49 protein-coding genes (1 of these 49 running past the window's edge) are annotated in these 57,671 nt (G+C 56.5%); 7 read left to right on the forward strand and 42 right to left on the reverse strand.

Annotated elements, in window-relative coordinates; all coding sequences use genetic code 11:
- From IM300_RS14020 to IM300_RS14205, 38 genes are all read right to left on the reverse strand, one after another.
- On the reverse strand, window positions 1–3,099 hold a 3,099-nt coding region (locus IM300_RS14020), incomplete at its 3' end, for a DUF6531 domain-containing protein (protein ID WP_193037017.1).
- Between the two features lie 3 nt (window positions 3,100–3,102).
- Window positions 3,103–3,543 carry a DcrB-related protein gene (locus IM300_RS14025; RefSeq protein WP_107535504.1) on the reverse strand — a complete coding sequence of 147 codons (441 nt, stop codon included), beginning with the start codon at window positions 3,541–3,543 and terminating at the stop codon, window positions 3,103–3,105.
- Between the two features lie 76 nt (window positions 3,544–3,619).
- On the reverse strand, window positions 3,620–4,696 hold the full coding sequence (locus IM300_RS14030; protein ID WP_107535505.1) for a hypothetical protein: 1,077 nt from the start codon (window positions 4,694–4,696) through the stop codon (window positions 3,620–3,622).
- 3 nt (window positions 4,697–4,699) lie between these two features.
- Window positions 4,700–5,263 (reverse strand): hypothetical protein, encoded by a 564-nt coding sequence (locus tag IM300_RS14035; RefSeq protein ID WP_226842299.1) that lies wholly within the window; start codon window positions 5,261–5,263, stop codon window positions 4,700–4,702.
- A 66-nt stretch (window positions 5,264–5,329) separates the two neighbouring features.
- A complete protein-coding gene (locus tag IM300_RS14040; RefSeq protein ID WP_063868538.1) occupies window positions 5,330–5,842 on the reverse strand; it encodes a hypothetical protein in 513 nt (170 codons plus the stop codon).
- Window positions 5,823–8,363, reverse strand: coding sequence for a type VI secretion system Vgr family protein (locus IM300_RS14045; protein ID WP_193037019.1), 2,541 nt, complete (start codon window positions 8,361–8,363; stop codon window positions 5,823–5,825). The genes IM300_RS14040 and IM300_RS14045 overlap by 20 nt, the downstream gene beginning before the upstream one ends.
- A gap of 298 nt (window positions 8,364–8,661) precedes the next feature.
- On the reverse strand, window positions 8,662–9,009 hold the full coding sequence (locus tag IM300_RS14050; protein WP_063868535.1) for an immunity protein Tsi6 family protein: 348 nt from the start codon (window positions 9,007–9,009) through the stop codon (window positions 8,662–8,664).
- Between the two features lie 250 nt (window positions 9,010–9,259).
- Window positions 9,260–10,339, reverse strand: coding sequence for a hypothetical protein (locus IM300_RS14055; RefSeq protein ID WP_063868533.1), 1,080 nt, complete (start codon window positions 10,337–10,339; stop codon window positions 9,260–9,262).
- A 14-nt stretch (window positions 10,340–10,353) separates the two neighbouring features.
- Complete coding sequence (locus IM300_RS14060) at window positions 10,354–10,800, reverse strand: hypothetical protein (RefSeq protein ID WP_063868532.1); 447 nt, start codon at window positions 10,798–10,800, stop codon at window positions 10,354–10,356.
- Window positions 10,801–10,824: 24 nt separating this feature from the next.
- Window positions 10,825–11,895, reverse strand: coding sequence for a PAAR domain-containing protein (locus tag IM300_RS14065; protein ID WP_063868531.1), 1,071 nt, complete (start codon window positions 11,893–11,895; stop codon window positions 10,825–10,827).
- A gap of 21 nt (window positions 11,896–11,916) precedes the next feature.
- Window positions 11,917–13,875: a type VI secretion system Vgr family protein gene (locus IM300_RS14070; protein WP_193037021.1), complete on the reverse strand. Its 1,959-nt coding sequence runs from the start codon at window positions 13,873–13,875 to the stop codon at window positions 11,917–11,919.
- A gap of 84 nt (window positions 13,876–13,959) precedes the next feature.
- On the reverse strand, window positions 13,960–14,376 hold the full coding sequence (locus tag IM300_RS14075) for a hypothetical protein (protein ID WP_226842297.1): 417 nt from the start codon (window positions 14,374–14,376) through the stop codon (window positions 13,960–13,962).
- A gap of 52 nt (window positions 14,377–14,428) precedes the next feature.
- Window positions 14,429–15,175: an ankyrin repeat domain-containing protein gene (locus IM300_RS14080; RefSeq protein ID WP_193037094.1), complete on the reverse strand. Its 747-nt coding sequence runs from the start codon at window positions 15,173–15,175 to the stop codon at window positions 14,429–14,431.
- Window positions 15,176–15,186: 11 nt separating this feature from the next.
- On the reverse strand, window positions 15,187–16,653 hold the full coding sequence (locus tag IM300_RS14085; protein WP_193037025.1) for a phospholipase: 1,467 nt from the start codon (window positions 16,651–16,653) through the stop codon (window positions 15,187–15,189).
- Between the two features lie 25 nt (window positions 16,654–16,678).
- Entirely contained in the window at window positions 16,679–18,112 is a 1,434-nt protein-coding gene (locus IM300_RS14090; RefSeq protein ID WP_193037027.1) for a serine/threonine-protein kinase, read from the reverse strand.
- Between the two features lie 24 nt (window positions 18,113–18,136).
- Window positions 18,137–20,752: a type VI secretion system ATPase TssH gene (gene tssH / locus IM300_RS14095; RefSeq protein WP_193037029.1), complete on the reverse strand. Its 2,616-nt coding sequence runs from the start codon at window positions 20,750–20,752 to the stop codon at window positions 18,137–18,139.
- A gap of 38 nt (window positions 20,753–20,790) precedes the next feature.
- Entirely contained in the window at window positions 20,791–21,834 is a 1,044-nt protein-coding gene (tssG, locus tag IM300_RS14100; protein WP_193037031.1) for a type VI secretion system baseplate subunit TssG, read from the reverse strand.
- Complete coding sequence (gene tssF / locus IM300_RS14105) at window positions 21,831–23,702, reverse strand: type VI secretion system baseplate subunit TssF (protein WP_193037033.1); 1,872 nt, start codon at window positions 23,700–23,702, stop codon at window positions 21,831–21,833. The genes tssG and tssF overlap by 4 nt, the downstream gene beginning before the upstream one ends.
- Before the next feature lie 2 nt (window positions 23,703–23,704).
- Entirely contained in the window at window positions 23,705–24,268 is a 564-nt protein-coding gene (tssE, locus tag IM300_RS14110) for a type VI secretion system baseplate subunit TssE (RefSeq protein WP_015570336.1), read from the reverse strand.
- A complete protein-coding gene (locus IM300_RS14115) occupies window positions 24,261–25,073 on the reverse strand; it encodes a type VI secretion system accessory protein TagJ (protein ID WP_193037035.1) in 813 nt (270 codons plus the stop codon). Before IM300_RS14115 ends, tssE begins: the two co-directional genes overlap by 8 nt.
- A gap of 9 nt (window positions 25,074–25,082) precedes the next feature.
- Window positions 25,083–26,069, reverse strand: a complete 987-nt coding sequence (locus IM300_RS14120) for a hypothetical protein (protein WP_063868520.1) — start codon at window positions 26,067–26,069, stop codon at window positions 25,083–25,085.
- A 16-nt stretch (window positions 26,070–26,085) separates the two neighbouring features.
- Window positions 26,086–26,883: a PP2C family serine/threonine-protein phosphatase gene (locus IM300_RS14125; protein ID WP_063449579.1), complete on the reverse strand. Its 798-nt coding sequence runs from the start codon at window positions 26,881–26,883 to the stop codon at window positions 26,086–26,088.
- The gene (gene tagH, locus IM300_RS14130) at window positions 26,880–28,664 is read right to left on the reverse strand and encodes a type VI secretion system-associated FHA domain protein TagH (protein WP_063868519.1); all 1,785 of its coding nucleotides are present in this window, start codon (window positions 28,662–28,664) and stop codon (window positions 26,880–26,882) included. The genes IM300_RS14125 and tagH overlap by 4 nt, the downstream gene beginning before the upstream one ends.
- Window positions 28,665–28,775: 111 nt before the next feature.
- Window positions 28,776–29,174 carry a hypothetical protein gene (locus IM300_RS14135; RefSeq protein ID WP_193037037.1) on the reverse strand — a complete coding sequence of 133 codons (399 nt, stop codon included), beginning with the start codon at window positions 29,172–29,174 and terminating at the stop codon, window positions 28,776–28,778.
- 284 nt (window positions 29,175–29,458) lie between these two features.
- Window positions 29,459–29,812: a T6SS amidase immunity protein Tai4 family protein gene (locus IM300_RS14140; RefSeq protein WP_038416232.1), complete on the reverse strand. Its 354-nt coding sequence runs from the start codon at window positions 29,810–29,812 to the stop codon at window positions 29,459–29,461.
- Window positions 29,809–30,291, reverse strand: a complete 483-nt coding sequence (locus IM300_RS14145; protein ID WP_193037096.1) for a type VI secretion system amidase effector protein Tae4 — start codon at window positions 30,289–30,291, stop codon at window positions 29,809–29,811. Before IM300_RS14145 ends, IM300_RS14140 begins: the two co-directional genes overlap by 4 nt.
- A gap of 58 nt (window positions 30,292–30,349) precedes the next feature.
- Window positions 30,350–30,832, reverse strand: a complete 483-nt coding sequence (locus IM300_RS14150; protein WP_014884229.1) for a type VI secretion system tube protein Hcp — start codon at window positions 30,830–30,832, stop codon at window positions 30,350–30,352.
- A 473-nt stretch (window positions 30,833–31,305) separates the two neighbouring features.
- The gene (locus IM300_RS14155; protein ID WP_074177798.1) at window positions 31,306–31,518 is read right to left on the reverse strand and encodes a hypothetical protein; all 213 of its coding nucleotides are present in this window, start codon (window positions 31,516–31,518) and stop codon (window positions 31,306–31,308) included.
- Window positions 31,511–32,176, reverse strand: coding sequence for a hypothetical protein (locus tag IM300_RS14160; protein WP_226842298.1), 666 nt, complete (start codon window positions 32,174–32,176; stop codon window positions 31,511–31,513). The genes IM300_RS14155 and IM300_RS14160 overlap by 8 nt, the downstream gene beginning before the upstream one ends.
- A gap of 99 nt (window positions 32,177–32,275) precedes the next feature.
- Window positions 32,276–33,775, reverse strand: a complete 1,500-nt coding sequence (gene tssC / locus IM300_RS14165) for a type VI secretion system contractile sheath large subunit (protein WP_063868514.1) — start codon at window positions 33,773–33,775, stop codon at window positions 32,276–32,278.
- A 3-nt stretch (window positions 33,776–33,778) separates the two neighbouring features.
- Window positions 33,779–34,303, reverse strand: a complete 525-nt coding sequence (gene tssB, locus IM300_RS14170; protein WP_022648413.1) for a type VI secretion system contractile sheath small subunit — start codon at window positions 34,301–34,303, stop codon at window positions 33,779–33,781.
- A gap of 75 nt (window positions 34,304–34,378) precedes the next feature.
- Window positions 34,379–35,395, reverse strand: a complete 1,017-nt coding sequence (gene tssA, locus IM300_RS14175; RefSeq protein ID WP_193037039.1) for a type VI secretion system protein TssA — start codon at window positions 35,393–35,395, stop codon at window positions 34,379–34,381.
- A gap of 11 nt (window positions 35,396–35,406) precedes the next feature.
- The gene (gene tagF, locus IM300_RS14180) at window positions 35,407–36,123 is read right to left on the reverse strand and encodes a type VI secretion system-associated protein TagF (protein WP_063868513.1); all 717 of its coding nucleotides are present in this window, start codon (window positions 36,121–36,123) and stop codon (window positions 35,407–35,409) included.
- Window positions 36,124–36,139: 16 nt separating this feature from the next.
- On the reverse strand, window positions 36,140–39,760 hold the full coding sequence (tssM, locus tag IM300_RS14185) for a type VI secretion system membrane subunit TssM (protein WP_063449586.1): 3,621 nt from the start codon (window positions 39,758–39,760) through the stop codon (window positions 36,140–36,142).
- A 2-nt stretch (window positions 39,761–39,762) separates the two neighbouring features.
- Window positions 39,763–41,001: a DotU family type VI secretion system protein gene (locus IM300_RS14190; protein WP_193033870.1), complete on the reverse strand. Its 1,239-nt coding sequence runs from the start codon at window positions 40,999–41,001 to the stop codon at window positions 39,763–39,765.
- A gap of 17 nt (window positions 41,002–41,018) precedes the next feature.
- Window positions 41,019–42,362 (reverse strand): type VI secretion system baseplate subunit TssK, encoded by a 1,344-nt coding sequence (tssK, locus tag IM300_RS14195; RefSeq protein ID WP_107535534.1) that lies wholly within the window; start codon window positions 42,360–42,362, stop codon window positions 41,019–41,021.
- Window positions 42,363–42,390: 28 nt separating this feature from the next.
- On the reverse strand, window positions 42,391–42,894 hold the full coding sequence (gene tssJ / locus IM300_RS14200) for a type VI secretion system lipoprotein TssJ (protein WP_063868509.1): 504 nt from the start codon (window positions 42,892–42,894) through the stop codon (window positions 42,391–42,393).
- A 23-nt stretch (window positions 42,895–42,917) separates the two neighbouring features.
- Window positions 42,918–43,412, reverse strand: coding sequence for a hypothetical protein (locus IM300_RS14205; protein WP_107535535.1), 495 nt, complete (start codon window positions 43,410–43,412; stop codon window positions 42,918–42,920).
- Window positions 43,413–44,210: 798 nt separating this feature from the next.
- Here IM300_RS14205 and IM300_RS14210 point away from each other — a divergent pair.
- The 3 genes from IM300_RS14210 to IM300_RS14220 all read left to right on the forward strand — a co-directional run bounded on the left by IM300_RS14210 (window position 44,211) and on the right by IM300_RS14220 (window position 48,195).
- The gene (locus tag IM300_RS14210; RefSeq protein WP_193037041.1) at window positions 44,211–45,191 is read left to right on the forward strand and encodes a GlxA family transcriptional regulator; all 981 of its coding nucleotides are present in this window, start codon (window positions 44,211–44,213) and stop codon (window positions 45,189–45,191) included.
- 78 nt (window positions 45,192–45,269) lie between these two features.
- Window positions 45,270–46,280 carry a type I glyceraldehyde-3-phosphate dehydrogenase gene (gap, locus tag IM300_RS14215; RefSeq protein WP_131638183.1) on the forward strand — a complete coding sequence of 337 codons (1,011 nt, stop codon included), beginning with the start codon at window positions 45,270–45,272 and terminating at the stop codon, window positions 46,278–46,280.
- A gap of 232 nt (window positions 46,281–46,512) precedes the next feature.
- Entirely contained in the window at window positions 46,513–48,195 is a 1,683-nt protein-coding gene (locus tag IM300_RS14220; RefSeq protein WP_193037043.1) for an alpha,alpha-trehalase, read from the forward strand.
- Window positions 48,196–48,279: 84 nt separating this feature from the next.
- Here IM300_RS14220 and IM300_RS14225 read toward each other — a convergent pair whose 3' ends face one another.
- Complete coding sequence (locus tag IM300_RS14225) at window positions 48,280–50,382, reverse strand: TonB-dependent siderophore receptor (RefSeq protein ID WP_193037045.1); 2,103 nt, start codon at window positions 50,380–50,382, stop codon at window positions 48,280–48,282.
- 159 nt (window positions 50,383–50,541) lie between these two features.
- Here IM300_RS14225 and IM300_RS14230 point away from each other — a divergent pair, with 159 nt between their 5' ends.
- Window positions 50,542–51,273: a flagellar brake protein gene (locus IM300_RS14230; RefSeq protein WP_063868503.1), complete on the forward strand. Its 732-nt coding sequence runs from the start codon at window positions 50,542–50,544 to the stop codon at window positions 51,271–51,273.
- A gap of 37 nt (window positions 51,274–51,310) precedes the next feature.
- Here the strand turns inward: IM300_RS14230 and emtA are convergent, their stop codons facing one another.
- Complete coding sequence (emtA, locus tag IM300_RS14235; RefSeq protein ID WP_063449596.1) at window positions 51,311–51,922, reverse strand: membrane-bound lytic murein transglycosylase EmtA; 612 nt, start codon at window positions 51,920–51,922, stop codon at window positions 51,311–51,313.
- 107 nt (window positions 51,923–52,029) lie between these two features.
- On the opposite strand from emtA, the gene ldcA reads away from it, so the two are divergent.
- Both ldcA and IM300_RS14245 read left to right on the forward strand, forming a co-directional pair.
- Window positions 52,030–52,944: a muramoyltetrapeptide carboxypeptidase gene (gene ldcA, locus IM300_RS14240; protein ID WP_193037047.1), complete on the forward strand. Its 915-nt coding sequence runs from the start codon at window positions 52,030–52,032 to the stop codon at window positions 52,942–52,944.
- A gap of 97 nt (window positions 52,945–53,041) precedes the next feature.
- Window positions 53,042–54,775: a potassium/proton antiporter gene (locus IM300_RS14245; RefSeq protein ID WP_131636912.1), complete on the forward strand. Its 1,734-nt coding sequence runs from the start codon at window positions 53,042–53,044 to the stop codon at window positions 54,773–54,775.
- A gap of 96 nt (window positions 54,776–54,871) precedes the next feature.
- Here the strand turns inward: IM300_RS14245 and dadX are convergent, their stop codons facing one another.
- Both dadX and IM300_RS14255 read right to left on the reverse strand, forming a co-directional pair.
- Entirely contained in the window at window positions 54,872–55,942 is a 1,071-nt protein-coding gene (gene dadX / locus IM300_RS14250; RefSeq protein ID WP_063449599.1) for a catabolic alanine racemase DadX, read from the reverse strand.
- Window positions 55,943–55,951: 9 nt separating this feature from the next.
- The gene (locus IM300_RS14255; RefSeq protein WP_193037049.1) at window positions 55,952–57,250 is read right to left on the reverse strand and encodes a D-amino acid dehydrogenase; all 1,299 of its coding nucleotides are present in this window, start codon (window positions 57,248–57,250) and stop codon (window positions 55,952–55,954) included.
- Between the two features lie 321 nt (window positions 57,251–57,571).
- On the opposite strand from IM300_RS14255, the gene IM300_RS14260 reads away from it, so the two are divergent.
- On the forward strand, window positions 57,572–57,671 hold the beginning of the coding sequence (locus IM300_RS14260; protein ID WP_193037051.1) for a SpoVR family protein. It continues 1,433 nt past the right edge of the window; the window shows 100 of its 1,533 coding nt (coding positions 1–100); the start codon lies at window positions 57,572–57,574; the stop codon falls past the right edge of the window.

The raw sequence follows: 57,671 nt of genomic DNA on the forward strand, positions 1-57,671 counted from the left end.
GTAATCCCAGCGGCGGGACCAGCGGCGCGGCGACGGGCGCTGGGCGTTGCCGGTAAAGACGTCCCGCCGATGCAGGCGACCAAGGCGGTCGTATTCGCTGCGGGTGGTCAGCAGCCCCTGCGTGCGACTGGTCTCGCGGTGGAGTTCGTCGCGGGTAAAATCGGAAACCGAGAGCTTATCCAGAGCAATGCTGAGCAGATGTCCGCTGCCGTAGTAGAACTGTTTCAGCTCGCGGCCATCGGGCAGCGTGACGGAGGTGCGGTTGCCCAGCGCATCATACTCCCACGCCAGCTCACCGTGCTCGCCCGCTTCGCGCGTCACGCGGCCGAGCGCGTCATACTCAAAGGCGAGCTCCTGCTCCGCCTCGGTGCTCCAGGCATTGGCTGAAAGCGCAGGATGCAGCCCAATCCGGCTTAACAGCCCGGACGGCGTGTAGTGGTAGCGGGTCTGCCCTTCCGGCGTGGTGCGGGCCACCAGCTGACCGCTCGCGCTCCAGGCGAAGGCATGCGTGATGGCCTCCGGATGTCCGGCGGCAAAGGTGCGTGCTATCGTGCGGCCACAGGCATCGTAGCGATACTGCGAGGCCACGCCATCAAGCCCCACCTCTTCCAGCAGCAGCGAGTCTTCGCCCCAGATAAACCGGTACGCTTCGCCGTTTTCGTTTTCCAGAGCAATCAGACGCCCGCGGCTGTCCCAGCGGCGACGAACCTCTTCACCCTGCGTATTACGCGTGGCGGTTAAACGCCCCGCGTCATCGTATTTAAACTCGCTCTCTTTCCCGTCGGCACCTGCATGCTTTACCGGCAGACCACGCTCGTTCCATTTGAGCGACTCTGTCCACCCTTCCGGGCGATCGAGCTGTACCGGACGCCCCGCGGCATCGTAGCGGTAGCGCGTCTCTTCGCCGTCAGCGCTGATCTCAGCCACCAGCCAGCCCAGCGGATGATAGCGATACTGAGTAACCCGACCAGAGCAGTCCGTGGCGCGAACCACCTGTCCGGCCTCGTTGTACTCCTGGAAGCGGCTGTTGCCGGCGGCATCCACCTCTTCAACCACCTGCCCATACTCGTCCCGACGCAGTTGCGTAACGTGCCCGATTGGATCTACCACGCGCTTCAGCCCGTGATGTTCGTCGTACCAGAAGCGGGTCGCGCTACCGTCTGCTTCAATGATTGACGCCGGAAGCGCACGGTGCTCCAGCCAGGTGGTGGTGCGGGCGTTACCGTCTGCGTCGATCTCCTGCACCCGATTGCCCATCTCGTCATAGACGAAGGTGACGGCATTGCCGAGCGGATCGATGCGGCGCGTCAGAAGCTCATTTTCATCCCACTCGTAGCGCCAGTTCTCGCCGCGCTCGTCAACGTAGCGAACAATCAGGCTCTGCGCGTTCCAGTAGTGCTTTCGCGTCTGTCCATCGTAGTGCTCGACGGTGGTCAGCCCGGCGGTTAAATCGTAGCTAAAGCGGCAACCGTCGCCGGTGCTGGTGCGGTTTTCCACCACGCGCCAGTGGTCGAATTTTTGCCAGCGGTATTCGCTCTCCAGCCCGCCCGGCAGGCGGTGCCAGACCATCAGACCGTTATCGTTATAGCGGTATTCACGGGTCACTACACCGGAGGCATCCGTCGCGCTGGCCAGCTGGCCGCGTCCGTCGTAGCCCCACTGCATCAGCGGCCAGGTGCGGCTGCCGTCAAAATGGCTCGCCGAGGTAACGCGCTGCGGGAAACGCTCGTCCTCATAGCGTAGGGTGACGTCAATCGCCCGCGGCTCGTCGTGAAGACCGACCAGCCTGCCGTGCTCGTCCCACTCCGTCAGCAGCGCGTTGCCGTATTCATCGCTGAGGGACGCCAGACGCAGGATGGAGGGGTTAGCGCGGGTCGGTTTATACAGACGCCACACCGCGCCGTCATCGTCGGCAATCGCCACGTCGCCGCTGTCATTGCGACGGATAATAATGCCTTCGCTAATGCTGTAAAACGCGCGATCGACCGGCGGCAGCGTAAAGCTCAGCTCGCGCCCGGTTTCGTCGAACCAGGTGGCGTTGTTTTCTTCCAGCGTCAGATAGCTGTCAAAGATGGTTGCCCAGCCGAGGCCAAACAGCCCTTCGCGGGTGGTCAGGCTGTTGTAGCTGCGCTGCCAGCGCAAAGGAAAGCGCCCCGGCAGCGTGAAATCGAGTTCATCGTCGTCATTCAGCACCTTCACGCCGGTGGCGGCGTGAACCGGGTGCGAGGAGCCGAACACCGCGTTGACCGCCATATCCGCCAGCATCCCGCCGCCGGCAGACGCCAGCGCGCAAGGCATGTTTTTCAAAATCTTGCCAGGACGCCCGCGCAGCAGGGAGAGCGCAATCATCCCCAGCGCCAGGCCCGGCGTTTTGCCGCTTTTGATGTCGCGGACCGTCAGCGTGTCGCCGCCGATGATCACGTTCGGGGAGACGTCGTCGGACACGGTGCCCTCGCAGGTGGTGCGATCTTTCGCGCGCACCGCAGGCTGCCCGTTGATAAAGACGCTTTTGGAGCCTTCAGCCAGATACTGCGGCCCGGAGTGTTTATCGCACGCCACCTTGTCTTCTTCCAGCGGCGAGGTGCCGGCAGCGGCAGAGGCCACGCTCGGCTGCCACATTTCGCTGCCGAACTGTCCGGCGGCGGAAAGCAGCATGCCCGCGTAGTCGGCAAAGCTGCCCGGAGAGTGCGGCTCAGGGGAAGGAGTATCGGCAGGCGTCAAGGTCCCGGCTGCGCGTGCAGCCGGGATCGCATTGGTCAGAACGTTGCTGGAACCGGTAGTGATTTTACCCGCAGGCGACGGCGGGAAAAGCGCGTTACCCAGCCCTTCAGCGGCGTTGCTGATATCGTCGGTGATCCCGGCGACGTTCGCCAGAACCCCGCCGATAATGCCGCTCAACAGACAGCTGGATCCTATCGCCGCCACGCCTGCGGCAGCGGCCCCGGCACCCAGCAGCGGAGCCGCGACGGTCGCTGCCGCGCCCACCGCCGCGCCGATCACCGCATAGGCGGCACCTTCCGCCACAATGCTGGTTATATCAGCAAAAATGCTGGAGTGAATAATCTCGTCGCCCTTACGGGCCGCGTTGTTATCGCTCATGCCTTACACATTCCGGTTGTCGTTTAGCGTCAGACTTTGCTTAAGCGCGCTCCAGCGCACCTCGTCCTCTTCAGTGAATGCTCTGAGCGCTGAGAGGGTAAAAACCATCAATACCGGTTTGTCCGGCGTCTGCACGGCCAGCTGTTTTTGCCACAGGCGCTGCCCGTTGCGGTCAAAGGTGGTCTCGACTTCCAGTCCGCTAATTTTTCCGTCAGGCCCGGCTTTTACGCTCCGGAATTCGCTCTGGGCGATCTCACCCATCTGAGGACGCAGCACGTCCCACTGGCGGTGGAACTCTTGTTCGTAGTCGCTGCGGTCCGGGATAGCGCCGCGGCTGACCACCACGGACAGCCCGCTTTCGTCATCGCGAATGATGTTCATGCTGTTATCCTGCCAGGCAGCAGGAAATAGGGAAAACGAACCTTCCTGGAGGGTGTATTTCATAAGTGAACTCGGGATGATTAATATGATGAGAAACAAAAGAGGCCAATCCATGCTGGCCCTTTGTCTGGCTGTTTTGTTATTTAAGCCACTGGCCTGACTGTTCGACTAAAACATGGTTGCCTTTGCTGACAACCAATTTCACAGGTGCATACGTCACGGTGTAAACGATCTCGCCATTGTTGTACGTTGAGCCGATTATTTTACCTGCCGAGTCGCGCAACGTTTTTCCCATTAAGGAGATCGTACTGTTATCGCTTTTGCGCACGCCGAGATAAACCATCTCGTCACATTTTCTCTCAAAATGGCCGCATTTGTTTATCAGCGAAATAGCGAATTTATCGGTGTCCAGTTTTCTGGTTTCCGCGTTTTGAACCGAAGCGGCTTTACTTAACGTATACCGCAGCGGAGCATAGTAATTTCCTTTTTGAGGAGGAGTAATTAAACGCCACTCCATTTCACGCCCCTTTATCTCCAGAACAGCCCGTCCACCTACGCCGCCAAACGATGAGTTGAACTCAACGTTGGCACGATTGCCAGCGATCGTACCGCTAAGATTTTGTTCATCATCTTCCGGGCAATCAATGCGGTTTCCTCTCTGGGAGATATAGCAATAAGAGCCGGTGATCCGGTTGTCTGATTCAGCTAACCGCAGGGTTAACGTCGAGTCGTTCTCGAATTCGCCAACCCACTCTCCGTCAAACGCGGGTTTTGATTGGCCGAATGTTGCAAAATGCATCGTATTGAATCTGGCGGCCCATTGCTGAATATCGGCATGAATAGCCGGGCTATTGTCAGTTGACTGGTAATGAATAACATCCGACGCCGGAACCACCCAGGCTGCAAAGATTTTGCCGTCAGGATTGATGACCATCGCTGACGCGTTCTCCTGATAGAGATCTTTTAGCCAGCCTTCAACAAACAATCCGCCACCTGTGATAGTATGCGGTTCACCGAAAACATCAAAGTTATCAATAAAGGTCTGGTAATTATTTCCCAGCGTTTTTTTGAGATTGTCTGTCACTTCGCTGTCGTTAACGATGTGACTAACCGTATCGAGCTTGTTGTATTGGGATAATTCAAGCGCCGTTGACGTTTCAACTACGCCTGTCAATAAAGCTGTGAACAATATGGCTGCCAAATGTTTTTTGGTCATAAATCACTCAGCGGTACCATTATCGTAATTCATCGTTATTTTCACAACCTTACTGTCTTTAACCTCAAAAGAGAGCAATTTCTTACCCATTTCATAGGAAACCCACTGCTCCCCGGAATCATTTTCGACCTGACCACTGCCGTAAGCTTTATTAAGTTCATTTATTGTTGAACCAATATGGATCCCGCGAACTGTTTTGCCATCCGCAGCAGTTAACGTAATCTGCGCCACAATATAATCGTCAACACTTCGCTCGGTTTTATCCCACCAGAGATTGGAACTGAATATTTTTAACCCAGCCTTCTGATGCTGGTAGAATTTATAGTTCGTTTCGTCAAAAGGAACCTCACCGACAAAACTACCTTCCACAGAAACTGCAATTTTACGCGCAACCTCAGGACTCCATCTATCACCCAGTGCCATAATCTGATCTTTTATCAGCAGAGAAAAATCCTCTTTAGCCAGAATGGGCGGCATAGTCTGAGCCACTACTTCATAACTGCTCAGAAAGGTAGACATGAGGGTAAAAAAAAGAGAGACAGAAAGGCGTTTTTTCACGTTAATCATCATTTGCTGGATAAATATTATGCCACTCACCACTTTAAAAAGCGGTGAGTAATGAAATAATCATTTTTAGTCAGTGCTAATAGCGACCCCACCCAAGCAGTCAGGTTTTTTTACCGTGAAACTGAAGCTTATTTTTTGCCCATTCATATCCTTTGCCGCTGTATAACTGGTCACTTCGTTCTCCGAACGGCCTCGGGGATAATCAGTTAACGTCAGTTGCGGATAATGTTTTTTAACAGTGTCGAGAGTGATGCACTGGCCGGACGGTGAAAAATTCAGTAACGGTGCCATCCCGTCACTTTCTCTACTTAAACGTAAATCAATTGCAGTAATGTTCGTTCCATCCGCCAGTTTGATATCGTCGGCATTATAGAAATTGATATATTCATTTTGTTTCGTTAGCTTGAATGACAACGGAGCGTTATCCAGACTGTTAACGGACAACGTTTTGAGTGATGCGCTCATTTCTGCAATGAACTGCCAAAGATCCTGTTTCTGCATGTTACCTCCTGCCATTCCTGTCGTTAATAAAGCCGCAAGCACTGCACTCGTTTTTAGACTATGGATAATTTTTATCATACCAACCGCCATAATAATCTTCGTAATATTGCCCCGTGGTAGACGTTTGTTCGCCTTTGCCAAAGATACGGCCTATCTGCGTGCGCGATTCACTTTCCTTTATGGCCCCGCGTTCGAGCGAATCATAGATACGATTATATTGTGGCTGATTTGCCGGATTGCCCGCAATACCTATATCCCCGCCCTTGTTGGCTATGATTTCACGTTGGACCCGGATATTGTTCAACGTTGCAGCGCCTTCATCACTGAGTGTGCTGTTGAGATAGGCGTCGCGCGAAGAAAAATCAATGTTGGGTTCATATAAAGCGTGACCACTTTCATGTGACAGAGACTGAACGACTGCATTCGGGTTACCGAGCTCATTTTTATCAACGGTAATAACGCGCTTTTGACGATTGGCAAACGTCCCCTTGCCTGCTTCACCTTCTTCAAATGTCCAGCCTCGTTTCTTTAACGTAGCTATGTCATTTTTCATAGTAGGTGATTTATCGACAAGACTATCCACATCCTTTCCATATCCGCTTGAAGGAACACTGGATGCCGGAGGCGTAGCGTTTTTAGAGGTTTCGGCAGGTGCGCTGGCAGCCAAACCAGCCTTACTCTCCTTTCCCGGCGTAAATTTCTCCTGCACCGCCGCATCAATATCCCCTTTATGCCCAGAACCCGGCGCCGTTGTGCCCGGCTTGGTGCCAGAGGTATTCAGATGCAGCTTACCGCCCGTGGTGATATAACCATCCCCTTCCACGAAGAAGTTGAACTCTTTGCCGATCAGGTTAATCTTGCCGTTAGCGTTCAGCTCAATAGCGCTCTCACCTGAGACCAGCCGCAGCTTCGTCCCGGAAGCAATGACGTACTGCTCCACCGCCGCATCCAGCTTGCCTTTCCCCGTCAGGATCTCGGTTCCGCCTTTCACCGCCTGAGTCTGGTTCGCTTCCACGCGATGCAGTTCATTTTTCTTCACGTAATGGCTGCGCGCCCCGCCGACGCTGTGCGTTTCATCGTTTTTAACGCTGGTGTCCATGTTGCGCTCGGCCTGGATCCACACCTGCTCTGCGCCCGCCTTGTCCTCAAAGCGCAGGGCGTTGGCGTTGTCCACGGAGCCCCCCTTAGAGCGGCTCATAAAACCCATCTGCGTCGCTGCCGCCGGCAGCGCCCACGGCGGCATGCTCGCGTCGTTGTACACGCGCCCGGTTATAATCGGACGGTCCGGGTCGCCGTTGATAAAGTCCACCACCACCTCGTCGCCGACGCGCGGGATCTGCACCCCGCCGTAGCCCTGGCCCGCCCACGCGCTCGACACGCGCACCCAGCAGGAGCTGGTGTCATCGCCCTTCGCCAGACGGTCCCAGTGGAATTTCACCTTCACCCGGCCGTATTTGTCCGTCCAGATACTCTCCCCCTTCGGCCCCACCACTTTCGCGGTCTGCGGGCCATAGGTGCGCGGCCACGCCGTGCTCTGCGCCGGACGGTACACCACCGCCGACGGGATGACCGTGAAATCGGTACGGTGAACGGTCTCCCCCTCGCCGCTCGCGTAGCGGTTCTCTTCGAAGTGGTAACCCGCCGCCGTCACCAGATACTCGCCGTTGTCGCTGAAGAACGGCGCGTTGGTTAAGGTGAAGGTGTGCCCGGGCGCAATCCCCGCCGCCGTGGCGGTGGCCTGAATCTGCTGATGCTCAACCTGCCAGCGCTCCTGACGGATACGGGCATAGAACTCCCCGTGACCTTTGTCCACAAAGCGTCCCGGCCAGTCATACACGTCGATGCTCCCCGGCTTCGGCGACGCCGGGTTCTGCTGGGCCTGGAACAGCCACGCGTTCGGCTTGCGGAAGTCATAGTCGTCGAGGCTGTAAATCCCCGGCGTCACGCTGTCCTCCAGCGCCCACTGGCTGATGCCCTCTTCATCCGTACTGCCGCCGGACGGCGTCTGGTGGTAAGGAATGACCTCATAGCCGCTGAACGGCTGATGCTGCGTGGCGGCGTCGGTGAGCACCAGGGTGTGTTTGTCCGCCTCGTGGCTGAAGTGATACGCAATCCCCTCCAGCTCCATCAGGCGGCTGATGAAGTCCAGGCTCGACTCCTGATACTGCACGCAGTAGTCCCACACCCGGTAGCTGCCGGTGAGTTTATCCTCAACGTTGACCTGATGCTCGCCCAGCAGGGTTTTGACAATCTGCGGCACCGTCTGGCCCTGGAAAATACGCAGGTTACGATCGCGCTTCATCGGCCACAGGTCCGGCTCCACCGTGAGCTGGTACACCGCATAGCGCGTGCCCGTCAGCTCAACGGCGCTGACCGCCACCCGGGTAATCTTGCCGTTAATGTAGCGGGAGGTCAGCAGGTTCTGCGTCGGGATGGTCACCGTGACCGGCTGGCCGAGCAGCTTACTGCGGTCGATGCGCGCGTCCGTGCCGAGCACTGTCAGCGTCAGGGCGAACGACTCGGACATCGCCTCACGGCCCGTCAGTTTCCAGAACAGAAGCCCCTCCACCGGGAGCTGAACGGTAATTCGGTTGAGCATAATCTTTATTCCACTATGGACTAATCTCAGTGCCAGAAGTTAACTCATCTCAATACGCAAAGCGGGAATGCTGTTGATGTGATAATGAGTAGCTGTAAGAGTTATTTCTCTTGCCAAAAAATAAAGCCGCTTTTCCTGTAGTTTTATTTAGATAATTTTAGTTAATGTCGTAATTATTTAAGCCATAAGCCTGAAAACATAAGTATGCTCCCCAGGGAAACTGCACTGCCAAACCAGATAGGGTAAAACAAGGCCTAAAGGATATTAACACCTGTCAGAAAATAGCTGAAAACACTGATTACTTATGGTATCTTTTTTGTCTTTTTAAATACTCCAAATCTTTTTCATGAGGTAGAGTGATTTTTAATCCTTGCTCCATCTGTGACGCTATATAATTAGCATTGGACAAATGCTTAGCAAGTTCAGTATCGGTAGTATCAAACTCTTTGGATGCAAGAACTCCAAGATTCAATGAATGTAATTTGCTTTTATTTTTTTCAGCACCAGTTAGAAGAGATTTAACATAACCCAACTGACTCTTCGCCATAACATATAAAGAAAATGTTGGATTTTGTTCTAATCGATAATTAATTGCATCAATAGTATCATCGATATAATCCAATGCGGTGTGATTTTCTTTACTCATGAGACACCTCAAATATATTCTTTTCGCTTGAAAGCATCTGTGAAGATGTGATCTGGTGCAATCTTTGCCGCCGTGGTGATGGCTTGAATCTGCTGATGTTCCATCAGACAACTGATGAATTTCAGACTCGACTTCTGATCGTGATGGTTTATCGTGGAGATAATATTAATAATGTAGGGAAATTGACAAATTTAACGTCCATCTAAAAAAGGAAAATTCACGCTGCGTGTGAATTTTCCTGAATATAGATTCAAGGTTTAGGCATTTCTATATGGAATGTTGACAGGATGATTTCGAGGCAGCGTTTATTCGCCTCGAAGTGGTAATCATGATAGTTACGGTGTCTGCCAATCAGTTCTGCATAGCACCAGACTTTGCCCACGCTAAAAATATAGCACTGGTAAACAGCGCGCATTTCTTCCTCTGCGCTGAACATTTCCCCCCGGCATGTCCACAGTGTTTTTCCGAGGGATGGATTAAACTCATTTGGAATAGTAGCAAGTGCTTCAGTTTTAAGCGTAACGGCAGGTTCTCGATCGTGAAACCGTTTAATCGAAACGCTAAAAACATCCTGCGCGGTAAACACCATCTCCTGCGAAAAAAAGCAAAGATTAATGACACCGTAGTTAGTGCCATCAAACGAGTGCTCGACCACCAGACGCGTTTCTGTAAGAGGATTCACCTGCCAGGATTCCGGTACTTTAAATCCACTGCTGTTTTTAGCGCTGAGGCTCACGGTCTTAAGCAGTTCAGCCAGAACCAGGTTACTACGATGCAGTAAATCCCAGTTCACCACAGTAAAGTAAATATCATTCGCCAGCGCAGGGTAGTCGCGAGCGGCACAGGCCGCTTTAATCAGGAAATAATTCCCGCCTCCTTCTTGCGGATTGTAATCTTTCTGTACGGTATAACGTGAAATGACCTCGTCGCCGGACGAGTGCGTTTTGAGAGTTAGCACATCTGCAAAAAGGCCACTACCGGAAGGATGCGTAATCAAGCGCTGGTTCAACACTTTCTCGCCCATCAGTTCCAGTTTATTAAACAGCCAATCAGAGGGATTCATCTCCCACAGACAGCGTTCATAAGCGGCCCAAACTTCCATATAGGGCTGCGCATCATCGGTGGCATAGCGACCCAAGTTCGTCAAGCCGACCTCAGGAAGGTGCTGCGGGGCCAGTTCAGCTGGCTTAACACGATTTGGCAAAATCACCCAGTACTGAAGCATTTTATTATCAGCAGAGGTATACAGGCATTTCCAGTAGTTCGCCTTAATCTCTTCATTGGTTGCGGTTGAGACGACGGGAAAAGCATAATTATTATCAGTGTTCATAAAACCTCTTCAACTCAGACAGTGCTGCCAAACCAGATACCATAGAACATTAAGATACAGCCTAACGAGGCTAGACACTTTACTACCAGGCGTAATTTTGCCCCATACTTACCAGATAGTGATAATAATTTTGAATAGTTTGCTGCAGTGTTATAGCGCTTGTGGAATCGCATAATAATATCGAAAATATTATTCAACATCACGACAAAAAACTTCGACAGAAGCACTGCCATAAAGGAAGCTGGTATTATTACTGATAATGACCGTGCAGTTTCTCTGGTTAGCAACGGGATGAACTTAGAAAGGCCAACCAAAACAATGACCAATACAAATGCACCAATCAGTACTGAAATGAATTTTATTCCAAAGCCACGCCATTCTTCTTTTGTATACAGATCTTTTCCATTCCAGATATAGATCAAAGTGATTAAAATAAAAATCGTTAAGCCAGCCCATTTCATTATTTCATTGTCCTCACACATCCTTTAATCGCCTATTAAAACAGTAACACACCCGGTAATAATTGTCCCATCCCCGCTTTCTGTCGGAACAGAGGTTACGGCTGGCTCATCCTCTTCGCCATACAAATAGTCAAAGAAATCCAGTATAGGCTTAAATGCCACTTTCAGACTTGCATCACCCTTAAGCCCTACAAGCCCTGCAGCCCCACCTGTTACCCTGACGTTAACGGAATAATCTTTAGTGTCCCAGAAAGCGCTTCCACCTCCCGCGAGACCAGCAGACCCAAAGCTACCGTCGATTTTTGCTTCTCCGGAAACGATGCCCAGAATATCAAGGTTACCTGAAACTTCGCCTTTCACTCCTTTCGCTTCCGCACCAGCGTCAGCAGTCAAACCATACTTCCCATCATTGCCGGTATAAACTTCTAATACGGCTTTAGCTTCTGCTGTACCGATAGTTACATCCCCTGATACTCCACCATACAACGTTCCTTCTTTACCCGCAGCAACTGAACCACCGTATTGCTCACCTGTCGCAGCGGCATTCGCATTGAAGCCATAAATATCGTTGCCGCCACCATACAGAGACCCCGTTGCATTGGCGACGGCGAGTTTATTACGCATTTCTGCCCGCAGCAGATCCTTACTTTTCATATTCCCAATGGTAATATCCGCCAACGCAAAACCAGCTGAAGCGGTATCAAAATCACCGTTGAGGTTTTTATCTTCGAGGCTGGCGTACGCACCCAGAACACGAGCATCAAAATGTTCGCCGTGCATCATCCCATCTTCGCCGGCATTTTTCGCCAGCGAGCCCCCCCAATATTGAGGTGCTGCTGCTTTCGGTATGGCAGGTGCCGGTGAGCCGCTGACATCACACTTCGTCTTGTCTCCTTGACGTGCAAGTGGCATACCGTTAACGAAGACAGTACCGGAGCCCCCCACAATAATACCGCTGCCGTGCGTCGAGCAGGATAACGTATCACTCTTTCGAGCGGCGGGAAAACCACCGATGATGACGTCCGGGCTTCCCGACTGTATTGGCCCCGAATGTGCACTGACATCTATGGTCGCTCTGGCGGCAGGTTGTCCCATGTTCAAAAATCCTTCTACATATTAGCTGTTAATTTTAACAACAGCGCCTTTAATATCTGTCAGGTTTGTACCATTGAGATTAAGAGTATCATTAGCTTTCATCTCGGCATTTATTCCGCCGCCTAACTTCGTCAACTCCGTCCCTTTGAAGGATGCCTCAGTAATACTCTCAGCCTTGAGTGTCCCTTCGGAAACGATAATTTCAATTGTCGATGGCGTGATAAGAATGTAGTTATCATTCACCTTTAACTTAATCGAGGTTGTCGCTTCCAGCAGAGCATTTCCCTCTTTATCCATAGTCAATACGGTTTGGTTTTTACCTACATTGAATTTGTGCTGATTACCCGTGTTGCTGGTTGAATTCGCCCCCACGTTCACGTCCCGGTTACGCTTAACCGTTACGTGCTCATCCCGGCCGATAATTTTTTTACGGTCTACCCCTACGTCATGTGTCTCGCAGTTCTCGATCTCGGTGTCCATGTTTTTTTCTGCATGAATCCAGATCTGCTCTTGCCCAGCCTTATCCTCGAATCGTAAGGCATTGGCATTATCTTTATGGCCATCCTTACTGCGGCTCATAAAGCCCATCTGCGTCGCCGCAGCCGGCAGCGCCCACGGTGGCATGCTCGCGTCGTTATACACGCGGCCGGTAATAATCGGACGGTCCGGGTCGCCGTTGATAAAGTCCACCACCACCTCGTCGCCGACGCGCGGGATCTGCACCCCGCCGTAGCCCTGGCCCGCCCACGCGCTCGACACGCGAACCCAGCAGGAGCTGGTGTCATCGCCCTTCGCCAGTCGGTCCCAGTGGAACTTCACCTTCACCCGGCCATATTTATCCGTCCAGATACTCTCCCCCTTCGGCCCGACCACTTTCGCGGTCTGCGGGCCGTAGGTGCGCGGCCAAGCCGTGCTCTGCGCCGGACGGTAAACCACCGCCGACGGAATGACCGTGAAATCGGTACGGTGTATGGTCTCCCCCTCGCCGCTGGCGTAGCGGTTCTCCTCGAAGTGGTAGCCCGCTGCCGTCACCAGATACTCCCCGTTGTCGCTGAAGAACGGCGCGTTGGTTAACGTGAAGGTGTGCCCTGGCGCTATCCCCGCCGCCGTGGCGGTGGCCTGAATCTGCTGATGCTCCACCTGCCAGCGCTCCTGACGGATACGGGCATAGAACTCCCCGTGACCTTTGTCCACAAAGCGCCCCGGCCAGTCGTACACGTCGATGCTGCCCGGCTTCGGTGACGCCGGGTTCTGCTGGGCCTGGAACAGCCACGCGTTCGGCTTGCGGAAGTCGTAGTCGTCAAGGCTGTAAATCCCCGGCGTCACGCTGTCCTCCAGCGCCCACTGACTGATGCCCTCTTCGTCCGTACTGCCGCCGGACGGCGTCTGGTGGTACGGGATGACCTCGTAGCCGCTGAACGGCTGATGCTGCGTCGCGGCGTCAGTCAGCACCAGGGTGTGCTTGTCGGCCTCGTGGCTGAAGTAGTACGCAATCCCCTCCAGCTCCATCAGGCGGCTGATAAAGTCCAGGCTCGATTCCTGATACTGCACGCAGTAGTCCCACACCCGGTAGCTGCCGGTAAGCTTGTCTTCGAGGTTAACCTGATGCTCACCCAGCAGAGTTTTCACAATCTGCGGCACCGTCTGGCCCTGGAAGATCCGAAGGTTACGGTCGCGCTTCATCGGCCACAGGTCCGGCTCCACCGTCAGCTGGTATACCGCGTAGCGGGTGCCCGTCAGCTCCACGGCGCTCACCGCCACGCGCGTTACCTTGCCGTTGATGTAGCGGGGAGTGAGCAGGCTCTGCGTGGGGATGGTCACCGTGACCGGCTGACCGAGCAGCCTGCTGCGGTCAATGCGCGCATCCGTGCCGAGCAGGGTCAGCGTCAGCGCGAACGACTCGGACATCGCTTCGCGGCCGGAGAGTTTCCAGAAAAGCAGCCCCTCGACCGGGAGCTGAACGGTAATTCGGTTGAGCATAATCTTTATTCCGTAATGGTTTATGCTGAGAATATTATTAACGCAAGGCTTTTTTAAACGTGAATGTTCTGGTTGTTGGCAGTCTTACTCTTTAACAGGGGGCCTTTCCCCTTCATATTTATAAATCCACAGGGAATAGATTTTCAGAAACTCTGACAAAAAGAACAAAAAGCCATTTAGCCAGACATTCATCACGCCCGTGAAACTTAACACCAGGGGAAAAAGGGAAACTGAGTAGCGAAATGTAACCAGACGCAGTATTTCCTGACAGAATGCCAGTCTGCTCGCGTATAAATTCCGGGCAAAGAAGCACCATGCTGAGGCAATAAAAGAGAGCAACAGCAAGAAATCGAGAATAAAAAAAAGAGTAACCAGAGCGCTATACCCGCCAGCAGACAGCGTGTTCACAACCGTACTGAAGGCGTGTATATCGGAAATAAAAGGGATCCTCTCATGACGCACGGACTGGGCACAATAGAGCACAATGGCCAGGGCATCCATGCATCCCCAGAAAATGAAAACCTTATCTCTGACTTTCATGGCCGTTAAGCAATTACTTAACGGGCTGAGGTGGCCATTCGCCCCCTTTCTGGATAAGTTTCTCTTTTATTTCGTTTAATTTTTCGTACTGCTCACTGCCTCGGTCAAGTCCATTCAGCGCGTCCGCGAGCGCATTGCTCATCGACCAGCCATTTTTGGCCTTAATTGACGGATCCGCTCCACGATCGAGCAGCAACAACACATGATCGTATGACTGGTTATCCAGCGCATCGAACACCAGCGTTTTACCCAGTGAGTTGGTTGAGTTGGCGTCAGCACCGCGATCGAGCATGGCTTCCAGCGTCTCTGTATTTTTCGCTTTATGCGACTGGAAGACGATCGGTTCGTGAAAAACCTTATCTTTCACGTTGGGTGAGAGGCCACCGTCCAGCATCGCGTCGATCCAGTCCGCGCTGTCTCCCTTCAGGGCAAATTCAGCAGGACTGCTTTTTCCCTGCGGTCGAGGCTGGAGCGGATCTGCGCCGGCCTGAACAAGTAACGTAATGACCTCTAAATGGTTCGACGTTTTTTTATCATTAATTGCGTTGCCAAGGGCCCAGAAAAGCAGGGTCATATCCTGCTTTCCCGGTTGATTAAGGTCGCTGTCTGGCGCAAGCGTCTTCACCGCATCGACGTCGCCTTCCTCAATCGCTTTCGCCAGTTCAAGCTGCTGGCCGCTGAAGTAGTCCTGTGGATTAAGTTCCATATCCTGCTTGCACCCCTGAATCATGAATAAAAAACATAACGCGATAAAAGCCATCAAACGTTTTTTCACAATCGACTCCCGATTATCGAAATATCCTCATCCTTCTGTTGCTCTATGCAATCTATCGCCTGGTTAATGCCATGGCGGTCCAGCGCGCTTCCGGTTCCACCAGGGAGATTGTGAGGAATTCCGGCAGCGTTGGGGCTCAGCGCAGAGATTTCCTCTTTGAGGATCCACGAAGGGACATGCCCTTTCATTGTTTTAAGATCTTCCCAGGGATTAACTTCCTGGATCCTGGTGAGCAGTTCACCTTCTACCCGATACGCCTGGATATTATCCGTACTGCCTAATAGCTTGCCGCCGTATTTTTCTACGGTTCCGGCATTCAGACCTGCGGCATTGAACGTCCATCCCGCTTTCCCGCTACCCATGGAGGTTGCAGAGGCGAGGCCACCGCCAAGGGAATGTCCGGCAATATCAATATTCTGGCCTGACCTTGCCAGCTCCTTACCAATACTCACGGCCTTTTTATAATAATCTGAAGCCATACCCATGCCCTGCGAGAAGTTATTCGACCAGTCAGCCCCGTTTACCACCGGCGCCAGCTCCCCTTTGGTCAGTAAAGAGGAGACATTCTCAGACAGCGAGGCGAAACCAGGCTCGCGCGATCCCCTGAATACCAGCGTGGGGTTCATGTCAGTGCCGAACACGTCCGGCTTCGGTTGATAGACGCGCGCCAGAAAATTGGGGGATGTGTCATCGTCAAAGAGCATCGATTTGTTCAGCCCGAACTTTCCTAACAGCGCATCGTCATTACTGATATCCGTCCATCCCTCCGGCACGCCTGGCGTGGCTTCCAGCGGGTTGACGGTCTTGTAAATATTCTCCGCCAGCTTCGCTTTTTCCACCGCGATATTATTCGCCGCCAGCCGCTTAGCCGCGATCTGCGCGTCCGGATACAGGCTGCTGCTCCCCTTCGCGATCAGATCTTTACGCGCCTGCCAGCGTTCTGCTTTGGTCATCTGCTGAAGCTGTGCGGCATAGGTTTTGCCGTCTTTGCCCGGGGTCGGCTCGTCCGGCACCTGCGCCGCTTTCGATTTCACCACCTGCTTCGGCAGTACCGTTGGCGCAGGGCGAGAACCATACGTTCTCACCATGGTTTCATAACGGTCGACAATCGTACTCACCGGATACCAGCCCAGCCCGACCAGGGACGCAGCCTGAAGTTGCCCTTTGGCGTTGATATAAAAAATTTCAGTTACTGATGACCAGTCACGAAAACTTTCATCAATGGCGACCACCCTGCCCATCTCCAGATCCTGCGCGATCAGCGTGCGGGTATCACGCCCGGACTGATAAGGATTCGCGCCGGTGATCGTGCGCAGCAAATCGTAGCGCGTGAAGAGCGAGCGCAGCGAGTGGTCGGGAACCGACATAATCCACTGCCCGGCAACGGACGGGCGGATAATTTTCGCAAACAGCGCCGGCGAGACGTTCTCGTGGAAAAGATAGACAAACTTGATGTTATACATTCGCTCCGTCCTGTTACCCGCAGGCTTACGGATTCACCAGCCAGGTGCCTGGCTTCGCAATATCCAGCGTCTGGGTACGCGTTCTTCCATTGCCTTCCAGTTCAATACGCGTTTCACCCGCCGGCAGCTTCAGCGATGCGTAACCGTTATTGCCCGGACGCAGCGCCTTCGGCTCGCCGTTAACCTTCAGCGTCTCGCCATCCAGCATGCGGATATAGACCAGCGCGACCGGGCTGGCGTCGACTGGCGGCGCACTCTGCTGTGTCGTAGCCGGTGGCGCAACCGGTTCGCTCACCTCTGCGGCTGCCGGTTTGGTTTCCGGTGCGGCGGTGGTGTTAGCCGGAGGACTCACGGCAGGCGTTTGCGCCGTCTGCGCTGGCATATCCTGACTGCCGCCGCCGAACAGCATCGCGCCGGCTACAACCCCAACCAGCACGCCCGCAGCAACCAGACCCGGCAGCTTGTAACGTCGCCAGTCCAGCGCGGAAGCAGACGCTTCCTCTTCCACCGGCACCAGCATCGTGCCGGTCTTTTTCGCGGTCAGCACTTCGTCGATACCGGCGACGGGCATCTCGATCAGCGCCGCGAACTCCTCGATGGATTGCGGACGGTCTTCCATATGCAGCGCCAGCGCCTTGTCGATGGCCTGTAGCAGCGGGATGGAATACCCCTGCGGCATCAGCTCCACCAGCGGTTTGCAGGTGTCCTGAATCGAACGCACCACGCTGACCGGCGGCGGTGAGCCCACGATGAGGGTGCGCAGCACGGCGCCGAGCGCGTAGATATCCGTCCACGGCCCCTGCTCGCTTTCATTGTCGTCGGTGTACTGCTCAATAGGCGCAAATCCCGGACGCAGCATGGTTTCCGTCTCGTCCGAGAGGTTGCCGATGGTGCGGCGCGCCGAACCGAAATCGAGCAGCACCGGCAGGCCGTTATCCTGAATCTGAATGTTATCCAGCGAGATATCGCGGTGCAGATAGCCTTCGTCGTGGATCGTTTTGATGGCGCCAAACAGCATCGGCAACATACGGCGGATCCACGCCTCGTTAATCAGCTCAGGTTTTTCTTCGCGCAGACGCGACAGCGTGGTGCCGCTGTAAAACAGCGTCCCCATGTAGGCCGTGTCGTTTTGCACCCAGAAACGCAGCACGTGCAGCAGGTTCGGGTGGTTAAAGCGCGCCAGCAGGCGGGCTTCCTGGATGAAGCTGTTGAGGCCCGCAGAAAACGCTTTGCCAAAGCGCTCGCTGCGCAGCACCAGCGTCATATCCTCGCCGCGTACGGCGAGGGAGGAAGGCATAAACTCTTTGATAGCGATAGTGCGTTCGAGCTGGTGATCCCAGGCGCGATAGACGATGCCGAATCCGCCGCCGCCAATCACCTCTTTTATTTCAAACTCATTGAAACGGTACCCGACCGGGAGCGCGTTTGGGACAGTCCGATTGTTATCATTATCCGTCATCTTTTACAGTTCTCTTGATGATTATTACGCGGCAAACTGACAGTGGAACTCGCCCTGCTCGCAGGTGACGTGCAGACGTCGGTACTGCTCGTCGCTGCGGCTGGCGGTAAGTAAAATCTGGCTCATCTGAGGCAGCAACGTATTGGTCAGAATCGCATCGACCATACGTCCGCCCGACTCGACCTCGGTACAGCGCTGAACAATCTGTTCGACCACGCTGTCGTCAAATTCAGAAATAATGTTGTGATTCTCTTCCAGACGTCGCTGAATGCGCTTGAGCTGAAGACGGACAATCTGCCCCAGCATCTCGTCGCTCAGCGGGTAATACGGCACCACCAGCAGACGCCCCAGCAGCGCCGGCGGGAAGACCTCCAGCAGCGGCTGGCGCAGGGCGCCGCTCAGCGCATCGGGCTCCGGCATCAGCTCCGGGTCGGCGCACATGGCGCTGATCAGGTCGGTACCCACGTTAGACGTCAGAATAATAATGGTGTTACGGAAATCGATGTGACGCCCTTCGCCGTCCTCCATCCAGCCCTTGTCGAAGACCTGGAAGAAGATCTCGTGCACGTCAGGGTGCGCTTTTTCAATTTCGTCCAGCAGCACCACGCTGTAGGGACGGCGGCGCACGGCCTCGGTTAAGACGCCGCCTTCACCATAGCCCACATAGCCCGGAGGCGCACCTTTTAACGTCGATACGGTGTGCGCTTCCTGGAATTCGCTCATGTTGATGGTAATGACGTTCTGCTCGCCGCCATAAAGCGACTCCGCCAGCGCCAGCGCGGTTTCAGTTTTACCCACGCCGGACGGCCCGCAGAGCATAAATACCCCGATCGGTTTGTTCGGATCGTCAAGCTTCGCGCGCGCGGTTTTCACCCGACGGGCGATCAGATCCAGGCCGTGGCGCTGGCCAATGACCCGCTGGTTCAGCGTGTCGGCCAGGTTAAGCACCGCGTCGATCTCATTTTTCACCATCCGGCCCAGCGGGATCCCGGTCCAGTCCGAGACCACCGCCGCCACCACGTTTTCATCCACCGCGGCAAACAGCAGCGGTTCGTCGCCCTGTAAGGTCGTCAGCGCCTGCTGCTGCTCCGCCAGCTGGCCACGCAGTTCAGCCGTATCCTCATCACCCGCCGCAAACAGCGCGGCACGCAGGCGGATAATCTCCTGCACCAGGCTGCGCTCTTCTTCCCAGCGCCGGGACAGCGCTTCGCGTTTTATTTCATACGCATCGCGTTCGGCGCGTAACGTCGTTACGCGCTCTGCGTCACCGGCTGCGACGCGGGCTTCGCGTTCAGCAATTTCAATTTCCACGTCCAGCGCGGCAAGATGGCGCAGGCAGTCTTCCAGCTGGGCAGGCGGCGCGCTCTGGCTGACGGCCACGCGCGCACAGGCGGTATCCAGCAGCGCCACCGCTTTATCCGGCAGCTGACGCGCAGGAATATAGCGATGCGACAGCTTCACCGCCGCGCTGACCGCTTCGTCGAGAAGTAAAACCTGATGATGGGTTTCCAGCGGCGACACGGTGCTGCGGAGCATCAGTACGGCTTTCGCTTCATCCGGCTCGTGAACCTGTACGGTCTGGAAGCGGCGGGTCAGCGCCGGATCTTTCTCAATGTATTTTTTGTATTCCGCCCAGGTGGTCGCGCCGATGGTGCGCAGCTGGCCGCGCGCCAGGGCTGGCTTGAGCAGGTTAGCGGCATCGCCGGTGCCCTGCTGCCCGCCTGCGCCAATCAGGGTGTGAATCTCATCGATAAACAGAATAATCGGCGTGGCGCTGGACTGCACCTCGTTAATCAGCGCCTGGAGGCGCGCTTCAAATTCCCCCTTCATGCCCGCCCCGGCCTGAAGCATGCCGATATCCAGCAGCCACAGCTGAACGTTTTGCAGCGGCTCCGGAACGTCGCCGTCGGCGATACGCAGCGCCAGCCCTTCCACGACCGCGGTTTTCCCGACGCCGGCTTCCCCGGTCAGCAAGGGGTTGTTCTGGCGACGACGCATCAGGATATCGACCATCTGGCGGATCTCTTCATCGCGCCCCACCACCGGGTCAATCTTGCCTTCCCGGGCGCGCGCCGTCAGATCCTGACCATACTGCGCCAGCGTGCCCTGCGCGGCCGGTACGGCACCGGCAGGCGCATCCGCCGCGGCGGCAGCCTGCTGGCTCTCTTTGCTGCTGGCGCAAATGGCGTCGAACTGCTCGATCAGCACCTCGACGTTAAGTCGGGTGAACTGCGCCGAAATGCCTTTCAGCACGTTAGCCAGATTCCACGTTTTCAGTATGCCGATCAGCAAATGGCCGCCGCGGATGCGGCTGACGCCAAACTTCAGTGAGCCGTAGACCCAGGCGCGCTCGACGGCGCTGTCGATATGCTCGGACAGGTCAGAGACGGAACTGGCGCCGCGCGGCAGGGCATCCAGCGCCGCCACGATATCGCGCGTCAACTGCTGTTCATCAAGGGCGAAGTGACGGATGACCCGTTGCAGATCGCCATCCTGCTGCTGCATCAGCTGATGCAGCCAGTGCACCAGCTCAACGTACGGGTTGCCGCGCAGTTTGCAGAAGGCAGTCGCGCTCTCCAGAGAGGTAAATAACAGCGTATCCAGTTTGCCGAAAAGCACGGCACGGCTAATTTCTGACATGTTAGTTTCCATTAACAATGATTCGGTATACGGAAGAATTATCGCTCTGCGCGATACACCAGATCGCCACGCGGAACAGGCTGAGGCTGAAGGCCCAGCCAGGTGTTGTACCCTAATCGCCCGGCATTGCCGAGCGTGGCGCCCTGCACCGCATCGGCGCGCAGGATCACCCGTGTTTCCCATTCAAATTCCACCCCGGCATACTGTCGCACCCAGTCGCGCAGCTCGGTGACCCACCCTTCGCCCGGCAGAAAACGGTTGTACTCGTCTGCGCTTAAGGGGCCAATCTCCAGCCGAAACTTATGCTGCACGTCGCGTACCGCAATGCCGAGGAAGGCGGATTCCCCCATGCGCGGCAGGCGCCGCCCCTCACCCAGCTGTGCCTGCTCCCGCGTTGAGAGCGGCATCCACTGCGGGACGTTGGCCACCAGCCTGACCGGAACGTTGAAATAGTTGCGCAGGATCTTCTCCAGCCCTTCCGGATCTCGCCCGTGGCGGGTCAGGTGCCCGGCGTGGGTAAAGCGGGCATGCGCGCTCAGGCTGCCTTTCGACATCTGACCGGGCTGGCCCATGCCAATCAGCGACGCCAGATACCCTTCGAAGCGCCTGTTGTCGTCGCGATCCAGTGAAACGGCAGGCTGCGCGTCCGCCCAGGCGCGGTAAAACAGCAGCGTCAGGCGGTGGTGAAAGAGGTCGGCAAACGCGCTGAGGCTGTGATCCTGATGATGATGAATACGCTCGCGGGCATACTCGGTCATGTGTACCGGCAGCGGGCCATTAGGACCAAACAGGCCGAAGCTCAGAATAGAAACCTCATGCAGCCCGTTCTCTTCCCGCTGCCGCACCTCGGCAACCGTTGACGGCGCAAAGCCCATCGAAGGCTGCTGACCAATACGCAGCGGCTCAAATTTCGGCAGCGGCGCGCGTCCCAGCGGATAACGTTCACCGCCCTGGGCATCAATGCGTCTTAACAGCTGGAACAGATCGTAGCGCCACGGCGTCTCGCGCACCCCGCGCCAGAAAGCATCGGGCAGCGGCGTCAGGCGATGCACGCGCAGCGTTGCAGGGGCAACCTCGCTCATACCAGCGCCCTTTTACCCATGCGCGGCGCCCAGTAGCCGATTTCGCCGCGCTGCTGGCTCTTGAGCGTGAATTCCGTAAAACTGTTGATGGAGACCAGGCGGGCAAAAAGGCGCTCCAGCACGCTGCCGAATAGCCACGGGCTGGCGCCGGAAAAGGCGCGTTCATCCACGGTCAGGGTGATGCCGATCCCGCGGGCGAACACCACCGGGCCCGGCTCCGGCACGCGGCGGTGAACCGGCTCCAGCACGCAGTGGCGAACACCATCCACCTGACGGGCAACCGGCGTCTCCGCCAGGTTGGCATACAGGCCTAACAGCTGACGCAGCGCGGCGGCGCCCTCTTCGTTTTCACTGTCCATCAGGCTGAGGTAATTCATTTGCAGCTGGCTGATGAGTCGCCAGGTGCTGAACCCTTCCGCCAGCGCCGGACGCGGCGGCGTCGGGCCTTTGCGCAGAGTTAACGCCTTCACCGGCATGGAGTCGGCCATAATAAACTGCCCGAGCTCCTGCTGGAGCATCAGCGGCAGGTCGCGGCTGGTGCACAGCACCTCGGCGGAAATGTAGCGCAGGTTCTCCTGCCACGGCGCGTGCTGCGCATCCACCAGCGAGACAAAGACCTCCGAGCCGATATAGCCCGTGCGGGTGCCGTAGCGCAGCGCGTGTTCCGAGAGAACGCGCTGCTCGCGGCGCAGGGAAAAATAGGCGCCGTAGTTACCCGCGTCGCCGCTCCAGGTACTCCAGAACGGTCGAAACGTCTGGTCGTCCCGCTGTCCATCGGCGCTGGCATAGATTTTTTTCACGGCATAAATTTCATAATCCAGCGGTCGGATGTTATCCACCACCAGATGGTATTCATGCTGGCCTTCGTTCAGCTTCTGTCGTGCCGCCACTTTCGGGAACAGGTTGATCACCGGCGTGCAGTGCAGCGCCAGGTGGCTGGCGTCCACTAAGCGCTCCAGCTGATCGTCGCTCTTGTCGAGCAGAATAAAGATATCAAACGCCTTTTCGTCTTCGCAGCGCTGGATCAGCTTGCCCAGCCCGCTCAGGCTGATGAAGCGAAAGCGTGCCGGGAACGCAAAGTACTCCTGCAACAGGCGATAGCCGTCAAAGTTGCGCAGATCGTCCGGGAGCAGCGCCTGGTCCGCATCAAAGCCCTCCTGACGCAGGGCGTCAGACGACAATAGCTGGCGCTGGGGCTGCTTGCTGACCGTCTGGCAGACAATGCCCGCGTGGTGCTCCATGACCAGCTCCAGCAGCTTCAGCGCCTCGATGTCCGGGCCGCTTAAGAAGAACTCCAGGCGGTCAAAATCCAGGTGTCCAAGGTGCTGCGGGCCATCGCAGGCAATGCGGATCCGCAAGGCGCTGCTGATCCCCCGCTGGCTCAGGCCGAGCTGGGCCAGCGGCAGATCGGCGGGCACGCCGCCGAGCTCGATCCTGTCGATTTTTAGCGGCAGCAGGTTCACCTCGTGCGCCGTGGTATAGCTGCACGTGACGCCGGTTTTTTTCAGCGCCAGGCTGTCCATCATGGTGCCGCGCGGCACGATGAAGCCTTTGCTCAGGTCGCCGCGGCTGCTGTCGGGCTGAATTTCAGCGATCGCCATCGACGGCGTGGGCGCCAGATAATTCGGCGCAATCATCTCCAGCATGCGCTGTGAAAAGCGCGGGAACTCGGCGTCCATCTTCATCTGCACGCGGGAGGTCAGAAAGGCAAAACCTTCCATCAGCCGCTCGATGTACGGGTCCGCCACTTCGATGCCGCGCATGCCAAGCCGCCCCGCCACCTTCGGATAGCGTTCGGCGAACTCCGCGCCCATCTCGCGCAGATAGGCCAGTTCACGGTTGTAATATTCGAGCAGTTTGCTTTCCATAATTACCCCGCATCCTTCAGTTCAAAATGGCCGTTTTCAAGGTCGACGTCGGTGCGAAAGAGAAACTCCAGCGGATACGGCACGCACCACAGGCGACCTTTGATTTCGATAGACAGCACGTTGTGCAGATCTAACGACGAGGTATCGGACACGCAGCGAACCTGAAGCCCCTGCGGCAGGATCCGCGGTTCAAAGTTAATAATCGCTTCGGTGAGCTTACGCTGAATGTCGTGCCATTCGATATCGGACATTCTTTTCCCCGCCAGCGGCGCAACGCCAAAGTTGACGACGGAACGGCTCACCTGCGTCAGCCCGCTTAAGTCGCTGGAGGCATCGTGGTTGATGGTATTAAACAACCACTGTAAATCCCGCAGAACGTTGCGACGCAGCGCGGCGTGGGTGATCAGATTGCTGTTGGCGGACTCGCGTTTTTTTTCCGGATCGTTATCCGTCAGGCGATCCAGCAGCGAGGGCTGCATCTTGTCGCGTGCCCCCACTTTCTCCTGCCTGCTGCGGGCCTGCCAGCCGCTGCGCAGCAGATCGCCTTCGCCAGCGGGATTACTCATCCGCACCATCCGCAGCAAACGTCACCAGGCTCAGGGTGAGCAGCGGGCTTTCGCTTTGCTCGCTCAGCCAGGCTTTCTGCCCTATGCCTTCATACAGGACACCGTCGTCGTCGAGCGGGAGCCACTCGGTAGTGCGCCCCAGCTTAACGCTATCGGAAGCGCCGTCAGCAAACGGATAACGCGCCGGGATCTGACAGACCTGCTCGCTGCCGTCCGTGAGGCGGACCAGCGCATGACGCCATACCAGATCGGTCACGCTGGCCGGAGCCTGGAAACGGATCGTGTCGATGGCGCAGAACGGCACCCAGAAATAGCGGCCATTGACCAGAGTTTCACACACTGGACCCAGACGGGCATCGCCGTCCATCAGCCATTCGAAGGGCTGGTTTTCTTCATTCTCCAGCGTGACCTGTCCACGGCTTGCCGGGGCTTGTTCGAGTGCCACCAGACGCAGCGTTTGCGCGTGCTCGCCGCTTTCCGTCAGCGCCTGGGCTAACGTCGTCAGCCATGGCCACTGCGCCTCGGGCATCGCCGGACGCGCCTCTCCTGCAAACACGCGGGCCCGCTGCTGTTCGCCCTGAATGGCCTGCTCCAGCAGCGTCACGGTCGGTTTTGCCTGCGGCTTCAGCGCCAGCCAGCTTTTCAGCTGGGTCAGGGCGCGAGCCCAGTTACCGCTGAGGATCAGAAACTGCACAAACGCGGCGCGCAGGTCGGCATCCGCCGGGCGGGCTTTTATATCGGCTTCCAGGCGAAGCAGCGCGTCGTTAATCGACTCACCTGCCAGGCGTTGATAAAGCGTATTCATAGCCACTCCTTAATTCGCCGCGCGCCAGGCGCCTATTGCCGGATCGCGCAGCTGCGGGCGCAGCGTGTCGATCAGAACAACGTTCAGCTCAGCGCCCGGTGCAACCCATGCGCTCCAGATCTTCTTGACCTCGGCGATACGCGCCTGAAGTCGGGCGTCGTCGCTGGCGATCTCGCGCGTGATTTCCACCGCCACCGTGCCGTTGCTCTTCCAGCCGTTCAGGGTGCTGTCGTACGGCAGGATCATCCAGCTCTGGTCGCTGTTCTGGGTGCTGAAGACCATGCGCTCTTTGTTGACGGAGGTGATCAGCGCGTTTTCAGGATCGACCGCGTTGTTCAGCCCCATCACCGGGAAGCCGTGAATGTAGGTGACCGGAATCGCTTTCTGCGTCCCGTTACGGTTTTGCGTCACCACGGTGTGGCCGCTGAGCCAGCTGCCGTTACCGCAGCGGGTGGTGTCGGAGTCAGGAATAAACAGCGCCGGCGCGGAGGAACCACCCTCCCAGAAGGTGCGCAGGTGGCAGCCGTCCTGAAGGGTAAACTCCTGCCATGGGGTACGGTCTGCCGCTACGGTGTGCGTCTCCGGATTCTGGTCAGGCGGCAGCAGCGCGCCCGGGGTGGTGGTCGCTGCCACCGCCGTTTCCTGCTGCTTCACCACCAGCGCCCAGTCCTGCGCTTTAGCCGCCGTGCCACGGGCAAGCGTCGTCCCCTGCGGATCGTTCAGCGTCCAGTTGAGGGTATTCAGCTTGCTGCACTGGTGCTCCAGCAGCGAGCCAAGGCGCGGCACGAAGTTTTCCAGCACCGAAACCTCTTTCTTACCATTCGCCACGATGCGCAGCGCCACGTCCGACTTACACCAGCTTTGCGGCGTATTGTCTTTAATGTTGTCGATCCAGATATCCAGCTTCTGCGCAGGAGACTGCACGATGCGGAAGTTTTCAGCCTGTGCGGTGGTCGCCACCGTCAGAAGAGCCAAACCCGATAGCCAAAGTTTCATATCAATCCTTGTGTGTCTAATCAGTTCCGCAGGGAAGAAATTGTGCTGCGTCAGAGAGCGTATGCAGCAAAGTGGTGTCCTGAGGGTTGCCCATCCACACCGCCACGGCGGTGTAGTTATCCTGAGCATTGCCCTCCTGTTCGCCATTCTTTTGAATGATTTGGTTCATTAAGGTCAGCCACTCCTGTGGCGTATTGACCATGTGCAGCGACTGCTTCATCTGCTCTTCGCTGACGCCGTGCCAGAAACCGTCGGTGCAGAGTAAAAATGCATCGCCGTCTTCAACCTGCACCACATCGCTGTAGCTCGCTTCCGGTCCGCCATTCTCAATACCCAGCGCCAGATACAGCAGGTTGCTGTTGAGGTCATCGGTCTGATGTCCGGCATCCTTCATCTGCTGGACGAGGCTGTGATCGGTGGTGACGTGCCACAGCCAGCCGCGACGAAACAGGTACAGGCGGCTGTCACCGGCGTGCGCCCAGTAGGCCAGACGGTAATCCCTGTCGATAAACAGGCTGACCAGCGTGGTGCCCATCCGGCGATAGTCCTGCACCGCCTGTTGTTCGCTGAGGATGGTGCGGTTCGCCGTTTGGACGTAGTCACGAATATGCTGCGCATTCAGGTGCTTGTCGCCATCAAAGCGGGAAATAATGCTGTTGCGGGCCAGCTCAGCGGCCACCTCGCCGCCCGGCAGGCCCGCAATGCCGTCGCAGACGACAAAGCAGGCTGAACGTTCCCCGATGGTTTCTCCCGTCTGATCCTGGTTGCTGGCGCGCGTCCCCTGGCGGGAGAGAGAAGCCGTTGCGATATTCATTTTTCTTCGGATCCGCTTTGTGAGTCTTTGTACTGATTGACCTCCATGTCATAGGCATGGAGGAAGGCTTCGCCAAACAAGGTATGGAAGTCGTCCTCGATCTCGCCCGCCGTCTCGCCATAGCTGCGAACGAAATAATCCCACAGCGCGGCTTTACGGCTGCCCGGCAGCGCCAGGCGCGACGTCATCCCGTTCTGCTTCGCCTGCTCTTCCAGCTGTTCCGGATTAAAGGATTGCAGCATAGCGGCGATAATGGCGCGGATACCGGAGATCATCCCCAGCTGGTGCGCCTGAAGATCGATCAGCGCATCACGTACCGATTTGGTCGGCGGCATAAAGCCCGGCATCGGCGTGCCGAACATCTGTATCAGGACCGTTTTACCGGTTGGCAGCAGCTTGAACGGGTTGTTGGCATCGTCGAGCACCATGGTCATATCGGCCTTTACCCCGCGCTTGAGGATGGACCGCGAGGAGAGCAGCGCCACGGTCCCCTGCGAGAACATGCCCAGGATCTGGCCCAGCTGACGCATGTTTTCGCGGTCAAACTGCGGCACCGGCTGCATTTCGCTCAGGCCCATGCCTTCCAGCAGCGCCTCCAGCAGTTCGCCCTGAAGCACCTCGCCCCGCTCGCCGGTCTGTGCGGCAGCCGCGGGGGATGCGGCGTTTTTAACCGGGTCGATGCGCAGGCGGCCCTTAGGCGCCTGGGCGTGACTGCGCGCCACGGCCTGCGGCGTTGGCATGGTGAAGCCGGCGTAATCGGGACGCGCGGGCTCTTCTTCTTCCGCGCGCGGCGCGTCCTGCGGTTCAGTCGGTTCCGGATCGAACAGCGGCGAACCGGCAAGCGCATCCTCTTCCGGTGCGGGCTGAGGTTCAGGCTTTGGCTCCGGCTTATCAGCCGCGATTTCATCCGGATGGGTTAACGGCGCGCCGCCCATCAGGCCGAGCGGGTCGTCGTGACGCGCGGCAGGCGCGCTGGCCGTCCCGCCAAACAGGGCTAACGGATCGAGTTCATCCGCGGCCTCTTCCTTTGGCTGGGCAGGTTTGCTTTCGTCCGGCTGCACCAGCGTTGAAGGGGTGACATCGTCAAAGATGCTCTCCTGCTTGAACAACGCGTCATCGCTGAACAGCGAGTCCGGATCCACATTTTTACGTTCAAGTGCCGGATCGGTGTCGTTGAACATCGCCAGTGGATCTTCGGCATTCCGCTCCGGAGCCGCGGGCTGGGAGAACGGGTCGTGGGACGCGGCAGGCTGTGGTTTTGCCCGGTTGCTGGAGATGCTGTCGGAGATGGAGAACTCCTGCATCAGGCTGTCCCAGATTTCCGACGGCACGGCCGTAGGTTCCGCTTTTCCGCGAGGCGCGGCGCTGGCCGGTTTTGGTTGCGGCGCCGCTGCCGGTGCAGGTGTTGCCGCTGGACGCGCCTGCTGCATGCTGGCCGCCATGCGGCTTACGGGCTGGGTATCGTGAATAAGTTCGCTGACTTCGATGCGATAATCATCAATACCGAGAATATCCCCATCCTGAAGCTCAACCTGACGCCCACGCTCCAGCGGAATATCATTCAATACCACGCGAGTAACGCTGCCACGGTTCGTGACGCGACATTCGCCGCTGGCGTCGACGTGAACGATAGCCTGCAAACGCGAGATAGTGCGATCGTTGTCCGGCAGCACCAGATTGTTATCCGTACCGCGCCCAATGGTGCCGCCCGGGGCATAAAAATCACAGCTGCTTTGCGGCGGCTGATGACCGGGTTTCGTAGAAATAATCGTGAATCGCATGGCGTATTCCTGCTGGTATGATTAGCGCTCAAACGCTGCCGCTCTCGGGGATGAGAACGGCGGGGTTTGGGGGTTAATTCAGAAAGGCATCATTTAAATATCAGAATAGGATTACATATTATTAACGATGGAAAGAATTAACAGCAGTAAAAATATAATAGTGGCAATAATGATTTTTCTTCTGTACGGCTTAACCCATGATAACTCAAAGGCAGACAAAATTTCATTGCACGACTGTGGCTCAAGCCAACGACACTCAGTGAGCCTCACACGCTTACCCTGTAAGATCCGTGATAAAATTGTGGTGAGAAAACCAAACCCCCAGAACCCAAGATTTTGCCAGGTTTGATAATCTTCTTTTTTGAGCAACTGTTGATTTGTGAATATCGAATATATTTCGTTAACCTGGCGATATTTTTTTCGATAGTCTATATAAAATGAAATGACCAGAATTATAAAAGCAGCAAAAAGACATATAATAACAGCAGAGTAAATATTATTAAAAATCACTTTATTCTCCGCTAAAAATTAAGTTATTGAGCTGTTCTCCTGCAAACCCACCGATTTGTGTTCCACCCGCTGCCCCGACTGCACCAACCACTAAACCACAGATGAGTGTTCCTGTCCCCGCTGTGGGTACACCAAATTTCATTGCGCACATTGCCAAATAGCTGTCTTGCCTGAAAATCCAGAGTGCCGGGTTGCTGAACAACACAGTAACCTGGAGCAACGTTTGACGGACTTGCTATGGAAACTACTTGTATTCTTTTTAATTTTTAGCTTTTGCAGAAGGTTTATTTTTGCACACTGAGTTGGCGAATCGCATCGCTATGGGAAATTAGGCTGCACTTTAAAACCTCATAGTTTACCGGTGCTGTACCACCTAGCTTCTGTTTCAGTAAGGTGTTAATAACCTCGTCGGCCTTTTCGAAATTCTCGGCAGGCAGGTTACTGGCTTCCAGCCATGCGGCGGCGCTTGCCTTTGCATCATTTTTCAGCGTCGTACTATCCGCAATCTTTCCGATACAGCGATTTTGCACCCAGTTTTCAAAAATCTGTTGCTGAGAAAAGGTATTAACGTCCGGCAGAGTTTGGGCGAAGGTATATGAGGTATTCAACGCCAGCACGAAAGCGAGTAAATGTTTCATTTCAGACTCCAGAGCGTAGCGCTGCCAGGAATAAACGAACCATTACCGGGAGAACCCAGAAAATGGCAATCATCGGAGCAAATATTCCCATTCCAGAGCGTGACATGTCCAGTGGCATCGCTCCAGCCATGACCGGTAAAGATGATAATGCCTTGCTTACCTGCAAATTGGCCTGGTGTTGGAGACGTCACCGTCAGATCTGCATTACCCATTACAGTTGGCAGAAAAGCAATCATATCCTTTACGCGATACATGTAACGTTTTTTATCACTCCCCGTAACCGTCGCATATCTGCTGTTGGCGGGAATTGGAACGCCACAATAATTTAAAACGTAGCTCATACGAATGGGGCATGCATTTTGAAAAATTCCGGCTTCGATATTGTGCTGGACTTTTCCACCCAATAATTTACCAACCGTCTCGACATTGACATTAACTTCTCTGAATCTGTTCCAGGCGGCACCAAAAGCAGGACGCATAAGTATTTTCCCTTTTAAAAAGCACAGGATAAAGTGAGCCCTTTCGGGCCCACTCCTGTTATGCTTCTTTGTTTTCTTTGATGTTCCAGCCAGCGCTGCTTTCTGCACCTTTACCACCGGCAGTGGTCTGCTCCCAGTACTGCTGTTTCACTTTCGCAGCCTGGAATGCATAGGTCACGCCAACGGTATCGCCGTTGTCTGCACCGGTGTACTGAACGGAAGTCACGAGAACGTCTTCCAGGGTGATGCGGGTGTATTCAACCTGCTGACCACCCGCTTTGCAGACGGACAGTTCAACTTTGGTCAGGTGCTTACCGCTTGCGCAGTGTTTCAGGATTGCTGTAGTGGATTTGTCGATCAGAGCATTAACGTGCAGATCGTTAAAGTTAACCTTACCGGCACCACCGCCACCACCCACACTCATATTACCTGGCTGGGACGCGCCCCAGGAGAAGGAGGTAATGTCAGTCCAGCCGGTGTGGTTAGAATCTTTAGATTCGCCCGTAACACCCTCGACCTTCAGAAACATATCAATAGCCATAATATCTACTCTTCGTGGATGAACAATATTGCTTTCGAAAAAGCCCTTATATGGCAAACAGGAAAGCATGGGGCTGAATAAAACCGTCCATATTTTACCTCTGCCTCTAGTCTGTCGATATCGTACTCGCACAGACTGTTCAGAGTGGCTGCAATAACAACCACCCTAAATTATGGTTTGTCACTCATCACTGTGTCTCAACGCTAGACAATCATTGATTTCATCATCTAGAATAATTTCAATCACTTCCGGATTACATAAGGACACAAATGAAATATCTTCTCTTAACAATACTTGCAATTGGATTATTCATTGTTGCAATTTTCACTACCGTGAATCTATTCCAGTCCGCATGGTATGTTTTCACGCTTGAGCAGATGACTACCCTGGCGGCTGGCTACCTGTTTGGGAAATTACTTTTCCTGCTTATCGTTCTTCTGGTGATTTATTATCTACTGAAATCATTACGCAAATCAAAGTCGTGATTTTAATTTTTCAGCAAAGTAATAAATAGCGATAGATGCAGCCACAGCAAATATTAACAAAGCTGCATTTATCGTTACTTCAAAAGTACTCACACTCCAGTCAAAGACGAAAACATAATAACCAAGCACCGTAAAGAAAAGCATGAAAGATAGTAGAAGCATGAGATATACCCCTATATATCTAATTGCTTTATCAAACACGAGGAACCCCCGTTAAAAACCGGTTAAAAATATCTTGATCGATAGCGCCATGACTTTGTTGATAGTTTATAGCTTCAATGAATGGTTTAACGTTATCTTCAACAAGGAAATATAACAAATCCAAATCTCCCGCACCACGTAACTCGTTGTAAACATCTTTATTTAATTTTAACAAATCATAGGATGTATAAACTGAGCGAGAAATGGAAGCACCAACGCTTAACACTCCTGTAATTCCAGCAGAGACCAGAAAACGCGGTACAATTTTCGAAACAAACAATGCAATTAGCTCGTTTACAAAAATCATTTTAAAGGCAATACCACCGACTTGCGACCCACCTATTTTCAGGAGTAGCTCCTTAGATTGCTCTTCAGATAATCCAGACAGGTAGCGTTTTATAACTGTATTTATTAACCGACGGACATCCTCTGACGTGAGCCCTTTTTTGATAAGGGTCAGTAGTCTGATTTTGTCGGTTTGATTTCGCCACCGGTGATCTGAATCAAGGAAATCCTTCGTAAGCATCCATAAATCTTCTGGGATGGACATAAAACCATCGACCGTACTCCGGGCAAAGATTTCAGGACCGCTTTGTTTGCGCGTGTTGAATATTTTCAACATACCTTCGGCAATTTCTGTTGGCGAACTAGCTACCAATTTCAGATCTCCCTGAGGTGAATAAATGTCGTTGATGAAATTTAAAGAAGTTGGTTTCGAAGAACTAGGTTACCGGCCCTTGTGGGCCGGCAATCGTCATCACGCGTCTTTCGTCTTCAGCGACGGCAGTTTAGATACCAGACGCAGGGAAACGGTCAGACCTTCCAGCTGATAGTGAGGGCGCAGGAAGAACTTCGCGGCGTAGTAGCCCGGGTTGTCTTCGATTTCCTGCACCTGCACTTCCGCAGCCGCCAGCGGTTTACGGGACTTGGTCTCCTGGGAGGAGTTCGCCGGGTCGCCGTCGACGTAGTTCATTACCCAGTCGTTCAGCCAGCGCTCCATCTCTTCGCGCTCGCGGAAGGAGCCGATTTTGTCGCGCACGATGCACTTCAGGTAGTGGGCAAAGCGGCAGCAGGCAAACAGGTACGGCAGACGGGAGGCCAGACGCGCGTTCGCGGTGGCGTCCGGATCGTGGTACTCGGCCGGTTTTTGCAGGGACTGCGCCCCGATAAAGGCGGCAAAGTCGGAGTTTTTACGGTGCACCAGCGGCATAAAGCCGTTTTTCGCCAGCTCGGCTTCGCGACGGTCGCTGATGGCGATCTCGGTCGGACACTTCATGTCCACGCCGCCGTCATCGCTCGGGAAGGTATGGCACGGCAGGTTTTCCACCGCCCCGCCGGACTCCACGCCGCGAATCGAGGTACACCAGCCGTACTCTTTGAAGGAGCGGTTGATGTTGGCGGCCATCGCATAGGCCGCGTTCGCCCACGAGTAGCTGTTGTGGTTCGCGCCGTCGGTCTGCTCTTCAAAATCGAAGCTGTCCACCGGGTTGGTGCGAATGCCGTACGGCAGACGCGACAGGAAGCGCGGCATCACCAGCCCCAGATAGCGGGCATCTTCGGATTCACGCAGGGAACGCCAGGCGGCGTACTCGGTGTTCTGGAAGATCTTGGTCAGATCGCGCGGGTTAGCCAGCTCCTGCCAGGATTCCATCTGCATCACGCCCGGCGCGGTGCCGGTGATGAACGGACAGTGGGCGGCAGAGCCGATGCGCGCCATCTCGCCCAGCAGCTCAACGTCCTGCGGGCTGTGGTCGAAGTAGTAGTCCCCGACGATGCAGCCAAACGGCTCGCCGCCAAACTGGCCGTACTCCTGCTCGTAGATTTTTTTGAAAATCGGGCTCTGGTCCCAGCCCACGCCCTTGTAGCGCTTCAGGGTGCGGCCCAGCTCCTGCTTGGAAATGCTCATAAAGCGGATCTTCAGCATCTCGTCGGTTTCGGTGTTGTTGACCAGGTAGCTCAGGCCGCGCCAGGCGCTTTCCAGCTTCTGGAACTCATCGTGGTGAATGATCTGGTTCACCTGCTGCGAGAGCTGCTCGTCGATACCGGCAATCAGGTTCTGAATGGTGCGGTAGGTGTCGTTAGAGAAGGTGACGGTATTTTCCAGCGCCTGCTGCGCCAGGGTTTTTACCGCGCTTTCGACGGCGGAGCGCGCCTGGTCGGTTTTCGGACGAAACTCTTTGTTCAGCAGCGCGCTGAACTCGTCCTGGCTGAACGCCTGACCCGCCTGCTGATCGTGTTGTTGAGTCTGGTTGCTCATCGATTATTCCTCGCTACCTTTCGCACTTTCGTCATTTTTTGGCATCTGGCTCAGGGATTTGAGCAGCGTCGGATCCTGAAGGATTTTTGCAATCAGCTCTTCCGCGCCGTTTTTGCCGTCCATGTAGGTCAGCAGGTTAGAGAGCTGGGTGCGCGCCTCCAGCAGCTTGTTCAGCGGCTCAACTTTGCGGGCCACCGCGTCCGGCAGGAAGTCGTCCATGCTGTCGAAGGTCAGATCGACGTTGAGCTTACCTTCGCCGGTCAGGGTGTTATCTACCTGGAACGCCACGCGCGGCTTCAGCGCCTTCATGCGTTCGTCGAAGTTATCGATGTCGATTTCCAGGAATTTACGCTCGTCGACGGCTGGCAGGTTTTCCACCGGCTTGCCAACCAGATCGGCCATAACGCCCATCACAAACGGCAGCTGAATTTTGCGTTCTGCACCGTAGATCTCTACGTCGTACTCGATCTGCACGCGGGGAGCACGGTTGCGTGCGATGAATTTCTGTCCACTGTTACTCATTGCCATGATGTTCTCCATCAAAGATGCGCGGTGAAGGTGAAACGGCAGACTCCATGCCTGTCGTCATAATGCCAGGACGCGTCATTCGCGGCGTCCAAAGATGTTTTCCAGTTGGTTAACGCCGTCCGGCGCCAGGTCGCGAATAATGTCCATAAAGTTGAGTTCAGACAGCCGCTGCACCCGTTCAATCATCAGCGGTGCGGGATGGCTTGGTTCGTACTGCGCAAAATACTGCTTCGCTTTTTCCAGCATCAGCTGCGCGTCGGCGCGGCTGGTCACCTGCACGCTGCGCCAGTCCGTCACCTGCTGGACGGGCTGGGCGGCCACCTGCTGTGGCTCGGCGTGCGGTTCAGCCTGCGCGTCACGGTTTGGCAGCAGCTTGCTGATATCGGTCACCTGACAGGCGCTGGAAACCAGCCCGACGGTTTTCAGCAGCTGTTCCATCTCCGGCACGCCGCTTTCGCCGAGATAGCCGGTAAGCATTTCGCGGATAGCCAGCAGGCGCTCGTTGATCACGATAACCGCCGCGGTGCCGGGCTGGTCGCCGCGCGCCAGCTCGTCAATCAGCCTCGGGCGACCGCCGGGGTAGTCCGGGCATTCGGTTTTGCTGCCGTCGAGCAGCGCCTGCGCGTCGCGCAGCGAAATTTCATCGCCGTTTGAGCGCAGCAGCGAGGCGTTGCGCACCGCGACGGTCAGGTCGGATTTATCACTCAGCCCGGCGAGGGCGTTGATGCGGTAGAACGGATCGGTTTCGCCATACTCTTCCAGCAGCGGATAGAGCTGTTCCCAGTAGCGGGACAACGCTTCCTGCACCAGCAGCAGCCCGTCGGCGTAGCCTGCCAGTCCGCGGCGACGCGTCCAGGCATGGGTGAGCGCCAGCAGCACGCGAAGATCTTTGGTGCGGGTCAGCAGGCCGGTGGCGAGCTTTTCAACGGTGTTCCAGTCTGCGGGCTCTGCCGGGATGATGGTGTCGCCAAACTGCTGCTCGGCTTTGCCCTGGCTTGCCTGGTTCATCGCCTGGAAATCGGCGTCGTACTCCAGGTTTTCACCGCAGGGGTTGTCGGGGCTTATCGGCGCGAGAAATTCATCGATATTCATAAGGTCCCTGCTTATTCAAACATAGGCGGGTAAAGCCCGTGACGGCCCGGTCGGGCGCCGCCTGCCGGATCGAACAGCAGCGTAAAGAGCTGCCCGGTAAAGTTTCCGCTGTGCACGTGGGTGTAGAGCGGGTAGCCGTCGCAGCGGTTCGTCCACCAGTAGCTGGTCTGGCGCAGCGGATCGAAACACTCCGCCGCCTGCGGCCAGCCCAGGGTGTTCTGACCATCGTCGTCATAGCCAATCACGTCGAGAATGTCGGAACGCTTTTGCGGCTCTACAGGCTGTGGCGCCGGGATGGTCATCAGCATGTCATCCAGCTGGGAGGCAGAATAGCTGTTACGCACCGCGTGCAGTCCCAGACGCCCCAGCTGCTGGTACCAGCTTTCGGCCTGCCCGAGCAGGCGGGACGACCACTCGGCCGGCGTAAAGCTTAGCTGAATACAGACCGGATAGTGGCGGCCCACGCTGTCACGGCCCGGCAGCAGGCAGCCCATCTGAATCATCTGGCTGCCGAGCATCGGCGGGACGACAAAATTCCACACCGGGGCTTTAGAAAACGGGCGCTCGCCGCTGCGCTGCTCTTCCTGCTGCCAGGCCAGCAGGCCGACCTGGAACCAGTGCGACCACTGGCGTTGCAGGGTATCCGGAAAGCGACGCTGCAAAAAATCTCCGGCGCTGGGTAATTTGCCATACCAGCTGTAGCGGTTCATCGCAGGGGTATTCGTCATACGGCTGTCCTTGCGGTTATGGGCATGAGAAACGGGGAAGCTGGAACGGGTTGCGGATGCTGTTCGGCGCAAACTCCAGCGTGACCTGATGTCCGTCGACGTTGAAGGTGGCCTGACGGCTCAGGCTACCCGCGCCAGGGCTGGTGCGCGCCTTGTCGAAAAAGCGGTTGAGCGCCCATGAACCGTTGGTCACCAGCGTTGCGGTGCTGCCGTTTGCCAGACCGAGCTGCATACGCACCTGGTTCGTCCCGCCCGGCCCCGGCCAGTTCATGATTTGCACCGCCTGCGGACCGTGGCTGTAGCGCAGCAGCTGACCGTCCACGTCCAGCGTGAGGTTCAGAATAGTGTTATCCATCCGCACGGTGCGCACCGTGACCTTAAAGGATGGCGTGGTCGCGCCGTTGGCAAAGAAAGCATCGCGGATGGACTGCGCCTGCTGGAACGGACGCAGCAGCCCTTCGCTGCCCGGCAGCGTTTTGCCGTCGATGCCCGGCATAAAACGCCAGTTCGCCTGGGTGGTGTCCACCTTGTTGGTCAGGTTGTCGCGAAAGAAGGTGTCCATCAGCCCGGTGCCCGGCGCGAACATGCGGGCAAGATCGTCCGGCGTCACTTCGGTGCTGGCGCTACGCACCAGCGGGTAACGCCCGGCAATAGCCTGACGGCAGAACCCGCCCACTTCCACGTTGATGCGCTTACGCACGTTCTCCAGATCGCGACGCTGGGTATCGCTGCTGGCGCCCACGGCCATATTACTGAACATGGTTTGCAGCCCGCCCGGCAGACGGCCCGCGCTGGCTTGCAGGCGGCTGATGGCATCGCCGCCCGGGGCGGGCATACCGCTGTTTGCTGCATCCTGAACGGCAGTCAGGTAGCGATAAAGCTCGTCAACCTGCTTGAGAAAATCATCAAAGACGATGGTCTTACCGCCCTTCTCCAGCGGCTGCGCCAGCTCAATCATCGGCGCATAGTGGTCGGTCACCAGTTGCTCGGGCGCCTGCGTTACGACCGCGCCCTGCGTTGGAGCGTTGTCACCGTTGCTGAACAGCGCTTCCAGCGTACGGGTGGCGCGGTTGCTTTGCTCTTCCGCTTTCTGCGCATCCTCCGGCGCAGGCGCAGTGCGCGACAGCGTCAGCACCTTGCTCAGGTTGAGCACCAGGCGGCGCAGCGGCGAGTTGGTGCCTGAAAGCAGGCGCGCGGTGTTGATGCGCTGGGAAAGATCGGCGCTGTTATTGAGCTGAATGTCCGCGAGAAAGCGATCCCAGTTGACGATGAAGTCGCGCATGTAAAGCTGACGCACGGCATTGTCGATCTGCTGTTTATCTTCCTGAGCGGTGGTCGCCCCCAGAACCCAGGCATCATCTTCGTGCAGGGCGGTGGTCACGCTGTCGATCTGGTCGTTAAAACTCTTCCAGTAGCCGTCCGGCGTATAGAGCCCCGGCACGCCCTCACTCACCGGCTTGCCGCTTTTACGGGAAAACACCAGCTCGCTCTGCGGGCCGCCGAGATCTGAAAGCGAAACCGGCTTCAGGTTTTCATCATGCTCCAGCAGACGCTTCAGGCGTCCGTACACGCGGGTGGAGAGCGGCTGCTGGTTGATAAGCGCCCTCTCGCGGGCCACCAGATCCTCATCCTGGGCATACGGTGAAGCCTGAATTTTCGGTTCCAGCAGCTGCGTCAGGTGCCACTCCAGCTCCTGAAGCTCCGCCTGCGTCACGTTCTGCGGCAGGTTGCGTTGCAGGTTGAGCATCACCCATGAGTGCAGGAATTTGCCGTCGTAATGCTTCGGCTGGTAAAGCATCTGATAGGCCTTCAGCGCCTCATAGCTGTACTCCACGTCGCTGCCGTTGTCGTTGCGCAGCCAGGTGGTTATGTGCATCGCCACGGCGGGCAGCAGCATCTGATCCAGCGCTTTCTGATACAGCGACTGCGAGGCATCGCTGACGTCATCTCCGCGATAAAGCCCCATGCGGCGTGAAACCGGCGGATCGTTAACGTCAAAGGCCTCGCTTTTCGGCAGATCCACCAGGCTGTTAAGCAGCGGCAGAAGCGCAAACAGATCGCGCTGAGGCTGGTTTTGCAGCGCCTTGCTCTGCTGCTCCAGCCCCGGCACTTTTGCATCCACCTCTTCCAGATAGGCTTTATTTTTGGCGTAGCTGGTCAGCCACAGGCCGCCCAGGATCACCAGCAGGGCCAGCAGCGCCGCATAGCCGGACCACATCACGGCGCGGTTGCGCAGTTCCCACCAGCGGTTTTCGCCGGCGATGCCCGCCTCCTGGAAAATGACGTTTTGCAGCAGGTTCTTAATGAAGAAACTCTGACCTTTCGCCCCCGGGATCGGCGCTTCTTTACTCACCGAGTCCCAGCGGTCGCTTTCGCCCCCTTCCGGCAGCGAGAGCGCGCGGTTCAGCTCGCCCATCACGCGGTCAAACGGCATGCCTTCCTGGGTGCCGCTGGCGAAGTAGATACCGCGCGGGGAAAATTCGGTTTCGAAATTTGAGCGCGCAAAGACCGTGCTCAGGTAGTCCGCCAGCAGCGGGCGCAGCGCGGCGAACTCCTGCGGGAAGAGATATGCTTCCGCCCGGGCTTTTGCATCGTGCTCTTTCAGCATGGTTTCCGGCAGGCCGGCATCCAGACGCTGTTGCAGCAGGGAAAACTCCTGCTGGAAGTTGCCCATCAGGTCGTAATCGGCGTGTTTGGTCTGCTCCCACGGCAGGGTAAAGCCCCAGATCTGGTCGCGCTGGGCTTTGTCGTAATCCGCAAACCAGGCGCGGAAGCCTTTAAGCAGGTCCGCCTTGGTGACCATCACGTACACCGGGAAGCGAATGCCCAGCTGTTCGTGCAGCTCGGAGAGACGCTGGCGCAGGTTCACCGCCTGCTGGCGGGAGGCCTCCGCGGACTGAGAAAGCAGGTCGGAAATGCTGATGGTGATAATCACGCCGTTGATGGGTTGGCGGCGGCGGTATTTACGCAGCAGGTTGATAAATTCCAGCCACTCGCCGGCGTCCTGAACCTGCTCGCTCTCCTGAGTGGTGTAACGCCCCGCAGTATCCAGCAGCACCGCCTCGTTGGTGAACCACCAGTCGCAGTTGCGCGTGCCGCCAATGCCGCGCAGCGCGGTTTTACCGAAGCGGTCCGCCAGCGGGAATTGCAGCCCGGAGTTGGCCAGCGCGGTGGTTTTACCGGAACCCGGTGCGCCAATAATGACGTACCACGGCAGTTGATAGAGGTACTGGGTGCTGAAGCGCTGCGTCCACTGCGCGCCGTGCCCCGCTTTGCTGAAGTGGGCTTTTTTCAGCATCTGGGCGGCTTCGTCGAAACGCCCGGCAAGGATCTGCTCCTCGCTGTTCAGACGTTTCTGCGGATCGGCCGCTTCCGGGCTGGTGGTGTTTTCGTTGAGCTTGTCCATCAGCTTGCGGTTCAGCCAGGCGTTATACAACCGGGGCAGAATGTGGCTCTGGGCCCAAATCAGGTAGACCACCGCAATGCTGATGACGCGGTTCTGCTCGGATTCAAGAGGCCGGGTATCCACGATGGACAACAGCGGGCCAATCATCCAGATCACCGCCGCGAGCGCCGTTACGCCCAGGAAGCTCCACAGAATGCGATTGGTCAGTATAGAAAGTAGAGTAGTCAGCATCCTTAGTTTCCTTGCGGCAATCCGTTCAGCTCGGCCTGGGTATTGCCAGGCGACACCAGCAGCGTAATTTCCACGCGGCGGTTACGGGCGCGATTCTCAGGCGTCGTGTTAGGCGCTACCGGGTTGATCTCGCCCCGCCCTTCGGCTTTGACGCGCTCAGGCTGGGACAGGCTGCCCTGTAGCTGTTTTTGCACCGAGCGGGCGCGCTCAAGCGAGAGTTCATAGTTGGAGGCGAAGCGGGCGCTGCGGATCGGCACGTTGTCGCTGTACCCCACCACCAGAATTTTGCCGCTGACGTTATTCATCGCCTGGGCGATGCGGTCAATAACCGGCTCATAGCGATCGCGCACCACGGTTGAGGCCGAGGCAAACAGTCCGTCCCCTTTCAGGATCACCACGCTGCGATCCGCCTCATCCTTCACGGCCACCAGACCGGCCTCAATTTCAGGCTTCAGGAAACCGCGCAGGTTCAGCACCGCCGGCATCTGACGCACAGGCTGCTGGATAGTGGTTTCCGGCAGCTGGGACTGGTAAATCTTCGCCAGCACCGGGCTGGTGTTATCGCCCAGGCGCCAGTTGAGGACGATATAGAACAGGCAGGCGATAAAGCCCACCAGCGCCACGCACGCCCAGAGAGGAATCATTGGCCGCCAGAGCTTGCGCAGCACGGGGCGATCTTCCGGATGCGGGGAGAGTGGCGGCGGGTAGCTGCCGCGCACGCCGCGGATCATTTGCCACAGACGCTGTTTGATGGTTTCCAGCTGGGTGCGGCCATTGTCCAGCACGCGGTAGCGCCCTTCAAAGCCGAGCAGCAGACAGTAGTTGATCATCTCGAGCAGCAGAATGTGTTCACGCGGATTCTGAGACAGACGCGCCAGCAGCTGGAAAAACTTCTCGCCGCCCCAGGTTTCGTTATGAAACGTCACCAGCAGGCCGTTGCTTGACCAGACGCCGCTGCTTCCCCAGGGGGTCAGGGCGGCGGCTTCGTCCAGCGCCGTGCAGAGGCAGTAGCGTGCGCCGACAATCACTTCATACGGTAAGCCCGCCTGCTGGCACCGCACTTCGAATCGGCGAATTTCGTCGATCAGGCGCTGGCGCAGCCCGACCTGATCGTCGTGGGAAACCGAATGACGGATTTGCGGAATCGCATTGAGCAGCGGATTGGCGGCCGCCACCAGCTGATTATTCCCACTGGCTCCGGTAAACACGGCATCGCTGCCGGTATCCTGTCGTTCCTGCATATTAAGCGCTCGCTTTATTATTCTGTCGGGCTACGGATGGCCCAGAACTCCATATCGAGACCCGGGAATTCCCCTGCGAGATGCAGCGCGAATGCCCCGGACTTGTCCATCTCGTGCCACAGCTCGCTGCCCCTCTCGAGCTCGAAATAGCTGTAGCCCGCATGCCACGGTATCTGCGGCGGTGCGACGGGCATGGCCCGCAGCATGATGCCCGGCAGCTGAAGCTGAACCAGATCGCGAATTTTTGAGACAGGCGCAACCTTCATCTGGGCAGGGAAATGGGTTTGCAGGTGTTCGCCCGGGACGTTGGCTTTTACCGCCAGCACGAAGCCAAACTCGCGAACCATGCTGGTCTCCGGCACGGTGGCGATGTTCAGTCCGTGAGAGCGTTCGTGCAGCGGCAGCTGAATGGCATGATCTTCCATGACCAGCGACAGCCCCTGACGCAGCATCAGCATCAGTTTGCTGAAGCAAGCGGCGAGATCGTCATGGTCGTATACCGGCAGAATGCTCTCTGCGGTACGCTGCGGCGTCCAGGTGGCGAGTTCCGTGGCAAACGGCAGCCAGCTGCGCCAGAGCGCTTCCGGGTGAAGCAGCGGCAGCGTTTTTAAATGCGAGACGTCGCCCAGGTGGCGGTTGATCAGCGAGAGAAGCGTGAACTCGACCATCTCGGACGTATTGAAACGCCCCGGCTGGCGCAGACGGCCACCAATCTGCTGGCTACGCTGCACCAGCAAGCCGTGCAGATCGTTGATCATGCCGTATAGTTGCGGGCTGTTATTGGCGTTCAGCATGGGCGGGATGTAGCTGTTATCCAGCCGCACGTGGTTGTCGTTGCGCTTTTCGGTGACGAACGCCACGCCGATGGCGGTCCACTCTGCCGTCAGATCTTTCTCCAGCATCAGGGTCAGACGCAGGCGGCCAAACTGGACCGTGGCCTCCCCGACCGACATGGCGTTATCGTCTTCCACCTCTTGCTCAAAGGTAATAAAACGCGCCAGAGAAGCGTGCTCTTCGCTGAAAATCACCTCTTCACGGCCACCGCGACGAACCGGCAGCGCAAGCACCACTTTTTCATTGGTGAGGTTATCGGGGATTTTTAGCGGGGCCGGACCGTTGCGATCGCTGCGAACCTGGAAAAACGTGCCGTCAGGCAGCAAACCGCTACAGTAGCTCAAGGCAATGCAGCCCTGGCGAAGCATCGCTTCGTCCAGCTCAAGGTCGAGAAAGCCCCAGAGGTACGATCGCTGCAATGCTCCCCATTCACGAACGTGGTTGAGGAGGTAACGTTCTGTCCGCTGAAAATGGTGGGGACGCAGGAACATGCCCTCTGTCCAGACGACCTTTTCTGCTTTCGTCATGATGATCTCTTTCCTGTTATGAAGGGCGTTACTGGCTGATGACCCGGATACCGTTTACGTCAAGGAAGACGCTGGCCTGGAGTTCATCTGCGGACCATTTCCAGAACTGGTAAATCGCGTTTTCGCCGGGAACAGGCAAAGGGAGTGAGACACGCCATTTTTTGCCGTCCAGCGCCTGGTATTCCGCCATCACGCCGATATAGCGCGCGTCCGGCGAGCTTTGGCCGCTCAGGGTTTTCGAAAGCTGGCCCGGCATCAGGAAGAACACATCGCTGTTCAGCAGATTCGCGCCAAGCGTGGCTGACGCGTTGTTCTGTAAGGAGTAGAAGTCGCTGGACATGAAATCCGCATCGGATTTCAGCAGCATCACTCTGACCTTAAGCGGCGCAGAATCATTGATTTGAGGATGAGCCTGAAACTGTAGATTGTAGCGGGAGGGGTCGCTGTGTGAAGACGACGTACAACCACCGATCAGCGCGAAAATCAACGCAAAAAATGGGAACCACATCCGATGAAAATTTTTATTATTCATAAAAATATGCTCGTGAAACCCGTTTAGTTCAGGATCCAGGTACCGTTCGCGCTGTCTTTGCAGGCTTTGCTGTTGCCATCGACATCGACGCAGGTGGTTTTCTTGCGCGCTTTAGGGCGCTGCGCCTGTTTACGCACGGTGGCTTCGTACTGGTCAGCCTTGATCACGGCACGCATCGGCACGTAACCAATCAGCTGTTCACTCCCTTCATCGGCCAGCGCCATCCAGAAATGTTCAACCTGCCCCAGCACAACGTAAGTTTTGCCGGTCTCAAGCGTGCGGATCACCTTTCCGCCGTAGTCAGGGCGGCTCATCAGGGATGCCGGGTACATGGCACGATACGGTTCATTCACCTGAGTGAACTCCGCCGGCGGGGTAACAGCGTGACGGTGCGTCAGCGTGACGCCATTAACCTGGCTCGTCACGATCGTATCATCGGTGATCGCTGGTTTCTGCGGCGCCTTACAGCCCGCCACCGCCATAACAAACAGAAGTGATAACAATACGCGCAGTTTCATATGCTTTTCCGTAGCGATATTTAGAGGATGAAGAGAGGGGATAAAATTTGACTTAGGTGCTATTGTTAAAATAGTCAGGATATTTTCAGCATGTAACTATTTTAGGGCATAGCTACCGCACGAGCCCTACAGAAATAGGCCCAGCATGTTCCTGACATATTTTGACAAACGGTAGACAAGTTTACATGAGCTTGCCATCAATTCAATATTTCCCGTCTGCTTAATGGCGTATAACGATCCGCCCAATGCATTATAGGATTAATCTCATTAAAAATGCGCACTTAGCTTAAATCTGCTTTTTCTTAGGCAGGGAATGCGTATATCTTGTTGAAAATTAATAATTAAATACCCAAAAGAGAACCACTATCATTAACGTAAGCCACCTATTATCGCCACTACCATAATTAGTAGAATTTCATTTTTTCTGTGCGCTGTGGGATATATTTAGGATATTTACATTGTTGCATTTCAAAGATAAGTTTTATTCTTAACGAGTGCCCGCATTAACCAAGGCAGAGGGAAATAACGCCAGTATATTAATTTCGCGTGCCGAAATAACTTTTGAGAATTTAGCCTTCGAAGTTATTTTTTGTGCCTTAATAATTAAGTCCGGCTACATCTTTTTGTTCTTTTAATGTTCAACAGGAAGCATTTAACCCCACAATCAGGGGTATTGACGGTATACCTGTCGCTAAAAGTTTTACCATTGCTACATATTTTTTTTACTTCCTGCCAACATCCTCCTGGCCATTCATCCCGCCGCTTGACTTATTTTGTGATAAAGGTACTTTTCAGGACATGAAGAAGATCCTGATTATCGTTCCTGACGGCGGCATGCTGTTTGAAGCCGCCGGTATCGCCGACATTCTGATGCAGGCCAACCGGCTGCACCCGGACGGCCTTGCGCAGCCTCGTTACCGCATCATTATTGCCACCACCCAGCCTCATCTGGTGATCCACGGCCAGTCCGGTTTAAACCTGCTGGCGGACTATCGCCTGCCGGAGCTGGATCCGCGCGAGCCGCTGGACACTATCATCATTACCGGGCGCGGCATAAATGAGCAGGAGAGCACCGCCGTGGTGGACTGGCTGCACCTTGCCGCGCCGCATGCGCGACGCGTTGCCTCTGTTTGCGGCGGAGCGCTGCTGCTGGCACAGGCCGGACTGCTTGATAGGCGCCGGGCAACGACCCACTGGCGGCTGCTGGAGACGCTGAAAACCCTCTATCCTGCGGTCAACGTTGAGGGTGGCCCGCTTTATGTTCAGGATGGACCCGTCTGGACGTCCGGCGGCGTCAGCTCCGGGTTTGATTTGACGCTGGCGCTGGTGGAAGACGATTACGGCTTCACCCTCGCCCGCAACGTAGCGCAGGATATGGTGATGTACCTGCGTCGGCCCGGCGGCCAGCTACAGTTCAGCCGCTATAATCTGGAGCAGTCCAGCGCGACCGGACCCGTAAGCGAGCTGCAAAGCTGGATCCTGCAAAACCTTACCGCAGATTTGTGCGTCGAAAAGCTGGCTGAACGGGTCGCGATGAGCCCGCGCAATTTTACCCGCGTGTTCACGCGTGACGTCGGTGTACCACCGGCCCGTTATGTCACTGAAGCGCGCCTGGCCGCCGCCCGCCAGCTTCTGGAGCAGACCCAGCATCCGCTTGAGGTCATTGCCGAAAAAAGCGGGTTTGGTTCCAGCATTAACCTGCGTCGGGTGTTTGAAAAGCAGCTTCATCTCACGCCGGGCGAATACCGCCAACGCTTCCACTGCCGCAAAATGGCGTAATCTGATCCTTTTTTGTCATTTACGCCATCCGACCTGAGGCCTACAGTCACTTCAGACAACACAGATAAGGAGTGCATCATGGTTAAGGTCGGTATTAACGGTTTCGGCCGTATCGGACGTAATGTTCTGCGCGCGGCGCTGGGCAACCCGGATCTCCAGATTGTGGCCATAAACGATCTGACGGACAGCAAAACCCTCGCCCATCTGCTGAAATATGACTCTCTGCTCGGCACGCTGCCGGTGCCTGTTGAAGCGGCGGACGGCGCGCTACAGGTTGACGGGCAACGCATCACCGTATTCAGTGAACGCGACCCGGCAAATATTCCCTGGAAAGACGCTGGCGTTGAGGTGGTAATAGAAGCGACCGGGTTCTTTACCGAACGTGAAAAAGCGGCGGTGCATATCACGAGCGGCGGCGCAAAACGCGTCATTATTTCCGCGCCGGCTAAAAATGACGATCTCACGGTGGTGATGGGCGTGAACCACACGCTGTACGATCCGGCTCAGCATTTCGTGGTCAGTAACGGGAGCTGCACCACTAATGGGCTGGCACCGGCGGCGCAGGTGCTGCACCAGCAGTTCGGCATTGAGCACGGGCTGATGAACACCACCCATGCGTACACCAACAGCCAGGCGCTGCATGACCAGCCGGAAAAAGATCTGCGCGGCGCGCGCGCGGCAGCATTATCGATTGTGCCCTACTCCAGCGGCGCGGCAAAAGCGCTCGGGAAAGTGATCCCCGAGCTGGACGGCAAGCTTACCGGGTATTCCCTGCGCGTGCCGGTTCCGGTGGTGTCGATTGTCGATCTGACGGTAACGCTGAGCCGCAATGTGACCGCCGAAGAGGTGAATGACGCCTTTCGTCAGGCTGCCGCCAGCGGGCCGCTGAAAGGCATTCTGGGCTACAGCGATGAACCGCTGGTCTCCAGTGATTATCAGGGCGACCCGCGCTCATCCATTATCGACGGGCTATCAACGCTGGTGATTGGCGGGAATATGGTGAAGATCCTGTCGTGGTACGACAACGAATGGGGTTTCTCGAACCGTCTGGTGGATCTGGCGGTGCTGATGGATAAGAAAGGGTTGTAAGGCTTAAGCCGGGTGGCCTGAAGCCTACCCGGCTTGTCAGTCACCGTTTCATTTCGTTAATGCTCAAAGCCTCAGGAATCGATCTGATCCCGGTGCGGTGAAAGCGCGCCCGAATTGTCTGGTTATGCGAAAAATGGGATATTCAACACGCTAAGTTAACGATATTCGTCTAAGGTTTTCAGGTAATTGACAACAGCGGTCACGCTGCTCAGTGAAGACAGGAGACGAACCGATGATAAGACCTCGCGCACGACGCCCCGCTTTTTTGCCCCTTGCGCTGGCAGGCGCACTACTCGGTGTTACCGCATTTGGTTATGCTGAAGACCAGCCAACGACCCAGCAACGCTCACCGGATATTCTCCTTGGCCCTCTCTTTAATGACGTACAGAGCGCCAAACTGTTCCCGGATCAGAAAACCTTCGCGGATGCCGTTCCCAAAAGCGACCCGCTGATGATCCTGGCGGATTACCGGATGCAGCATACCCAGTCCGGTTTTGACCTGCGCCACTTCGTGGAGATGAACTTTATCCTGCCGAAGGAGGGTGAGAAATACGTTCCTCCGGAAGGTCAAAGCCTGCGCGAACACATCGACGGTCTGTGGCCTGTACTGACCCGCACCACAGACAAAGCGAACAAATGGGACTCCCTCCTGCCCCTGCCAAAACCCTATGTCGTGCCGGGAGGACGCTTCCGCGAAGTCTATTACTGGGACAGCTATTTCACCATGCTGGGGCTGGCCGAGAGCGGGCACTGGGACAAAATCAGCGACATGGTGGACAACTTCGCTTACGAGCTTGATACCTGGGGCCATATCCCTAACGGCAACCGCAGCTACTACCTGAGCCGCTCTCAGCCGCCGTTCTTCTCGCTGATGGTGGAACTGCTCGCCACGCATGACAGCGACGCGTTAAAGAAATACCGTCCGCAGATGGAGAAAGAGTATGCCTACTGGATGGAGGGGGCAGAGGGACTTCAGCCCGGCCAGGCGAACAAACGCGTGGTGAAGCTGGATGACGGCGCCCTTCTCAACCGCTACTGGGACGATCGGGACACGCCGCGACCTGAATCCTGGCTGGATGACGTGACGACTGCCAAAAACAACCCTAACCGTCCGGCCACGGAGATTTACCGCGATCTGCGCTCTGCCGCCGCCTCGGGCTGGGATTTCAGCTCCCGCTGGATGGACGACCCGCAGAAGCTGGATACCATCCGCACCACCAGCATCGTGCCGGTGGATCTGAATGCGCTGATGTTTAAGATGGAGAAACTGCTGGCCCGCGCCAGCCAGGAAGACGGCGATAGCGCCAGCGCAAGCAAATACGACGCGCTGGCCTCCGCGCGCCAGAAAGCCATGGAAAGCCACCTGTGGAACGATAAAGAGGGCTGGTACGCGGATTACGATCTGAAAACGAAGAAAGTCCGTAATCAGCTTACGGCTGCGGCCCTCTTCCCGCTTTACGTGAAGGCCGCGTCACAGGAGCGCGCCGATAAGGTGGCCGCAGCCGCGTCGTCGCGCCTGTTGAAACCGGGCGGTATCTCTACCACCACCATCAACAGCGGGCAGCAGTGGGATGCGCCGAACGGCTGGGCGCCGTTGCAGTGGGTAGCGGTGGAAGGGTTACAAAACTACGGTCAGCAAAAAGTGGCGATGGACGTAACCTGGCGTTTCCTGAAAAACGTTCAGCATACCTACGATCGCGAGAAGAAGCTGGTTGAGAAGTATGACGTCTCTTCGACCGGTACCGGCGGTGGCGGCGGCGAGTATCCGTTGCAGGACGGTTTCGGCTGGAGTAACGGCGTGACGCTCAGGATGCTGGACATGGTCTGCCCGAAAGAGAAGCCGTGCGACAGCGTACCGGAGAATCAGCCTGCGGCGAACGATGATGTCGCGCCTGCAAAACAGGCGGCGCAGTAGCGCCCCTCACCCTAACCCTCTCCCCAAAGGGGCGAGGGGAAGGTCCGTGCAATAAAGTGGCCCGGTAGCGTTACCGGGCTTTTTTCAGAAGCTGTAGCTTGCCCCAACCTGGAAGGTCCGGTCGCGGCCTATCCAGCAATTGGTCGCGTCATAGCAGGTGAGCGTTTCTTTGTTTGTGACGTTCTGCGCGCTCGCCTTCAGCGTGAGTCCCTCCAGCGCTGGCGCCAGTTCGCCCATGCGGTAAGAAGCCGCCAGATCGTACTGCGTAGTCCCGCCCAGCTTGCCTGCGTCGTTGCCCGGCGAGATTTCCATCGGCCCGGTGTAGCGCGCGCCACCCCCCAGCGTTACCCCTCTCAGCGGCGTGCTGTCAAAGGTGTAATCCCCCCAAAGGTTAAAGGCGTTCTCGGGGACCTGCGTTGGCCGTTTGCCCTGATATTTGTCATCTTCGGTGTTAATGGCGTGGGTGTAGGCGTAGTTGGCAATCAGCGTCAGGTTCTCCGTTGGACGACTGATGGCTGAAATCTCCGCGCCCTTAGATTCCACTTCCCCGGTCTGGCGGTAGTTGAGGAAGCCCGGATCGCTGGTCACCACATTTTTCTGACGAATGTTAAACACCGAGGCGGTGAAGGTGGTTGCGTATTCCGCCAGCAGGTATTTCACCCCACCCTCCACCTGCTTGCTGGTGGTGGGCTTAACGTCTTTTGCGGTCAGCGTACCCTGCGGCGATACCGGGGCGAACCCTTCCGAGTAGCTGATAAACGGCGAGAGCCCGTTATCGAAGGCATAAAGCGCGCCCAGTCGTTTGGTGAGGCGATCCTGCGATACCCAGGCTTTGTCACCGTTTTGCAGATAGTTGGTGGTGACCGAACGGTAGTCATCATAGCGCAGGCTGGCCAGCAGGTTCAGCCCGCCGAACTCCACCTGATCCTGCACGTAATAGCCGTTCTGCTGATAGCTCAACCGGTTTTTCTGCGCGGTAGAAAGCCCCAGCGCATTGCTTTCGATCTGCCCGCGATCCGGATTGCGCATATCAATACCCGGCGTGGACGAGGCGTAACGATAGTGGAAGTGAGAGTTCAGCTTCTGATAGTCAAAGCCCGCCAGCAGATGATGCTTCCAGTCTCCCAGCGCAACGGTGCGGGTGACCTGGTTATCAATGTTGAAGCTCTGCAAATCTTCATCCGTGGTGTAGGCGAAGCGGTTGAGCTGGTAGACCTCACTGCCCGTCCCGGTGGAATAGACGCTGCGCTGGTGGGTGTCCACATCAAAATAGCGCGCTTTCTGGTTAAAGCCCCAGCCGCTGTCAAACTCATGCTCAAAGCTGTAGCCCAGCATCCACTGGCGTTGCTTAAAGCCGCTCCACTCATCGCCGGCGTAATCACGACGATCGGCGTATTTCGAACGCAGATAGCTCAGCGGCATCGGGTCAGACGGCGTCAGGCTCGGCGTATTTTGCGCCAGCGCGTCAATGGTCAGGCGCGTTTTGCTGTCCGGCTGCCAGGTTACGGAGGGGGCAACCAGATAGTTTTCATAGCGCGTGGTATGCGCCTGTTCGTCACTTTCCGTCGCTTTGCCCAGCAGGCGATAGTGCCAGTCGCTGGTCGCGATCTGCCCCGTGGAGTCCAGATACCCCTCTTTCAGATTGCGGTTGCCGGTATTAAAGCCCAGCTCCGTTTTCGCCGCTTTCTGCGGCTTTTTACTCTGGATATTGACCAGCCCGCCCGGGGAGCCGCCGCCATAAAGCACGGATGATGGCCCTTTCAGGATATCGACGCTCTCAATCAACAGCGGATCGATTCGCGCTTTGGTGTTACCCGTGACGTTATAGGGAAGTTGCAGGCCGTTGTAGAACTCCTGCTCAACGTTGAACCCGCGAATTTTATATTCGCTCATATAAGAAGTGCTGCCGCGCACCTCCGTGGAAACACCCGGCGCATAGCGCAGGATCTCGTTTACCGAGCCGGCATGCCGCTGCTCGATTTCTTTAGCGGCGATGGTGTTGATCACCTGCGGCGTTTTACTTTCCGCAACGGCTGATTTCGTGGCGCTGTTGGTCCAGCCGGGAAGCGCATCGCCCTGCTCTGTTCCTGTCACCACGATGGTGGATCCTTCTGCGAAAGCCTGTGTCTGCAATGCCAGCGTAACGGCGCTTGCCAACGCGCATAACGCCAAACGTGAAGTACGCATAGTGTCGTCTTGTTATTAGATGATATTGGGAACGCCAATTATTATCATTTCTATTAGCAAAGCAATATGCGCGGAGAAAACAGATCGTTTGTCTTAAGTTTCATGCGAGCGTGCCGATAACCCAGAGACAGTCTGTCATCTATCGAGGAGCCATCTGGCGTGAGTAGCTACAGTGAGCAGTTCCTGAAACAAAATCCGCTGGCTGTATTAGGGGTGTTACGCGACCTGAAAAAAGGTGAGGTGCCGCTGCGCATCAACTGGACAACCCGTCAGTTTATCAGCAAGATCCTGGACGTGACGGCAGAGCACCTGATTGTGGATCTGGGTAGCCAGAGCGATGAAAACCGTGCCGCGCTACAGGCAGAAAATCTTTCGGTAATGGCCGAAACGCACGGAGCAAAAGTTGAGTTTGTGCTGCCTCGCCTCACCGCGATCGCCTACCAGGGTTTGCCAGCGTTTATCGCGCCGTTGCCTGAAAATCTCTGGTTCGTGCAGCGCCGTGAGTTTTTTCGCATCAGCGCCCCGCTTCACCCGGCCTACTTCTGTAAGGCAAAAATGCCGGACAAAAAAGAGATCCGCTTTCGCCTGTTCGATTTATCGCTGGGCGGCATGGGCGCGTTGATGGATACGCCGAAGCCGGAAGGGCTGGTGGAAGGTATGCGTTTTAGCCAGATCGAGCTGGATATGGGCGGATGGGGACGCTTCTGGTTTGATGCTCAGCTGATTGCCATCAGCGAGCGCAAGGTGGTGGACGGCAAAAACGAGACCATTACGACGCCACGCCTGAGCTTTCGTTTCCTGAATGTCGGGCCAGGCGCCGAGCGCGAACTCCAGCGCATCATCTTTTCACTGGAGCGTGAAGCGCGTGAACGCGCGAATAAAGTGCTCTGAAAGGCGTCGGGCAGCGTGCAGCCGCCCGACAAAGGGATTACATAGCGTCCATCGCTTTCTGTACTTTCCAGATATAGCGCGGCGCCTGTGCTGACGGATGGTTCTTCACAACGTGTTCGAAGAATTCATCTTTATCCATATCGTTAATCTCTTCTATCGCTTCTTTGCGATCGGAGGAGAAGGTTCTCAGCAGCGCGCCGGCCCCGTTAACGTACGACACCACCAGCGCGTATTGCATCACTTCCGGGTCTTCAATTCCCTTCAGAATGCCGTGCTCCAGAATGCTCAGGTAGGCGGTTCCCATAGAAATATTACGTTCCGGGTTTTTCAGCTCGCTGGTGGAGGGTTGTCCCTTCCAGCCCATATAGCGATAGACCTCCCTTCCCGCCGTCGAGGCTTTTAGCTGCATCAGCCCCACCGCATTCGATTTACTCACCAGCGTTGGGTTGCCGCCGGATTCCACCGCAATAATTGCCGTGATCAGACGCGGGCTCACGCCCCAGGCCTTCCCGGCTTGTTCGCTGATCGGCATCCACTGCATGGCCCGCTTCACCGGCACGTCAGGGTTCCAGGGGGGATTTTGATAATCATGTTTTGAACTACAGCCAGCGAGCAACACAATCAAAAAAGCAAACCATCTCAATTTCACGTCATCTATCCTTATAGCCGGTCATCGCGGTACGTCGCCTCTTGAAGCAGGCGGCGTTTAAGCGGCATGATATAGACAATTAGTTTCTCATTCAGCAAGGAATTGCCATGCCTCAGTTTCATCTCATCGCACCGTCGGGCTACTGCATCAACCAGGAAGCGGCACAGCGGGGCGTTCAGCGCCTGCTGGAAAGGGGCCATCAGGTAGAAAATCAGACAATTATCCCCCGCCGCATGCAGCGTTTTGCCGGTACGGATGCGCAGAGACTGAGCGATATCAACAGCCTGGCGACGCTGGAAGGCGAAAACAACGTTGTGCTGGCCGTGCGCGGCGGATATGGTGCGAGCCGGCTGCTGGAGAGTATCGACTGGGCCGGGCTGGGAGCACGCCAGCAGCAGGATCCGCTGCTGATCTGCGGCCACAGCGATTTCACGGCGATCCAGCTCGGCCTGCTGGCACTGCATAACGTCATTACCTTTAGCGGCCCGATGCTGGCCGGTAACTTTGGCGCGCCGGAGCTGGATGCTTTTACCGAGGAACATTTCTGGCGTGCCCTGCAAAACCCGACCTTCACCGTTGAGTGGCAAGGCAACGGACCGCACTGGGAATGTGAAGGACAGCTGTGGGGCGGAAACCTCGCGATGCTGGTGTCGCTAATTGGCACACCGTGGCTGCCGCAGATTGAGGACGGAATACTGGTGCTGGAAGATATCAACGAACACCCGTTCCGCGTCGAACGCATGCTGTTGCAGCTGTATCACGCCGGGATCCTGGATCGGCAGTCGGCCATTGTGCTGGGTAGTTTTAGCGGATCGGCCCCCAACGATTACGATGCGGGCTACTCCCTCGAGACGATGATTGATTTCATTCGTTCCCGGCTGGACGTTCCGGTGATTGCCGGGCTGGACTTCGGCCATGAGCAGCAAACCGTCACGCTGCCGCTGGGCGCCCGGGCGCGCCTGACGCACGATCATTCAGGCAGTCGGTTAACAATCAGCGGTCATCCGGTCTTAAAGGCATAAAAAAGCCGTTATTCCCCCTCAATAAAACGCTGTTACCGTTGTTAATATGTTAGGGTTTTAATAACAGCGTTCACATTGAGGTGGGAGTAAGACGACATTGGGTGCCACAGCGATAATCAGCCTTTTCATTCTCGGTTCCATCCTGGTAACCTTCAGCATTTTATTAAGTTCATTTTCATCGCGCCTTGGCATACCTATTCTTGTCATTTTCCTGGCTATCGGCATGCTGGCGGGAGTCGACGGGATCGGCGGTATCCCCTTCGATAATTACCCTTTCGCCTATATGGTGAGTAACCTCGCGCTGGCGGTGATCCTGCTGGACGGCGGCATGCGCACCCAGGCAAGTTCGTTTCGCGTGGCCTTAGGCCCGGCGCTGTCTCTGGCGACCGTCGGGGTGCTGATCACCTCGGGGCTGACCGGCATGATGGCGGCCTGGCTGTTTAACCTCGATATGATGGAAGGCCTGCTGATTGGGGCGATCGTCGGCTCGACCGATGCGGCAGCGGTTTTCTCCCTGCTCGGCGGCAAAGGGCTGAACGAACGCGTTGGCTCAACGCTTGAGATTGAATCCGGCAGTAACGATCCGATGGCGGTGTTTCTGACCATCACCCTGATTGAGATGATCCAGCAGCACGAAACCGGCCTGAGCTGGATGTTTGCCTGGCACATCCTCCAGCAGTTTGGCCTCGGCATTATCATTGGCCTTGGCGGCGGTTATCTGTTACAGCATACGATCAACCGTATTACGCTCCCCTCCGGCCTTTACCCGCTGTTGGCCCTGAGCGGCGGTATTCTGATTTTTGCCGTCACCACCGCGCTGGACGGCAGCGGTATTCTGGCGGTTTACCTCTGCGGGTTCCTGCTGGGCAACCGACCGATTCGTAACCGTTATGCGATTCTGCAAAACTTCGACGGGCTGGCCTGGCTGGCGCAAATCGCGATGTTCCTGGTGCTGGGCCTGCTGGTGACGCCTTCCGACCTGCTGCCCATCGTCGTACCGGCGCTGCTTTTATCGGCCTGGATGATTTTCATCGCCCGTCCGCTGTCGGTGTTTGCCGGCCTGCTGCCGTTCCGCGGGTTTAACCTGCGCGAGCGGGTGTTTATCAGCTGGGTGGGGTTGCGCGGCGCGGTGCCGATTATTCTGGCGGTATTCCCGATGATGGCCGGGCTGGACAACGCCCGCCTGTTCTTTAACGTCGCCTTCTTCGTGGTGCTGGTGTCTCTGCTGTTCCAGGGGACGTCCCTGGGCTGGGCGGCGAAAAAGGCCAAAGTGGTGGTGCCGCCCGTCGGCTGGCCGGTCTCCCGCGTGGGGCTGGATCTTCACCCTGAGAATCCGTGGGAACAGTTTGTCTATCAGCTGAGCGCCGATAAGTGGTGCGTGGGCGCTTCCCTGCGCGATCTGCACATGCCGGCTGAAACGCGCATTGCTGCCCTGTTCCGGGATAACGCCCTGCTCCACCCGACCGGCAGCACACGGCTGCGTGAGAACGATATCCTCTGCGTGATTGGCCGCGAGCGCGACCTGCCTGCCCTCGGCAAGCTGTTCAGCCAGTCGCCGCCGGTGGCGCTGGATCAGCGTTTCTTTGGCGATTTTATTCTGGAAGCCAGCGCCCGCTTTGCGGACGTGGCGCTGATTTACGGCCTGGAAGATGGCCTTGAGAATCGCGATAACCAGCAAACGCTGGGCGAGATTATTCAGCGACTATTAGGCGCTGCGCCGGTTGTGGGTGACCAGGTGGAGTTTGCCGGGATGATCTGGACGGTGGCGGAAAAAGAAGATAATGCGGTGCGCAAAGTCGGCGTAAGGCCGATGGAGGAGGATGCGGAGTAGCTGTTTTTTGCCGGGTGGCGGCTTCGCCTTACCCGGCCTACAAAACCCGAGAACGTGTGCCGGGTAAGCGTTAGCGCCACCCGGCACACGAACACGTTACACCGTCACAACAGGCACTCTTGGCGCCAGCGCGCACATCAGTTCATACCCAACGGTGCCCGCCGCAGCGGCCACGTCGTCGATTTTGACCTCGTTGCCCCACAGCTCAACCGGCGAGCCGATACCCGCCTGGGGACACGGCGTCAAATCAATGGCCAGCATATCCATTGAAACGGTACCTACCGTTCCCGTGCGTACGCCATCGACCCATACCGGCGTGCCGCTCGGGGCGATGCGCGGATAACCGTCCGCATAGCCACCCGCCACAATACCAATACGCTGTTCGCCCGACGCCCGGAAGCGGCTGCCATAGCCCACCGTATCGCCCGCTTTCAGCGTCTGCACGCCAATGATTTCACTGCGCAGGGTCATCACCGGCTTCAGGCCGCTGTTGGCGATATCCTGCCACTGGCCGGAAGGGGACGCGCCGTACAGAACGATCCCCGGACGCACCCAGCTGTAGTGCGCCTCAGGATGCCAGAGCGTAGCCGCTGAGTTCGACAGCGAACGCGGGCAGTCCAGCCCTTCTGCCGCCTGTTCAATGCGTACCATGGCATCGGCAATGCCGTCCGGCTTTTCCGCATCGGCGAAGTGCGCCATCAGCGTCATCTCACCGACGTTTTTCAGCGCGCGCAGCTGCTGCCAGACGGTGTGAACCCGCTCGGGCTGGAAGCCCAGACGGTTCATGCCGCTGTTCACTTTGAGATAGATATCCAGCGGGGCGTGCAGCTTCGCGTCCTGAATGGCCTTGATCTGCCAGTTACTGTGCACGCTGGTCGTCAGTCGGTACTTGTCCAGCAGCGGCAGATCTTCCGCATGGAAGAACCCTTCCAGCAGCAGAATCGGCCCTTTCCAGCCGCGCTCGCGCAGCAGGATGGCCTCTTCCAGGTTGAGCAAAGCAAAACCGTCGGTGGCACCGAGCGCACTCCAGATACGATCGATACCATGACCGTAGGCGTTAGCCTTCACCACCGACCAGACACGAGAACCCGGCGCAGCACGGCGAACAATTTGCAGGTTATCCTTCAGCGCCTGCAAATCCAGCTGGGCCAGAATTGGACGGGACATGACAACTCCTTAATTATGCGCGCCGTGCAGGTGCTGGGGGCTCGAGGGGGTAAACCCTGATTGATAGCGTGCGGCGCTCAAATCGTCAAACGGTATAGCCGGGGTGCGACCGGAGATCAGGTCGCTCAGCAGCTGGCCCGAACCGCAGGCCATGGTCCAGCCAAGCGTACCGTGTCCGGTGTTAGTCCACAGATTTTTGTACGGCGTACGGCCAACAATCGGCGTGCCGTCTGGGGTCATCGGGCGCAGGCCCGTCCAGAACGTCGCCTGCTCAATAAAGCCGCCGCGCGGGAAGAGATCCCCGACGACCATCTCCAGCGTTTCACGACGCGGTTTGAGCAATTCGGTATTGAAGCCCACGATCTCCGCCATGCCGCCGACGCGGATCCGGTTATCGAAGCGGGTGATGGCGATTTTGTAGGTTTCATCAAGAATGGTAGAGACCGGCGCGCCGCTGTCCTCTTTCACCGGGATGGTCAAAGAGTAGCCTTTCAGCGGATAAACCGGGATATCCAGAATGCCTTTCAGCATCGCGGTAGAGTAGGAGCCAAACGCCATCACGTAGGCATCGGCTTTGATCACCTCTTCCCCACACTTCACGCCGTAAATCTTCTCCCCTTCTGACAGCAGCTTGTCGACAGAGGTGTTGAAGCGGAACGTCACTCCCGCTTGCTCGCACATGCGCGCCAGACGTTGAGTGAACAGCTGGCAGTCGCCGGTTTCATCGTTCGGTAAACGCAGGCCGCCCGTGAGCTTGTGCGCTACCTCGGCAAGCGCCGGCTCCACCTGCGCCAGCTGGCTGGCTTCCAGCAGCTGATACGGTACGCCCGCATCTTCCAGCACGGCGATATCGCGGGTAGCGTTTTCATACTGTTGCTCGGTGCGGAAGAGCTGAAGCGTACCGCCCTGGCGCCCTTCATATTCAATGCCCGTCGAGGCGCGCAGCGCCTTCAGGCAGTCGCGGCTGTATTCCGCCAGGCGAACCATGCGCCCTTTGTTTTCCATGTAGTGGCGGGTGTCACAGTTGCGCAGCATCTGCCACATCCACTTCAGCTGGAAGGGCGAACCGTCCAGGCTGATCGCCAGCGGCGCGTGTCGCTGGAACATCCATTTAATCGCCTTCAGCGGCACGCCGGGGGCCGCCCACGGGGCAGCATAGCCCGGGGAAATTTGCCCCGCATTCGCCGCACTGGTTTCCAGAGCCGGACCGGATTCGCGATCGATAACGGTAACCTCATGTCCTGCCTGACTTAAATACCAGGCGCTGGTTACGCCAACGACACCACTTCCCAGTATGACAACACGCATAGCCACTCCATTATGAGCAAAAGAACAATCATCTAATTACAGATTGATAACCTAGTTGAAAATATTATTCAACATATGACTTTTTTATGGTGACTTAACTCACATATCCCGCTGTATCAGGGGGTAACGCTTATTTGGGATCTCCTGCTACGCGTTATTTTTAACCAGTATAAAATTCTGTGGACGCCGCTTTTTTTGCCGTATCGAAAACGGGAAATCGCAAAGAAAAAATTTCTGCACCCCGCGTATTTGAATGGGGTGATCTATGCTTGAAAGGAGGCTCTCCAGTCAGAGAGAGCGACCGACAACGAGGGCGCGCTAATGGCTACAATAGATTCCATGTCCAGGGACAGCACCCGTCTGAGCGATGGACCCGACTGGACCTTCGAGTTGCTGGATGTCTACCTGGCGGAGATCGACC

This window comes from Enterobacter cloacae complex sp. I2, from assembly GCF_014896205.1.
Taxonomy (GTDB): domain Bacteria; phylum Pseudomonadota; class Gammaproteobacteria; order Enterobacterales; family Enterobacteriaceae; genus Enterobacter; species Enterobacter quasihormaechei.

Bases quoted from the DNA above. Each gene is read 5' to 3' on its own strand.
- IM300_RS14030 (WP_107535505.1), bottom strand. From the start codon at position 4,696: ATGACCAAAAAACATTTGGCAGCCATATTGTTCACAGCTTTATTGACA.
- tssB (WP_022648413.1), bottom strand. From the start codon at position 34,303: ATGGCAATGAGTAACAGTGGACAGAAATTCATCGCACGCAACCGTGCT.
- IM300_RS14140 (WP_038416232.1), bottom strand. From the start codon at position 29,812: ATGAAACATTTACTCGCTTTCGTGCTGGCGTTGAATACCTCATATACC.
- IM300_RS14060 (WP_063868532.1), bottom strand. From the start codon at position 10,800: ATGAAATGGGCTGGCTTAACGATTTTTATTTTAATCACTTTGATCTAT.
- IM300_RS14255 (WP_193037049.1), bottom strand. From the start codon at position 57,250: ATGCGTGTTGTCATACTGGGAAGTGGTGTCGTTGGCGTAACCAGCGCC.
- IM300_RS14205 (WP_107535535.1), bottom strand. From the start codon at position 43,412: ATGAAACTGCGCGTATTGTTATCACTTCTGTTTGTTATGGCGGTGGCG.
- tssK (WP_107535534.1), bottom strand. From the start codon at position 42,362: ATGACGAAAGCAGAAAAGGTCGTCTGGACAGAGGGCATGTTCCTGCGT.
- tssM (WP_063449586.1), bottom strand. From the start codon at position 39,760: ATGCTGACTACTCTACTTTCTATACTGACCAATCGCATTCTGTGGAGC.
- IM300_RS14045 (WP_193037019.1), bottom strand. From the start codon at position 8,363: ATGCTCAACCGAATTACCGTTCAGCTCCCGGTGGAGGGGCTTCTGTTC.
- tssA (WP_193037039.1), bottom strand. From the start codon at position 35,395: ATGAATATCGATGAATTTCTCGCGCCGATAAGCCCCGACAACCCCTGC.
- IM300_RS14190 (WP_193033870.1), bottom strand. From the start codon at position 41,001: ATGCAGGAACGACAGGATACCGGCAGCGATGCCGTGTTTACCGGAGCC.
- IM300_RS14220 (WP_193037043.1), top strand. From the start codon at position 46,513: ATGATAAGACCTCGCGCACGACGCCCCGCTTTTTTGCCCCTTGCGCTG.
- dadX (WP_063449599.1), bottom strand. From the start codon at position 55,942: ATGTCCCGTCCAATTCTGGCCCAGCTGGATTTGCAGGCGCTGAAGGAT.
- IM300_RS14115 (WP_193037035.1), bottom strand. From the start codon at position 25,073: ATGAATACGCTTTATCAACGCCTGGCAGGTGAGTCGATTAACGACGCG.
- tagF (WP_063868513.1), bottom strand. From the start codon at position 36,123: ATGACGAATACCCCTGCGATGAACCGCTACAGCTGGTATGGCAAATTA.
- IM300_RS14040 (WP_063868538.1), bottom strand. From the start codon at position 5,842: ATGATAAAAATTATCCATAGTCTAAAAACGAGTGCAGTGCTTGCGGCT.
- IM300_RS14225 (WP_193037045.1), bottom strand. From the start codon at position 50,382: ATGCGTACTTCACGTTTGGCGTTATGCGCGTTGGCAAGCGCCGTTACG.
- IM300_RS14065 (WP_063868531.1), bottom strand. From the start codon at position 11,895: ATGGGACAACCTGCCGCCAGAGCGACCATAGATGTCAGTGCACATTCG.
- IM300_RS14080 (WP_193037094.1), bottom strand. From the start codon at position 15,175: ATGGCTTTTATCGCGTTATGTTTTTTATTCATGATTCAGGGGTGCAAG.
- IM300_RS14070 (WP_193037021.1), bottom strand. From the start codon at position 13,875: ATGCTCAACCGAATTACCGTTCAGCTCCCGGTCGAGGGGCTGCTTTTC.
- tssC (WP_063868514.1), bottom strand. From the start codon at position 33,775: ATGAGCAACCAGACTCAACAACACGATCAGCAGGCGGGTCAGGCGTTC.
- IM300_RS14035 (WP_226842299.1), bottom strand. From the start codon at position 5,263: ATGATTAACGTGAAAAAACGCCTTTCTGTCTCTCTTTTTTTTACCCTC.
- IM300_RS14075 (WP_226842297.1), bottom strand. From the start codon at position 14,376: ATGGATGCCCTGGCCATTGTGCTCTATTGTGCCCAGTCCGTGCGTCAT.
- tssF (WP_193037033.1), bottom strand. From the start codon at position 23,702: ATGGAAAGCAAACTGCTCGAATATTACAACCGTGAACTGGCCTATCTG.
- IM300_RS14120 (WP_063868520.1), bottom strand. From the start codon at position 26,069: ATGAAACTTTGGCTATCGGGTTTGGCTCTTCTGACGGTGGCGACCACC.
- IM300_RS14145 (WP_193037096.1), bottom strand. From the start codon at position 30,291: ATGCGTCCTGCTTTTGGTGCCGCCTGGAACAGATTCAGAGAAGTTAAT.
- tssJ (WP_063868509.1), bottom strand. From the start codon at position 42,894: ATGAATAATAAAAATTTTCATCGGATGTGGTTCCCATTTTTTGCGTTG.
- IM300_RS14050 (WP_063868535.1), bottom strand. From the start codon at position 9,009: ATGAGTAAAGAAAATCACACCGCATTGGATTATATCGATGATACTATT.
- IM300_RS14085 (WP_193037025.1), bottom strand. From the start codon at position 16,653: ATGTATAACATCAAGTTTGTCTATCTTTTCCACGAGAACGTCTCGCCG.
- IM300_RS14125 (WP_063449579.1), bottom strand. From the start codon at position 26,883: ATGAATATCGCAACGGCTTCTCTCTCCCGCCAGGGGACGCGCGCCAGC.
- IM300_RS14025 (WP_107535504.1), bottom strand. From the start codon at position 3,543: ATGAAATACACCCTCCAGGAAGGTTCGTTTTCCCTATTTCCTGCTGCC.
- tssE (WP_015570336.1), bottom strand. From the start codon at position 24,268: ATGAGTAATCCCGCTGGCGAAGGCGATCTGCTGCGCAGCGGCTGGCAG.
- tagH (WP_063868519.1), bottom strand. From the start codon at position 28,664: ATGCGATTCACGATTATTTCTACGAAACCCGGTCATCAGCCGCCGCAA.
- IM300_RS14090 (WP_193037027.1), bottom strand. From the start codon at position 18,112: ATGACGGATAATGATAACAATCGGACTGTCCCAAACGCGCTCCCGGTC.
- tssH (WP_193037029.1), bottom strand. From the start codon at position 20,752: ATGTCAGAAATTAGCCGTGCCGTGCTTTTCGGCAAACTGGATACGCTG.
- IM300_RS14210 (WP_193037041.1), top strand. From the start codon at position 44,211: ATGAAGAAGATCCTGATTATCGTTCCTGACGGCGGCATGCTGTTTGAA.
- IM300_RS14150 (WP_014884229.1), bottom strand. From the start codon at position 30,832: ATGGCTATTGATATGTTTCTGAAGGTCGAGGGTGTTACGGGCGAATCT.
- IM300_RS14055 (WP_063868533.1), bottom strand. From the start codon at position 10,339: ATGAACACTGATAATAATTATGCTTTTCCCGTCGTCTCAACCGCAACC.
- tssG (WP_193037031.1), bottom strand. From the start codon at position 21,834: ATGAGCGAGGTTGCCCCTGCAACGCTGCGCGTGCATCGCCTGACGCCG.
- gap (WP_131638183.1), top strand. From the start codon at position 45,270: ATGGTTAAGGTCGGTATTAACGGTTTCGGCCGTATCGGACGTAATGTT.
- ldcA (WP_193037047.1), top strand. From the start codon at position 52,030: ATGCCTCAGTTTCATCTCATCGCACCGTCGGGCTACTGCATCAACCAG.